This window comes from Paenibacillus sp. yr247, assembly GCF_900103825.1.
In the GTDB taxonomy this organism is placed as follows: domain Bacteria; phylum Bacillota; class Bacilli; order Paenibacillales; family NBRC-103111; genus Paenibacillus_E.
Genome location: NZ_FNIF01000005.1, coordinates 1 through 56,521 on the forward strand (window position 1 = coordinate 1; position 56,521 = coordinate 56,521).

63 protein-coding genes and 1 pseudogene (1 of these 64 cut by a window edge) are annotated in these 56,521 nt (G+C 43.9%); 9 read left to right on the forward strand and 55 right to left on the reverse strand.

Annotation, left to right across the window (positions count from 1 at the left end; all coding sequences use genetic code 11):
• The 5 genes from BLT91_RS12370 to BLT91_RS12390 all read right to left on the reverse strand — a co-directional run.
• The coding region (locus BLT91_RS12370; protein ID WP_368086795.1) for an HTH domain-containing protein at positions 1-261 on the reverse strand (261 nt) is incomplete at its 3' end.
• A 138-nt stretch (positions 262-399) separates the two neighbouring features.
• Complete coding sequence (locus BLT91_RS12375; protein ID WP_090821243.1) at positions 400-1,377, reverse strand: alpha/beta hydrolase; 978 nt, start codon at positions 1,375-1,377, stop codon at positions 400-402.
• A gap of 145 nt (positions 1,378-1,522) precedes the next feature.
• Complete coding sequence (locus BLT91_RS12380) at positions 1,523-1,732, reverse strand: YezD family protein (RefSeq protein WP_090821245.1); 210 nt, start codon at positions 1,730-1,732, stop codon at positions 1,523-1,525.
• A 19-nt stretch (positions 1,733-1,751) separates the two neighbouring features.
• Positions 1,752-2,582 (reverse strand): alpha/beta hydrolase family protein, encoded by an 831-nt coding sequence (locus tag BLT91_RS12385; protein ID WP_090821247.1) that lies wholly within the window; start codon positions 2,580-2,582, stop codon positions 1,752-1,754.
• Positions 2,583-2,782: 200 nt separating this feature from the next.
• Positions 2,783-2,905 (reverse strand): hypothetical protein, encoded by a 123-nt coding sequence (locus BLT91_RS12390; RefSeq protein ID WP_254776916.1) that lies wholly within the window; start codon positions 2,903-2,905, stop codon positions 2,783-2,785.
• A 189-nt stretch (positions 2,906-3,094) separates the two neighbouring features.
• Here BLT91_RS12390 and cysT point away from each other — a divergent pair, with 189 nt between their 5' ends.
• Genes cysT through BLT91_RS12410 form a run of 4 tightly spaced genes read left to right on the forward strand, consistent with a single transcriptional unit; the run spans position 3,095 to position 6,940 of the window.
• Positions 3,095-3,901 carry a sulfate ABC transporter permease subunit CysT gene (cysT, locus tag BLT91_RS12395; RefSeq protein ID WP_368086796.1) on the forward strand — a complete coding sequence of 269 codons (807 nt, stop codon included), beginning with the start codon at positions 3,095-3,097 and terminating at the stop codon, positions 3,899-3,901.
• Positions 3,898-4,704 (forward strand): sulfate ABC transporter permease subunit, encoded by an 807-nt coding sequence (locus BLT91_RS12400; RefSeq protein WP_090821251.1) that lies wholly within the window; start codon positions 3,898-3,900, stop codon positions 4,702-4,704. The genes cysT and BLT91_RS12400 overlap by 4 nt, the downstream gene beginning before the upstream one ends.
• 13 nt (positions 4,705-4,717) lie before the next feature.
• Positions 4,718-5,803: an ABC transporter ATP-binding protein gene (locus BLT91_RS12405; RefSeq protein ID WP_090821254.1), complete on the forward strand. Its 1,086-nt coding sequence runs from the start codon at positions 4,718-4,720 to the stop codon at positions 5,801-5,803.
• Positions 5,804-5,827: 24 nt separating this feature from the next.
• Positions 5,828-6,940, forward strand: coding sequence for a sulfate ABC transporter substrate-binding protein (locus BLT91_RS12410; RefSeq protein ID WP_090821256.1), 1,113 nt, complete (start codon positions 5,828-5,830; stop codon positions 6,938-6,940).
• 81 nt (positions 6,941-7,021) lie between these two features.
• Here the strand turns inward: BLT91_RS12410 and BLT91_RS12415 are convergent.
• From BLT91_RS12415 to BLT91_RS12470, 13 genes and pseudogenes are all read right to left on the reverse strand, one after another.
• A pseudogene (locus tag BLT91_RS12415) lies at positions 7,022-7,372 on the reverse strand (AIM24 family protein); the annotation flags it as partial.
• Positions 7,373-7,506: 134 nt separating this feature from the next.
• Positions 7,507-8,304, reverse strand: coding sequence for a DUF817 domain-containing protein (locus BLT91_RS12420; RefSeq protein WP_090821258.1), 798 nt, complete (start codon positions 8,302-8,304; stop codon positions 7,507-7,509).
• Positions 8,305-8,787: 483 nt separating this feature from the next.
• On the reverse strand, positions 8,788-9,192 hold the full coding sequence (locus tag BLT91_RS12425) for a VOC family protein (RefSeq protein ID WP_090821260.1): 405 nt from the start codon (positions 9,190-9,192) through the stop codon (positions 8,788-8,790).
• Complete coding sequence (locus BLT91_RS31560) at positions 9,189-9,326, reverse strand: hypothetical protein (protein WP_175532273.1); 138 nt, start codon at positions 9,324-9,326, stop codon at positions 9,189-9,191. Before BLT91_RS31560 ends, BLT91_RS12425 begins: the two co-directional genes overlap by 4 nt.
• Positions 9,327-9,713: 387 nt before the next feature.
• A complete protein-coding gene (locus BLT91_RS12430; RefSeq protein ID WP_090821262.1) occupies positions 9,714-10,196 on the reverse strand; it encodes an acyl-CoA thioesterase in 483 nt (160 codons plus the stop codon).
• Positions 10,197-10,224: 28 nt separating this feature from the next.
• A complete protein-coding gene (gene purT, locus BLT91_RS12435; RefSeq protein ID WP_090821264.1) occupies positions 10,225-11,403 on the reverse strand; it encodes a formate-dependent phosphoribosylglycinamide formyltransferase in 1,179 nt (392 codons plus the stop codon).
• Positions 11,404-11,555: 152 nt separating this feature from the next.
• Complete coding sequence (locus BLT91_RS12440; protein WP_090821762.1) at positions 11,556-13,469, reverse strand: nitric oxide reductase activation protein NorD; 1,914 nt, start codon at positions 13,467-13,469, stop codon at positions 11,556-11,558.
• Positions 13,470-13,473: 4 nt separating this feature from the next.
• On the reverse strand, positions 13,474-14,361 hold the full coding sequence (locus tag BLT91_RS12445; RefSeq protein ID WP_090821266.1) for an AAA family ATPase: 888 nt from the start codon (positions 14,359-14,361) through the stop codon (positions 13,474-13,476).
• A 415-nt stretch (positions 14,362-14,776) separates the two neighbouring features.
• Positions 14,777-15,481 carry a hypothetical protein gene (locus tag BLT91_RS12455; protein WP_090821271.1) on the reverse strand — a complete coding sequence of 235 codons (705 nt, stop codon included), beginning with the start codon at positions 15,479-15,481 and terminating at the stop codon, positions 14,777-14,779.
• A 27-nt stretch (positions 15,482-15,508) separates the two neighbouring features.
• Positions 15,509-15,664, reverse strand: a complete 156-nt coding sequence (locus BLT91_RS31565) for a hypothetical protein (protein ID WP_175532274.1) — start codon at positions 15,662-15,664, stop codon at positions 15,509-15,511.
• A gap of 143 nt (positions 15,665-15,807) precedes the next feature.
• The gene (locus BLT91_RS12460) at positions 15,808-16,287 is read right to left on the reverse strand and encodes a hypothetical protein (protein WP_090821273.1); all 480 of its coding nucleotides are present in this window, start codon (positions 16,285-16,287) and stop codon (positions 15,808-15,810) included.
• Positions 16,288-16,325: 38 nt separating this feature from the next.
• The gene (locus tag BLT91_RS12465) at positions 16,326-16,961 is read right to left on the reverse strand and encodes a trimeric intracellular cation channel family protein (protein WP_090821275.1); all 636 of its coding nucleotides are present in this window, start codon (positions 16,959-16,961) and stop codon (positions 16,326-16,328) included.
• A 16-nt stretch (positions 16,962-16,977) separates the two neighbouring features.
• A complete protein-coding gene (locus BLT91_RS12470) occupies positions 16,978-18,054 on the reverse strand; it encodes a Gfo/Idh/MocA family protein (RefSeq protein ID WP_090821277.1) in 1,077 nt (358 codons plus the stop codon).
• A gap of 312 nt (positions 18,055-18,366) precedes the next feature.
• Between BLT91_RS12470 and BLT91_RS12475 the strand changes: the two genes are divergently transcribed.
• Positions 18,367-18,588, forward strand: a complete 222-nt coding sequence (locus BLT91_RS12475; protein ID WP_090821279.1) for a hypothetical protein — start codon at positions 18,367-18,369, stop codon at positions 18,586-18,588.
• Here the strand turns inward: BLT91_RS12475 and BLT91_RS12480 are convergent.
• The 3 genes from BLT91_RS12480 to BLT91_RS12490 are packed head-to-tail and all read right to left on the reverse strand — an operon-like array spanning position 18,585 to position 19,840.
• The gene (locus tag BLT91_RS12480) at positions 18,585-18,974 is read right to left on the reverse strand and encodes a kinase-associated lipoprotein KapB (RefSeq protein ID WP_090821281.1); all 390 of its coding nucleotides are present in this window, start codon (positions 18,972-18,974) and stop codon (positions 18,585-18,587) included. The genes BLT91_RS12475 and BLT91_RS12480 overlap by 4 nt on opposite strands.
• Before the next feature lie 25 nt (positions 18,975-18,999).
• Complete coding sequence (locus tag BLT91_RS12485; protein WP_175532275.1) at positions 19,000-19,320, reverse strand: thioredoxin family protein; 321 nt, start codon at positions 19,318-19,320, stop codon at positions 19,000-19,002.
• Position 19,321: 1 nt separating this feature from the next.
• The gene (locus tag BLT91_RS12490; protein ID WP_090821285.1) at positions 19,322-19,840 is read right to left on the reverse strand and encodes a hypothetical protein; all 519 of its coding nucleotides are present in this window, start codon (positions 19,838-19,840) and stop codon (positions 19,322-19,324) included.
• Positions 19,841-19,912: 72 nt separating this feature from the next.
• Here BLT91_RS12490 and BLT91_RS12495 point away from each other — a divergent pair, with 72 nt between their 5' ends.
• Entirely contained in the window at positions 19,913-20,125 is a 213-nt protein-coding gene (locus BLT91_RS12495) for a hypothetical protein (RefSeq protein ID WP_090821287.1), read from the forward strand.
• Between the two features lie 63 nt (positions 20,126-20,188).
• Here the strand turns inward: BLT91_RS12495 and BLT91_RS12500 are convergent, their stop codons facing one another.
• The 18 genes from BLT91_RS12500 to BLT91_RS12585 form a co-directional block, all read right to left on the reverse strand.
• Positions 20,189-21,802 carry an ABC-F family ATP-binding cassette domain-containing protein gene (locus BLT91_RS12500; RefSeq protein ID WP_090821289.1) on the reverse strand — a complete coding sequence of 538 codons (1,614 nt, stop codon included), beginning with the start codon at positions 21,800-21,802 and terminating at the stop codon, positions 20,189-20,191.
• Positions 21,803-21,895: 93 nt separating this feature from the next.
• The gene (locus BLT91_RS12505) at positions 21,896-23,848 is read right to left on the reverse strand and encodes an ABC-F family ATP-binding cassette domain-containing protein (protein WP_090821291.1); all 1,953 of its coding nucleotides are present in this window, start codon (positions 23,846-23,848) and stop codon (positions 21,896-21,898) included.
• Complete coding sequence (locus BLT91_RS12510) at positions 23,845-24,894, reverse strand: M42 family metallopeptidase (protein ID WP_090821293.1); 1,050 nt, start codon at positions 24,892-24,894, stop codon at positions 23,845-23,847. The genes BLT91_RS12505 and BLT91_RS12510 overlap by 4 nt, the downstream gene beginning before the upstream one ends.
• Before the next feature lie 151 nt (positions 24,895-25,045).
• Positions 25,046-25,336, reverse strand: a complete 291-nt coding sequence (locus BLT91_RS12515) for a Dabb family protein (RefSeq protein ID WP_090821295.1) — start codon at positions 25,334-25,336, stop codon at positions 25,046-25,048.
• A 12-nt stretch (positions 25,337-25,348) separates the two neighbouring features.
• Positions 25,349-26,905, reverse strand: coding sequence for a ribosomal protection-like ABC-F family protein (abc-f, locus tag BLT91_RS12520; RefSeq protein ID WP_090821297.1), 1,557 nt, complete (start codon positions 26,903-26,905; stop codon positions 25,349-25,351).
• Between the two features lie 143 nt (positions 26,906-27,048).
• The gene (locus tag BLT91_RS12525; protein ID WP_090821299.1) at positions 27,049-28,179 is read right to left on the reverse strand and encodes a DUF3307 domain-containing protein; all 1,131 of its coding nucleotides are present in this window, start codon (positions 28,177-28,179) and stop codon (positions 27,049-27,051) included.
• 4 nt (positions 28,180-28,183) lie between these two features.
• A complete protein-coding gene (locus BLT91_RS12530) occupies positions 28,184-28,912 on the reverse strand; it encodes a winged helix-turn-helix domain-containing protein (RefSeq protein WP_090821302.1) in 729 nt (242 codons plus the stop codon).
• Positions 28,913-29,173: 261 nt separating this feature from the next.
• A complete protein-coding gene (locus tag BLT91_RS12535; protein WP_175532276.1) occupies positions 29,174-30,676 on the reverse strand; it encodes a DUF6382 domain-containing protein in 1,503 nt (500 codons plus the stop codon).
• Positions 30,677-30,690: 14 nt separating this feature from the next.
• Positions 30,691-31,200, reverse strand: coding sequence for an A24 family peptidase (locus tag BLT91_RS12540; RefSeq protein ID WP_175532277.1), 510 nt, complete (start codon positions 31,198-31,200; stop codon positions 30,691-30,693).
• Between the two features lie 20 nt (positions 31,201-31,220).
• A complete protein-coding gene (locus BLT91_RS12545) occupies positions 31,221-31,886 on the reverse strand; it encodes a hypothetical protein (RefSeq protein WP_090821309.1) in 666 nt (221 codons plus the stop codon).
• Positions 31,887-31,905: 19 nt separating this feature from the next.
• Positions 31,906-34,185, reverse strand: a complete 2,280-nt coding sequence (locus tag BLT91_RS12550; protein WP_090821311.1) for a hypothetical protein — start codon at positions 34,183-34,185, stop codon at positions 31,906-31,908.
• Between the two features lie 14 nt (positions 34,186-34,199).
• Positions 34,200-35,228: a TadE/TadG family type IV pilus assembly protein gene (locus BLT91_RS12555; protein WP_217635219.1), complete on the reverse strand. Its 1,029-nt coding sequence runs from the start codon at positions 35,226-35,228 to the stop codon at positions 34,200-34,202.
• Positions 35,194-35,421: a Flp1 family type IVb pilin gene (locus tag BLT91_RS12560; RefSeq protein ID WP_090821315.1), complete on the reverse strand. Its 228-nt coding sequence runs from the start codon at positions 35,419-35,421 to the stop codon at positions 35,194-35,196. Before BLT91_RS12560 ends, BLT91_RS12555 begins: the two co-directional genes overlap by 35 nt.
• Before the next feature lie 15 nt (positions 35,422-35,436).
• Positions 35,437-36,240: a type II secretion system F family protein gene (locus tag BLT91_RS12565; protein ID WP_175532279.1), complete on the reverse strand. Its 804-nt coding sequence runs from the start codon at positions 36,238-36,240 to the stop codon at positions 35,437-35,439.
• 67 nt (positions 36,241-36,307) lie between these two features.
• The gene (locus BLT91_RS12570) at positions 36,308-37,180 is read right to left on the reverse strand and encodes a type II secretion system F family protein (RefSeq protein WP_090821319.1); all 873 of its coding nucleotides are present in this window, start codon (positions 37,178-37,180) and stop codon (positions 36,308-36,310) included.
• The gene (locus BLT91_RS12575; RefSeq protein WP_090821321.1) at positions 37,177-38,439 is read right to left on the reverse strand and encodes a TadA family conjugal transfer-associated ATPase; all 1,263 of its coding nucleotides are present in this window, start codon (positions 38,437-38,439) and stop codon (positions 37,177-37,179) included. The genes BLT91_RS12570 and BLT91_RS12575 overlap by 4 nt, the downstream gene beginning before the upstream one ends.
• Positions 38,436-39,551 (reverse strand): P-loop NTPase family protein, encoded by a 1,116-nt coding sequence (locus BLT91_RS12580; protein ID WP_090821323.1) that lies wholly within the window; start codon positions 39,549-39,551, stop codon positions 38,436-38,438. Before BLT91_RS12580 ends, BLT91_RS12575 begins: the two co-directional genes overlap by 4 nt.
• Before the next feature lie 261 nt (positions 39,552-39,812).
• Entirely contained in the window at positions 39,813-40,325 is a 513-nt protein-coding gene (locus BLT91_RS12585; RefSeq protein WP_090821325.1) for an acyl-CoA thioesterase, read from the reverse strand.
• A 126-nt stretch (positions 40,326-40,451) separates the two neighbouring features.
• On the opposite strand from BLT91_RS12585, the gene BLT91_RS12590 reads away from it, so the two are divergent.
• Positions 40,452-40,934, forward strand: a complete 483-nt coding sequence (locus BLT91_RS12590; protein ID WP_090821327.1) for a TspO/MBR family protein — start codon at positions 40,452-40,454, stop codon at positions 40,932-40,934.
• Here BLT91_RS12590 and BLT91_RS12595 read toward each other — a convergent pair.
• From BLT91_RS12595 to BLT91_RS12635, 9 genes are all read right to left on the reverse strand, one after another.
• Positions 40,918-42,561, reverse strand: coding sequence for a serine/threonine-protein kinase (locus BLT91_RS12595; RefSeq protein ID WP_090821330.1), 1,644 nt, complete (start codon positions 42,559-42,561; stop codon positions 40,918-40,920). The two genes, BLT91_RS12590 and BLT91_RS12595, sit on opposite strands and share 17 nt — an antisense overlap.
• Before the next feature lie 88 nt (positions 42,562-42,649).
• The gene (locus tag BLT91_RS12600; protein WP_090821332.1) at positions 42,650-43,687 is read right to left on the reverse strand and encodes an SAM-dependent methyltransferase; all 1,038 of its coding nucleotides are present in this window, start codon (positions 43,685-43,687) and stop codon (positions 42,650-42,652) included.
• A gap of 29 nt (positions 43,688-43,716) precedes the next feature.
• Positions 43,717-44,484: an ABC transporter ATP-binding protein gene (locus tag BLT91_RS12605; protein WP_090821764.1), complete on the reverse strand. Its 768-nt coding sequence runs from the start codon at positions 44,482-44,484 to the stop codon at positions 43,717-43,719.
• 22 nt (positions 44,485-44,506) lie between these two features.
• Positions 44,507-44,860 carry a cyclic-phosphate processing receiver domain-containing protein gene (locus BLT91_RS12610; protein WP_090821334.1) on the reverse strand — a complete coding sequence of 118 codons (354 nt, stop codon included), beginning with the start codon at positions 44,858-44,860 and terminating at the stop codon, positions 44,507-44,509.
• A gap of 36 nt (positions 44,861-44,896) precedes the next feature.
• Positions 44,897-45,730: a deoxyribonuclease IV gene (locus BLT91_RS12615; RefSeq protein ID WP_090821336.1), complete on the reverse strand. Its 834-nt coding sequence runs from the start codon at positions 45,728-45,730 to the stop codon at positions 44,897-44,899.
• A gap of 15 nt (positions 45,731-45,745) precedes the next feature.
• Positions 45,746-46,555, reverse strand: coding sequence for an Fpg/Nei family DNA glycosylase (locus tag BLT91_RS12620; RefSeq protein ID WP_090821338.1), 810 nt, complete (start codon positions 46,553-46,555; stop codon positions 45,746-45,748).
• A 98-nt stretch (positions 46,556-46,653) separates the two neighbouring features.
• Complete coding sequence (locus BLT91_RS12625; protein WP_090821340.1) at positions 46,654-48,054, reverse strand: ribonuclease H-like domain-containing protein; 1,401 nt, start codon at positions 48,052-48,054, stop codon at positions 46,654-46,656.
• Complete coding sequence (locus BLT91_RS12630; protein WP_090821345.1) at positions 48,051-50,339, reverse strand: DEAD/DEAH box helicase; 2,289 nt, start codon at positions 50,337-50,339, stop codon at positions 48,051-48,053. Before BLT91_RS12630 ends, BLT91_RS12625 begins: the two co-directional genes overlap by 4 nt.
• 59 nt (positions 50,340-50,398) lie before the next feature.
• Positions 50,399-50,614 carry a hypothetical protein gene (locus BLT91_RS12635; RefSeq protein WP_254776917.1) on the reverse strand — a complete coding sequence of 72 codons (216 nt, stop codon included), beginning with the start codon at positions 50,612-50,614 and terminating at the stop codon, positions 50,399-50,401.
• Between the two features lie 156 nt (positions 50,615-50,770).
• Between BLT91_RS12635 and BLT91_RS12640 the strand changes: the two genes are divergently transcribed.
• Positions 50,771-51,373 (forward strand): nitroreductase family protein, encoded by a 603-nt coding sequence (locus tag BLT91_RS12640; RefSeq protein WP_090821349.1) that lies wholly within the window; start codon positions 50,771-50,773, stop codon positions 51,371-51,373.
• A gap of 114 nt (positions 51,374-51,487) precedes the next feature.
• Positions 51,488-52,924: a hypothetical protein gene (locus tag BLT91_RS12645; protein WP_090821351.1), complete on the forward strand. Its 1,437-nt coding sequence runs from the start codon at positions 51,488-51,490 to the stop codon at positions 52,922-52,924.
• A 126-nt stretch (positions 52,925-53,050) separates the two neighbouring features.
• Here the strand turns inward: BLT91_RS12645 and BLT91_RS12650 are convergent, their stop codons facing one another.
• The 7 genes in view from BLT91_RS12650 to pilM are tightly spaced (at most 27 nt apart) and all read right to left on the reverse strand, a layout consistent with a single transcriptional unit that may run on beyond the window.
• Positions 53,051-53,614: a prepilin-type N-terminal cleavage/methylation domain-containing protein gene (locus BLT91_RS12650; protein ID WP_175532280.1), complete on the reverse strand. Its 564-nt coding sequence runs from the start codon at positions 53,612-53,614 to the stop codon at positions 53,051-53,053.
• Positions 53,611-54,045 (reverse strand): type IV pilus modification PilV family protein, encoded by a 435-nt coding sequence (locus BLT91_RS12655; protein ID WP_175532281.1) that lies wholly within the window; start codon positions 54,043-54,045, stop codon positions 53,611-53,613. The genes BLT91_RS12650 and BLT91_RS12655 overlap by 4 nt, the downstream gene beginning before the upstream one ends.
• Before the next feature lie 27 nt (positions 54,046-54,072).
• Complete coding sequence (locus BLT91_RS31570; protein ID WP_175532282.1) at positions 54,073-54,246, reverse strand: hypothetical protein; 174 nt, start codon at positions 54,244-54,246, stop codon at positions 54,073-54,075.
• Entirely contained in the window at positions 54,243-54,725 is a 483-nt protein-coding gene (locus tag BLT91_RS12660; protein ID WP_090821357.1) for a copper amine oxidase N-terminal domain-containing protein, read from the reverse strand. Before BLT91_RS12660 ends, BLT91_RS31570 begins: the two co-directional genes overlap by 4 nt.
• A 20-nt stretch (positions 54,726-54,745) precedes the next feature.
• Positions 54,746-55,642 (reverse strand): hypothetical protein, encoded by an 897-nt coding sequence (locus BLT91_RS12665; RefSeq protein WP_090821359.1) that lies wholly within the window; start codon positions 55,640-55,642, stop codon positions 54,746-54,748.
• Positions 55,643-55,649: 7 nt separating this feature from the next.
• The gene (locus BLT91_RS12670) at positions 55,650-56,294 is read right to left on the reverse strand and encodes a PilN domain-containing protein (protein WP_090821361.1); all 645 of its coding nucleotides are present in this window, start codon (positions 56,292-56,294) and stop codon (positions 55,650-55,652) included.
• Positions 56,291-56,521: the final stretch of a type IV pilus biogenesis protein PilM gene (pilM, locus tag BLT91_RS12675; protein ID WP_090821362.1), read on the reverse strand. The gene runs 960 nt beyond the window's last position; 231 of the gene's 1,191 nt are visible here — the last part of the coding sequence; its start codon lies beyond the right edge, outside the window; the stop codon is at positions 56,291-56,293. The genes BLT91_RS12670 and pilM overlap by 4 nt, the downstream gene beginning before the upstream one ends.

Below are 56,521 nucleotides of genomic sequence, written 5' to 3' on the forward strand. Positions count from 1 at the left end.
GGCTAGTCCAGTAATTCCATCTTCTCCGTATGCTTTCTTCCAACGCTTGGCGCATGCTTTTACACGTTGCTTTCCAATTATGTTTACATCAAAACCGTTTGATTCAAAGATTTCCCAAGGGGTTTTCCCCTCCATGTATTGATCGATGAACAACTGTTTAAATTCATCAGCATAGGTTATTGCTTTCTCACTTATCTTGACAACATATTTATTGGTTGATAATTTCATTCGGTCTTTTTCGTTAAAGATTTTTTTAGACATGATGTAATCCCCTCCGGTGCTTACTCTAGTATACAAAAAAAGGTACCCACAGTCTGAACACTTTTTCAAAGTGTCCAGACTATGGGTACCAGTGTACTCATAGATGTCTCTACAAGGAGGAGCAACAGCCTTCTGCCTTCATCCACTATGCTTTCCGTTATCTAATCCCTTAAATGCAATCTGCTTGTTCAACCACACCGCAATGTCATCCATGACTTCATTCCGATTGACTTCATTCAACATTTCATGTCTCCCGCCCGGATAAAGCTTGCTGCTTACTTTCTGAAGTCCAAGCGCCTGGTACATGCTAAGCAGCTTCCGCACCCCTTTGCCATTACGGCCAACTGGATCATCTTCTCCTGAAAATACGTATATCGGCAAATCTTTGCGAATCCGATTAACATGCTCAGCTTGATGAATTTCCTTTAGTCCTCTGAAAAAATCTCTGAAATATCCCGAGGTAAACGTAACGCCGCAATAAGGATCGGCCACATACTTATCAACTTCGTCTATATCCTTACTTAACCAATCAAATGGTGTTCGGTTTGGTGCAAATTTATTATTAAAAGCTCCAAATGACAGAGAAGTTAGAAGCTTACTACGGTGATGGTCTCCACGAAAGGCTGCTTCAACGGTCGCAATTGCAATTCCAGCATGCAAAGCTGCACCCTCTTTTCCATTGGAGCCGGACAATATGATGCCTTGAACGTGATCCGGATGTTGCCTTAAATACGATACCATGTAATGCTGCGTTAAGAATGAGCCCATACTATGCCCCATCACAAACAATGGAATATGTTCTTGATATTTTGTACGTATATGATTAGTGATCTGCCCCATATTTTCAACCATGCTGCGAAAGCTATCTTTACCAAACTTACCAACGGCCTCAGGTGATCCAGCTGTTCGTCCGTGTCCCAAATGATCGTTAGCATAGACGGCATAACCATGCCGCGTTAATACCTCGGCTAATCTTTCGTACCTGACGGCCGTCTCCGACATGCCATGTGCAATTTGCACAATCGCTTTAATCGCTACCGTCTCCTCAGGCAACCATTCATACACATAATTATTTATTTGCCCAGCGTCTTTCCATATGAAATGCTGATTCCTCATAATTAGATACCCCCATCAACGTTTCATCTATTCCGCAACTGTGAAGCTATTCCTATTCAGTATACAGCTTCTTTTTCACGAAAACAGCCCCCTTTCCGAAGAAAGAGGGCTTCTAAAACGCTTATATTCTAAGCCAATGCAACAGCTATGCTTTGCTAGTTTGTTTGACTGATTTTACAGCTTGTAACTGTGATTGTGCTTGAGATGACGTATCAAAACGTTTTCTCTCCGTCTTATCAATTTGCGCAATTTTCCCATCGTGCACGACAATTTGAACGGAACCGTATTCTAATCCATTTAAAATTTGCTTGATTCTGTCCATCCAAACATTATCTAACTCTAATGGTTTCGCCATCTCATTTCCTCCGCTTCTTTTAAATCGTCCAATCGTTCCAATTTTTTCTCTGTTTCTGAATGTAGGATAACCAGTTCCCTGTTTTCTCAAAAAGTTCTTTGGTAGAACCTGTTGTTGAATAAGTATGATCAGCTTGATAGACAAGCTCGATATCGCATTGACCTTCATTACGCAGCCAAAACATCTTCTGATATAAGGGCGCATAATCGACAGGTATAATATCGTCCGCAGTTCCATGTATGACGAGGACATCACCGTTAAATTTACGCAGCTGTTCAAAAGGCTGATGTTGAGATAATGAATCGAAAAATCGGCTAGTCAGTAAGTATCCATGATGATCAATAGCTCCGCCTAGTGGCAGCTTCTGGTATTCATTCTTGCTTACAATTCGCACAATATCATTGTGTGGATGAGCGACAGATGACCATAGTACGAGTGTTTTCACGCGATTATCTTTAGCGGCTGTTAAAACAGCTGCAGCACCGCCTAAGCTATGCCCGACCAAGATGACACGACTTAGATCAATGCAATCAATCGTTAACGCATAATCAATGACACTTCGCGTCTGTTCGATCAGAACATCCAATCCGCCTGCGCCATAATCGCCAGTACTTTCTCCACAACCACCATAATCGAAACGTAGAACAAGGTATCCTTGCGAGCTAAACTCACGAGCTGCTTTCACAAACAACCGATCCACCCCTATCCGGCTGCCAATAAAACCGTGACAAATGATAATGAGCGGCCAACGTTGACAGTCGACTTGAGCAGCTCCTGCTTGATTTGTAGGGTAATGTAACGTAGCAGCTAATTCGACGTCGTCGCTTTGAATAGTGATTGCATGCTCCATGATGTTGACTCCCTTTCACATTAACTAATAATTCCGATCTGATTAGTATGATTTAATTACAATATTAGCATCACCTACTAGAGGTGTCAATCCTATTTTTAACATATTTCAGTAACAAAACGAGCCTATATTAGAAAAGACCCCCGCCTTGATCATTCACAAGTGAGAGTCTTTCCATTTTTAGCAATCATTAACCGCACTTAATTCTCTGTTTGCTTAAAAATGGCTTGTACTGATAATAAAATGGTACATCCAATACAATATCCTAGTAATGCTGCACCTGCGGCTAAGAATAAGAATCCTGTGAAGATATAACCCTTCACACTCCAACCGATGGCAAAAGCTGCAAGAGATAAGGATAGGATATAACCGCCAATGCGTTGTTAAACCTAGTTCATTTTTCTTGAATAATAATCCGCTTAGATATATTGACAAATTAGACCATCCACTGCTATAGTCAACTTATAATTCCGAGTAAAGAACTATGATTAATGCAAAATAGGTGGTGTAATGTGGGAAATAAGGTATTTAAAGCTACGGTTCGATCTGTGCTTATTGGCTATCTGATTGCACTTCTTCTCATACCGATAGGTTCCATCTATTTAAAAGGATTTTCATTAGGATGGGATCCATTTTGGAAAGAAGTTACAGGACCATTAGCCTGGAAGTCCATCTTGCTGACAATTAAGCTCAGCATTTTCTCAACAGTCATTCAAGCAATTGTCGGCACCATCATTGCTTATGTTCTTGTTCGGTATATATTTCGCGGCAAAAGTATTTTGAACAGCATGGTGGATCTCCCCTTCTCACTTCCAACTTCTGTGGCCGGATTAATGTTTCTAACCTTATTAGGACCTTCAAGTCCACTAGGTGTCTGGCTCGATCATTTAGGTGTCAAACTGCTTTATAATCAAACTGCAATTGTTATTGGTCTTGTATTTGTCACTTTCCCTTTTGTTGTTCGAACGGTTCAACCTTTACTAGAGCAAATCGATCCGGCAGAAGAACAGGCCAGCTTTACACTTGGCGCGGGAAAGTTTTACACATTCTGTAGAATTGTTTTCCCAGCTATTTTCCCTGGTATTGTAGCCGGCAGCATGCTCGCCTTTTCTCGATCTCTTGCCGAGTTTGGGGCCATCTCTCTCATCTCAGGCAATTTGCCGGGCAAGACGATGGTTGCATCGGTCTATATATATGGTGAAACACAGAACTTTAATCCCGAAGGCGCAGCAGCCATCTCTCTCGTTCTACTTACATTGTCCGTCCTTATTCTATGGATAATCAATGTATTGACACGCGGAAAGGGGCGCCTAGCATGAGAAGAATATTAATCAGTATTTCGTTTCTCGTTATCTTCCTTCTTATTATGTTACCATTTCTCGGCATAACATTTGGCGCTTTTGAAGAAGGACCTCAAGCCTTTTTCGATGCACTTGTGCGACCAGAAGCCCTGCATGCCATGAAGATTTCTTTAATCATTGTAGTGATTGTAACGATTCTTAATGCCATAGTCGGCATTTACGTTTCCTTAGAAATTGTCAGAGGTTCATGGATTTCTCGTTGGTTGAAACCTGTGATAAATGCACTTATTGATTTACCTTTTGCTGTATCGCCTATTATTGTTGGTTTAATGGTTATTCTTATCTTTGGCCCAAACACGGCGTTAGGTACCTTCATGGAAGATCATGATTTGAAAATCGTCTACGCCCTGCCCGGCATGGTCTTGGCAACGATGTTCATTACTTTTCCTCTAATGGTACGTGAAGTGGTGCCTTTGCTTGAAGAGATTGGCACACAGTCTGAAGAAGCTTCTGCTACTTTAGGTGCTGGTCCATGGCGTACTTTTATTCAAATTACATGGCCAGGTATTCGCTGGGGTGTGCTATACGGCCTCATCCTAACGATCGCAAGATCGCTTGGTGAATTCGGATCTATCCTTGTCGTGTCTGGAAATATTATTAATCAAACACAAACAGCAACCACTCTCGTTTATCAAGATGCCGAACAATTCCAACTCGTTGCTGCAAATAGCGTTGCTTTTGTTTTAGGTCTCATATCGATTTCTATTTTATTAGCACTTGAGTGGTTGAAAAGAAGAAGTGAACACTTGAGAAGCCATTAAGGAGGAGCACCTGATGCATATAGAAGTCAAAAACCTAAATAAACATTTCGGGCAATTCCATGCCATCAAAGATGTTAATTTCAGCATTACGAAAGGTCATCTCGTAGGTTTAATAGGACCAAGCGGGGGTGGCAAAACTTCCATTCTGCGGATGTTATCTGGACTAGAAAGCCCGACCTCTGGTGATATATATTTCGATGGAAAACTGGCGACTCATCTTCCTGTTCAAGAAAGAGGCATTGGCTTCGTTTTTCAGAGCTATGCCCTCTTCAAGCATATGACTGTGTTTGAAAACGTGGCTTACGGCTTGAAGGTTTTGAAAAAGCCTAAAGACTTCATTCATGATAGAGTCACTTATCTTCTAAACTTGATGGGGCTTTCAGGCAGTGAACGTAAATTCCCTCATCAGCTCTCAGGCGGCCAACGCCAACGGGTTGCCTTCGCAAGAGCATTAGCACCAGAACCTCAACTGCTCTTGCTTGACGAGCCTTTTGCAGCGATTGACGCTAAAATTCGCAAAGAGCTGCGCGTTTGGCTGAGGAACCTCATCGATGAATTCAAAGTAACGACCCTTTTCGTTACCCATGATCAGGATGAAGCTATCGAGGTTGCGGACGAGATTATTCTGGTTCAAGGTGGAAAAATTGAGCAGCAAGGAAGTCCGTGGGAGATTTATACGAAGCCTTCCTCCTCTTTTGTAGCCTCATTCATTGGGGAGTCTAATATCATTTCGCAATATACACCGCTTATCGGGTTTCCTTACTTAGAAGAAGTACAGCAAGATGGCAAATGGCTTCCGGACGTAAACGTGCTCATTCGACCAGAATCCATTGAAGTTCGCCCTCATGATGTAAGTCATCTCGCTACAGCTGGAGAAAAAGGAAAAGTAACGCACGCTCACTTCCGCGGGGATTCCTGGTATTTGGAAATTGATACGGGCACTCTGAAGCTATTTGCTTACCAGTCCGTCAAAGAAAAAATTTATCAACCAGGAGATAAAGTGAATATTCTCATCCATTACATTTCCGTATTTACGAAAGACGAGAACAAATTGATCGAAAATCAGGCTAAACAAGATCCATTACCTGTTTTTATTTAAACATAAGAAGGGGAGTTGTAAACCATGAAAAATTTTAAATCATTGGGTTTAATCACGGCAACATTATTCACAGCAAGCATCGCTCTTACAGCTTGCGGAACGGGTACAAAATCCGCTAGTACACCAGTAACGTCTGCAGCTACAACGCCTGCAGCTTCAGCCGCAGCAAGCACTACTCCAAAGGCTGCAGGCGGTAAAGTGAAAATTACACTGGGAGCTTACTCCGTTGTCAAAGAATCCTTTGAACTCATTATCCCTAAATTTAAAGAACAATGGAAAAATAAAACAGGTCAAACCGTTGAGTTCCAAGAATCCTATGTAGCTTCCGGTGCGCAAGCTACTGCTATTATCCAAGGCTTTGAGGCTGATATCGCCCCTCTATCCTTGGAAGGAGATATTCAAAAAATTGCTGAGAAAGGCTTAATCACTCACGATTGGAAGAACAACCCATACAAAGGTAATGTTACGACTTCGATTGCTGCAATTGGCGTTCGTGAAGGTAATCCTAAAGGCATTAAGGACTGGGCTGATTTGACGAAATCGGGGGTTGAAGTTTTAATTCCTAACCCAAGCACTTCCGGCGGCGCCAAATGGGATATTAATGCCATCTATGGCGCAGGTTTGAAAGCTTCCGAAGCATCAGGTAAAAAAGACCCTGCGGCTGCAAAAGATCTCGTGAGTAAAGTATACAAAAACATTAAAGTACTAGATAAAAGTGGTGCGGATTCCCTAACAACCTTTGACAAAGGTGTTGGTGATGCGATCGTTACTTATGAGAATGAGCTTCTTGCACGTATTCAATCCGGCAAAAAATATGTAGAAGTCATTCCGCAATATACGACATCGATTGAAAATCCTGTTGCCCTTATTGATAAATACGTTGATAAACATGGCAATCGTGAAGCAGCGCAAGCTTTCCTTGATTTCTTATTTACCCCTGAGGCACAAAAAGTATTCGCGGAAAAAGGCTTCCGCTCCGTTCTTCCTGAAGTGGCTAAGCAATACGAGAAAAACTACACCACACCTGCCGGCTTATTCAATATCGAATATCTTGGCGGCTGGGATAAAGTGAATAAAGAGCTCTATGGCAAAGGCGCAATCTGGGAAACCATCCTTGCAGAAGGCGGAGCCAAGTAAGAGAATATAAGAATAGCCCGGTGCGATTGTGTCATTTCGCTTCCGGGCTTTATTTTTACGTTATAGGTATGAGTCCAACACTTATCTTCCGTCTCCATCAAGTAAATTTCCAAGACCGCCTAAGATACTGCCCTCTTCTTTCCTGCCTCCACTCTTGATGCCGACACCATACGATCCGCTAATCTGCTGAAAGGAAGAGATTGAATCCAGACGCGCCCAGGCTCGCGTTATGTAGCGAAGAATAAGCCTTCGCCGCCGAATAACGCTGTTTTCTTGTGTCATAGCGACTAGACAACCCGTATCCACGCGAATCACTTCACCTGGGCGAAGTACACGCTCACAGATGGAGCCTTCCGCATGTACAAAAGCCAAACCATCGCCTTCGATTTTCTGCATGATAAAGCCCTCTCCACCGAAGAAACCAGCCCCTAGGCCTGACCAATATGGTTCAAGTTATCCACCTCGAAACACGGATGTCCGCTGAATTTGCATCCCAGCCAATTACTCTCGCCGAACCGGGGCGAAGCCCGATGCTTGATACAGTGCTATGTGAAGTTGATGACTTTTTAGAAATACTTAGTGTATGGTTCTTCATTCCTATGAGTATATTTAATTTGTTTTAGTTCTGCGACTATAATAATACTTATTATAACTAATAAAAACCATGAGCTGATTTTACCCCAATGAACAATCTGCCAATAATTCTGTTGATTAGGATATTTCCAAGCTCCGAAAAATGTTGAAATATTCTCAGCAATCCAAATAAATATGGCAATCAAAAAAAAAGAAAGAAGTATGGGCATTTCATATCGTTTCTTTGTAATCGTAAATAAAACTTTAGTTTTAAAAAATATAATGAATAACCCTAATACAATAATCCAACGAATATCATACATAAAATGATGAGTGAAGAAATTAAGATAAATTAATATAGCGACTATGGTAGAAACAGAGGTTCTAGGCCAATTAATAAAATGCAAATCAAAACGTTTCCAAGCCTGACATACGTAACTCGCTACGCTCGCGTACATAAAACCACTATATAATGGAACACCCCCAATTTTAGTCCATCCTTCCTCCGGATAAGACCAAGATCCCATGTTCACTTTATATAATTCAAGTCCAAATCCTATTACATGAAAAAGGGTAATCACTTTTAGTTCATCTATACTCTCCATCTTGCTCCAGACAAGCATCAATTGAGCAAGAATACATACAATTAGAATAAAATCGTATCTATAAATCAATTGAACTGGAAACAATTTGGAAACTGCCAACGTTAAAAAAATTATCACAGGAAAAATGCAGCACATTGCCTCCTTCCATCCAAGAAATATTAATTCTCTAAAATTCTCGAACTTCATATGTCCTCCTGAAAATACTTCAATATTACTTCATCAATTTCACATGACGTTTCTACGAATCCTTATTCGCTTAAGTGAGCTTGCTCACGGTTCCGACAGGCTTAGCCAATTCAGTGTTTCTTATGTATATGCTTCCTCGAAATCCCTCTAGCAAACCAAGGGGGCTTGTTCCCCGCAGCGTGAATACGTTTTTTTGGTAAGATAACGTTCTTAAATTCACGAAGCCGAGAGCCTAAGTCCGCTGGCGGACTTAGGCTCTCAGGATTGTCTGCCTGTTTATTCTTCCTCGAAAATGCCTCGGGCAGACCAAGGACGCGTCAGGAGTCTTCGAATTTTCTAACAAAATCGCTCTTAACTTCATATTTTTTGTCAACTTACATTTACTTTATATTTCCAAATATGTAAAATATGTACTCCTCCAACATTTCAGATCTCAAATTGATTGTATCTTTCTTTCTTTTTACCCACTGGATTAAACTACATTCATTGGCTAATCTGTTTGCCGATTTCCCAATGGTGGCCAAACGGGTCAAGGATGCGCCCTACGCGCCAGCCGTAGCCTTCATTTACGGGTGCGATTTCGGTTGCTCCAGCGGCGAGGGCCTGTTCGAACACCAAATCCGGATTTTTGACAGTCATAATCATCCGAACCGATCCTCGACTAACCGACTCAGGGCTGGCGCCGGGGGTGTCTTGAATCCAGAAATCCGCTCCCCAGACGGATAACTGAGCGACAGCCAGATTCCCGTCTTCGTCTTCAAGGCGATATAGCTCGATCGCACCGAACGCCGCCTTGTAAAATTCTAAAGCCTTCGCCGCGTTACTCACTGAAAGCCATGGGGCGATATTGGTTTCGAACGGCTCTGATCTCGGCGTATTGGTACTCATCGCTGTTCGCCCCCTTTTTTGAGTTTGTCAACACTTTTTCCCATTCTATCTCTGTTTTCCAGATTTCTTTCGGTATCAGTAATGGTTTCTCCCTGAAACAACACAACATCTTTTTCATGAATGAAATGCGACATGCGTACCTCCTGATTCGTGTATTATTTACTTCACTACAATACATTCCACGTCGAAACCTTCATATCCTGTCTCTTTACATGAGGAGTACAACTGACTCACCGTTCAGAACTTTCCTTCTATTGCGTTTTCTTTCAGTGAAAACAATCGTCTATTCTTAGCTACTCCCGATCAATATCTTGAAGTGAATGACTACCCTATTTGCACTCTACTGTATTTTTCGATATTTTCCATAAAACCCCTTCCTAATGAATTTCTACAATAAAAAAGGGCAGATCCAGTAAGGAACTGCCCGATACTTTCGGTTGATATATTCATGTTTACCATAATATTACATCCTGGTCAAACTTCGGTCAAAGTTAGCCTTTCAAAATCATAAAAATATCCTACTACAGGTTCAAATTCCGCTCTTCTTTGCGAAGCTTTCGAGCGGCAAATCTCGTTTCAGCCGTCTCGAACAGATGTTTTTCTTCCTCTGTCTCAGGGATGATTCCCGGCACTGGACATGGTTGTCCATTATCATCGAGCGCCACAAAGGTTAGATACGAATTCGCTGTCCGCTTCTTTTCACCCGTCAGAAGGTTCTCCGATTCGATTTTCACGAATACCTCCATGGAACTTCGATGCGTCCAGGTTACAAATGCCTCCAACTGAATAGCTTCACCTAGTTTAACGGGAGCAAAGAAGTCCAAGCTATCGCTGGACGCCGTCACAACACCTCTACGCGAATGGCGCATCGAGGCAATCGTTGCAACCTTATCGATATACTGCATCACGCGGCCGCCAAACACGGTATTGTGATAATTCGTGTCCGCCGGTAAAATAATTTCGGTTAACACGGTGCGGGAGAGTCTTGCTGGTTTAGCTTCCATGTGTATTCCTCCTGATGATGGGCTGATCTTATTCGTAATTTAGTTTAAGCTTACCTGCCGCTTGCTTCGCAAGGCTTCGTGCTTCCTCTACGGTATCCGCACTGCTTAGCGCAACAGCCATACGGCGTCCTACTTTGGTCTCTGGCTTACCAAAGACGCGAACCTGTGTATTAGGAACGGACAAAGCTTCTTCTAACCCGCTTATGGTATATTCGATCTGTTCGCGATCCGCTTTGAGTGTGTAACTCGCGCCTGGTGTCAAAAATCGAATCCCTGTAACAGGCAATCCGAGAATTGCTCTAGCATGCAGGGCGAATTCGCTCAAATCCTGCGTGGCCATTGTGACCATGCCGGTATCATGTGGACGAGGAGAGACCTCACTAAAGTATACGCCCTCTTTGGTCAGGAACAGCTCTACACCATAAAGACCGAAGCCTCCGAGTGCATCCGTTATGGTTTTGGCCATGTGTTGAGCATCTAGAATCTGCTGCTCGTTCATCGCATGAGGCTGCCACGATTCGATGTAATCTCCGTCTTTTTGAATGTGACCAATAGGCTCACAATACGTTGTTCCCGAGACGGAACGGACCGTCAGCAGTGTAATTTCGGACTCAAAATGAATGAACTCCTCAACAATCACACGCGCGTTCTTGGCGCGGCCGCCCTCCATCGCGATGTTCCATGACTGTTCCACATTTTCAGGTGTACGGCATACACTTTGACCCTTTCCTGATGAGCTCATGATCGGCTTAATCACACAAGGTGTACCGATTTCCGCAACAGCTGCGTGTAATTCTTCAAGACTGTTAGCAAAAGCATACTTTGCTGTCCGCAGCTCCAGTTTTTCTGAAGCCAAACGGCGAATCCCTTCACGGTCCATCGTCAATCGGGAAGCAGTAGCGGTAGGAATAACACGATAGCCTTCCTTCTCAAGCTCCACTAGAACAGGAGTCGCGATTGCTTCAATTTCAGGTACTATGAGATCTGGACGTTCTTGCTCGATCAACGCTCTAAGCTGCTCCCCATCAAGCATATGAATCACATGGCTGCGATGAGCCACTTGCATAGCTGGCGCGTTTGCGTAGCGGTCAACAGCGATCGTCTCAATGCCTAGTCGCTGCGCTTCGATGACGACTTCTTTCCCAAGCTCCCCTGATCCAAGCAGCATGATTTTCTTGGCTTTGTTCGATAATGGTGCTCCGTACATAAGATGATTTCCCCCTAAATGATTTGCCCAACCAAAGTAAGTTTGAAACTGAATGAGATATATGTAAGTAAGGATAACTATAATGGCATAAACAGGGTACTTTTCCAACTTGCCTCGTAAAATACCCTGATCTATTGTAAAGGATTTCGACGTTAAAAGATAGATTTCAACAGAAGTTTGCGTAAAATCGGCACCAATTGCTCGGGAAGCTCCTCCACATTGGATACGACAATACTGCTGCGACCATACATGTTGCGCATCGCTATCCGCTGGGTTTCGTGAACGGTGCCGTTCGCAAGGAAAATGCTGATGACTTCAATACCCAATCGCCGTGCATGCAGAACAGCTTCGTAGGTGTCAAGGATGCCCACATCGTTGTAATTGGCTGCCGAAGGCTCGCCATCCGAGAACATCAAAAGGATGCGCTGCCGTTCCGTACGCCGCAGCAGCCGCTCTGTCATGCGGCGAATCGCGAAGCCGTCGCGGTTGTCCTGCTGCGGCTCAAGCTGCATCAGAGCCGCTCCGCTTCCGGACGATAAGGAGGAGCCGAAGTCGACCGCAACCTGGAACAGGTTCGGCGCTTCCTGCTCCGTGACGCGGTCCGCGTCCTCCCAGAATCCCACAATTTCGTGGGGGATTCGCAGGTTAAGGAGGGTCTCGTGGAATAGCACGAGACCGAGCTTGGTTTCGTCCATTTTGTCATACATGGACGCCGAGCAGTCGACGAGCAGCGCGAATGCCGCGTCGAGCTGGGGTACAGGCGAGCGCTTCTTATAGAAGAGGCGCGGCATCTCTTGGGTAACGGCTCGCGTTAGCCGCTTGTCGAGCCGCCCGAACAGCCGATCGCCGTGCGGGGCGATCCGCTTTTGCTCCAGCGTGCGTCGAATCGCACGCTGCAAAGGCTTCGCGAGCGGTGCTGCACGCTCGCTCAGGCGCCTATAGGCGGCCTCCTGCGCAGCAGTGGGCCGCTCAGGCGCAAGCCACGTCGCCGTCGTGTACGCGGCGACTGCGCCCTCCCCGTGCCCCGCGGTGGCGGGCACGGCAACACCCTCGCGCCGCTCGCCGGAGGCGGCGCCGGTGCGCTGGGCGCGCAGCGAGCGCCCCTGGGCGATGGCGAGCGCTTGGTCGGCCGCGTCGCCCTCGCGGGGCGCAGACCCAGGAGCGGCTGTGCGCGAGCCGCGCTCCAGCTCGAACCGCAGCAGCCCTGGGCTGCGGTCGCTGCTCTCGCGGTGCCAGGTCGGCATGCGTTCCTGGCCCGGTAACTGACGCTCCCCTTCTTGCTCGGGGAGCACATCATCATTCGCGAGCCGCTTTGCGCGTTTCAGCTCACCCTTATACCCCGCTGGCAGCGGCTCCGCCACGCCGCCCCCAGGCTGCATCCAGAAATAAGCAACTTGCGCATCCCTGTCCAACCAATAAGACAGCGAGTCTATCATCTCCTCGCAGCATGCGGCAACTTCAGCCGTATGCTCTGCCTCCTCGATTTTCTCCAGTAGCGGATAAAAAATCGCCAACCGGGCAGGCGCTTCTGCGGCACCCCCTAAGCTCCATTCCGTTCCTGTAAACCAACCATAGATGAACAAAATAACAGCGTCCGACATTTCGCCTTTGATCAAGTGAGTACGCAGCTTATGTCGAAAATAAGCCCCATAAATGCGATGCCGATGGACAAATACCCGCGAAGTACCTGGTCTGCGTGCTCGACAAATACGCTCTAACCGCATATCTTCACATAATGCAAAGAGTGAGTTAGCCAACTTCGGGAAACGAGTACTTTGACAATAGGTTAGATAAGACTTTACCGCAGCTGTCCCTGTGAACCAGGCACTACCGATACCGCGCAGATAAACATCACTCTTCATCCCTGCTGTTTTATCAACCGGAGGATAGTCCCACCAAAACTGACTCACCGTTATACGAGCGGAAGCTTCCTCATAGCCGGCATGGAACGCTGCTTCCACTTTTAGCTCTTTACGCTTTGTGAACATCCGCGCTAAATCCACCAGCTGCATTTGAAGCATCGCGTCGATTTTATCATCCAACAAGCTTAACTTTCCTACAAACATTGGCTTAGAATAACGTTTCCGCCGCATTAATGACGGCTGCACGTTCCCTCTCATCCTCCAATTTATCGGCAATGGCGCGAGCAACTGCCCGCAAAGGCGGAATATAAGCCGTCAAATCACAAGCATCCAGCAGCGCTCTTATCGATCCTGCTTCATCGGGCAGCTGTCCCATTTCAATCAGAGTTAATAAATCAGCAGACAACTGAACGAATGTTCTTAACTGCTTTTCATCGCTTAAAACAGATTTGCTCTTGAGCAGCTTATAAAGTGACTCTCCTTGCAAATAAGGAACATCAATTGTCACGAAACGATTTTTCAGGGCTTCATTCAAGGGCACTGTCCCCATATATCCTTCATTGATCGCTGCAACGACTCTAAAGTCCGGGTGTGCTGTAATGACATCCCCTGTAAAAGGGTTCGTAATCGATCTCCGATGATCCAGGACTCCGTTTATTAAAGATAAGGTTTCGGGTTTAGCTATATTAATTTCGTCTATGTAAAGAAAGTGTCCCTTCATCATTGCTTTCATGATCGGCCCTGGGATGAAGGCAATATGTGTACTCCCCCGCTCATCATGGGTTAACGTTTTGAACCCAAGCAAGGCTTCGGCATCGAGATCGGTTGAACAATTAACTCCATGCATCGGTTGATCAAACAGCGCTGAAACGTGCTCGGCAAGTTTCGTCTTACCCGAGCCTGTCGGACCCTTTAACAAGACATTTTTGCCCAGATAAAGAGCAATAATGGCATCGGTAAGTATATCTTCACGAGGTGCTTCAAATGCTGCCGTTCCAATAAGTTTAAGGTCTTCAGCAGAAGTATAAGTCTGCCTTTGCTGCTTGTTTTTCTCCAATTTCTCTCGGATCTCTTGCGGTAAGGCGTCTGTTATCATGACTGTGGTGTTCCTCTCCTGATTCCTTTGTCCTCTTACTATTTATCAGGAAAGCTCAAATTGTCAAGCTATTCAGGGCAGCCAAGGTTCATCAATGATGGAATGGGAATAGAAAGCCATTGATTCTCCGCACAAAGGACATTTCGGCTTTGTAGGAGCTTCGTTATAATGCAGAGCCATGGCGTACGCGGTTTCATAATTTATCGCTTGGATGACATCTTCCTTATGGACATAATCACATTGGCGAGAACCGCAATAAGCCCGGACCTTATACCGATAGCTCATTGTTCCATATGGACGACAAAGCGTTCAAATGCTCAGCTTGTATAATCATCGTCGTACTCCTCTTTGAAGTCAAAACCCCCAGCAGAAAGCTGAGGGAGAGCCTATTTGCAAAAACTAATCTTGTTAACTCTTAGGGCAATACATGTCTTTGCCCCGAAGAATAGTTAGGGAAGGCATACTGTACCATGGTGTTAAACTCATTCAGATACGAATCCATTCTTTTGTTTTTTTGCTGCTGACTGTCATAGTACATCATCCGATTCACATAATGTGGATTAGAGGAAATGAAGATATTCGAATCTGGATATATACGTGTTAGCAGATGCCGAATGGCATTCGCACTTTCCGCTGGCAAAGGCTTAGCCGATAGCCAATCCATTTGTGCTCCGACCCCCGAGCCGAATAAGCCAGCTCCATTTTCCGGGTCGTTATTTTTGCTTAGCATTTTGATGCCATCATCGGCTCCCATCGCCTGCATCCCGCCCATATCCACAGCTACATAAATGTTGTTATCGGTAACGGCAACAGCTGTAGACCCCAGGTGCGCTGCTTGAATCACTCGATCCGCTAAATCGCGATTCAGCGACAAATGCGTGTTGATATGTGCTTTCACATTGTCAATCGTAGAGTGAATCATCGTAGGCTGAGGTGATTGATTAACACTTTTTGCTCCCATCGAAGAATCTTCGTTGTTCCTTAATCCTGTGTCCCAGCTTCCGGCTTTTGGATTGGAAGAACTAGCTCCTGCTTGATTCCTTGGACTTGCTGCCGAACAGCCTGTGACCATGCCGATAAGCACAACGGACACCGCGATTTTGAACATCGCTTTTCTCATATAATCCCCCTTCTTATGGCTCAAAATTTACTTAATCTTGTTCTCATCGACTTCCTGCGTGTAAGCTATCAGGGCGACCTCATAGCCCAGTTCATCCTTCATACGAGACTCGAGGCTGCGTAGATCTTCTAGCAGATCTTCACGAGTGCCAAAATTAGCAAATTGGTACGACTCTGTACTCATGATTTCTACACCCCCTCTCTTCAGGACAATAGACATTAGTGTTAATATGGACATTTATCCTGATTTTTACCAAACAAAAAAAGCCCGCTGCCGAATCATCGGCAAAGCAGGCTTCTAAGTCATTTTGGAGCAATGAATCATCATTATTCATTTTTATTGCGTGTATCATCTAGATCTTCAAGCAATTTGCGAACGGCATCCGGATCGGAAGAGCCATTTTCTTTAAAAGTTCGCAGCTTTTTCAACAGGTCCGCCGCAATGGCTTCATCCTCTGACAGCTGCACTACATGTGAAGGATCAAACCAAATGTAAAACCCTTCTGGACCATTACGCAAAAATGATTTGTGCCAATGCTCTGGATACGCATACCCTTGCTCCCCAAAAATCATGCCGAGTACATCATCGCTGTCAATGGGCAGCAAATAATGAAACGATTCCGGTTCGCCGGTGCTCTTAAAGTCTCGATGCATGTAAGCATAATGAAGATAATGCTCACCTGTTTCTACATCTTTGGACACCTCATATAGGTCAAGCTCAGTTTGCAGCAATTCCTTAACCGAAATAATCCGTGACGCGATCGTTTCTGCAGAAATCTTTTGCTGCTGTGATAATGATGTTTCCAAATGAATCAGTCTCCTTTCCAACGTTGATTATTTCTATGTTACAAATCGGATCTTCGTGCTGTCTGAACCATCGAACTCCGCAAAGAACGTTTAGGCAGCTTCCATTTATAAAATACCGAAAACATCCTTAGTATAACGACTAAAGCAAACAGTACAGCTAACTGCCAAGTACCTTGCGCCCAACCAAGTCCGACCAATGCACCGGCCAACATTCCCCAGACGGCATAAATTTCATCTTTGAGCACGAGTGGCTTTCGACCTGCTAAAACATCTCGAACAATACCCCCGCCAATCCCCGTTAGTACAGCGGCAACTATAATGGCACTGAGCGGATGCCCCATATTTGTAGCATATGTCGCTCCTTGAATCGAGAAGGCAGCCAAACCAATTGCATCGAAGAAAGCTTCCCATGTTTTCCATAACTTAATGTATCGAACTGGCATAAAGAACACTAATGTCATTGCAAATAAGGCAATTTGAAAGTATATACCTTGCTCCCATAGCAGGACGATCGGTTTGCCGATCAACAAGTTTCGAATGACCCCTCCGCCGAAAGCCGTAACAAGCCCGAGTACATAAACACCTAAAATATCATAATCCTCTTCCATCGCAACAATGGCTCCACTCACCGCGAAAGCAATCGTTCCGATGATACTAAATAACTCCCAACTCAATTGCTGCAGCCCCTGTCTACTCGATGTCCCAGTTCAATTTCACTTCATTTCCGGTTTGCGACGAACTGTAAATCGCATCCAAGATCAAATTATTCGTATATCCCGTCATAACAGAAGTTATCGGTTGTGACCCGTTCTCAATACACGCCAAGAAATGCCTCATCATTCGGACACGCGGTCCTTCATCGAATTCAGGTAGGGTGATGGCAATGTCGGCTTCGCGATCAAACATCTCTGCTAACAGCTTCCCTTTCGTTCCGCGAATGGAAGCCCCACCTTCGGAACCAAGAAGTTGTACATATGGTTGGTTATCCGTTTCAATGAGTCCTGCCCAGCTTACATCCAGCGATAGAGTAGCGCCATTGTCCAATTTAATCAACGCAGTTGCTAAATCCTCGACATCATAACGACCATCCCAGTTCGGCGTCCCCCACGAACCAATTCCTTTTTTACGCGGTCCGAATTCAGCGTAGGTAGCTCCATAGACCGAAACAGGTTTCGGATTCCCCATCAAATAGAGGGATAAATCTAACATATGCACGCCAAGATCGATCAGAGGTCCGCCGCCGGACTTTTCCATTTGAGTAAACCAAGTCCCCCAGCCAGGGATTCCTTTGCGTCTTAACCAGCCAGCTTTGGCATGATAAATATGACCAAGTGCACCTTTCTCGACCTGCTGCTTCACTGCTAGCGACAAGGCATCCCAACGCAGCTGGTGCGGAATCATCAGCACTTTACCTGCTTTGCGCTCAGCTTCTACAATTTGTCTAGCTGATGCGAGATTTAGCGCCATTGGTTTCTCGAGCATAACGTGCTTACCGGCCTCTAACGCCTGTATAGCGATAGGTGCATGCCATTCATTGGACACAGCAATAATCACAGCATCAATGGAAGAGTCTGCAAGCAGCTTGTCCGTACTCTCATAAACCCGCTCAATGCTATGTTCTTTCGCCCGAGTTTCAGCAAGTGGTAAATACATATCCGTAACAGCGGCGATTTGAGCCTCCGGCACTTTCTTCAGTACTTCCATATGTACATTCCCGATATTTCCGGAACCTATAATACCAATACGAATTGGTTTTCCAGCTGTCATTCCAATGCCCCCAGAACAGAACTTGTTTGATTTCAATCTTACTTATTATAAATGTCGTTAACGCACCCCGCAACAACCAATCTCTGCTGCTTACGATTCCTTTTTTCCTTGTCTCAGATCATCCACGAATTAATCTTTGAGGAACAAGCCCTCTAAGGCTATTCTTTACATACAATAAGATACTAAAACTTATTAATAGTTTGACCCTAACATATCTAACGGTTGAAATGTATCCTAAATGTGTAGACCAATTGTACGCGAATGCTTACAAGGTCTGTTTTTTCCAAAGGAAAACGCGAAGGAGGGCTTACCATGCAAGCAATAACCATTAAATTCAAAAACAAATCCATTCCTGTTCTTAATTTCACACATCGGAATTCCCATATGGAATTGCTATCAAGTAAACTTAAGGAATTTGAGCTTAATTTTGAATTTCGCAGAAAATTAAAAATGATCTCGATGATCGAGATCATTGGTGATGTAGCGATTTTCAAATATAACGATGGCACAAAATTATACCTTGAAGTTTCTTAATTAGAATGAGGAAAATATTCCTTCTGCAGCTGATCAAGCTCCTGAAGAGAGCGTCGGGCCCATGCTTCCATCTCCGACAACTTACTGATTTGCGCTAATAACGCTCTTTTCAGAGAATCTTGGTAGTCTGGAATCACACCCGTGTATGGACGTATTGTTGAAATTGGCATCAAGGCAATTTCTTGATAAGACAACGCCCGCCGTTGATGAAAAAAAGCAACACTCGGATCCATCGGGTTATGTAAATCCCCCTGTGTCGGATGTTCCTTCACAGCCAGAATGCGGACGGCCGCTTTCATGGTACTGCTATTCTCAACAATCTCGCCAAAATAAGCCCCTGTTTTATACTCAGCCGTAACTCGATCACCTATTTGAAAACTACTCATGAAAACAACTCCACTCCTATATTTTTCACATGCGAATAAGTGGCAGCAGTTTACGATACAGCTCATCCACGGATTGCATGCGATACATAAATTCTTTCTCTTTTCCCTGTTCTAAGATGACTATACACGGTACACTTGTAATTTGCCACTCACGGCTAATTTGCGGAAGAAAGTTAATATTGCTTTTCATCAGCGGTAAGGTAGGCTGCATCGTCAAAATAATGTCTAACATTCGCTCTGTCATTTTGCATGTACCACAGAAAGGTGTATATAGAAAAACAGCAAAAGAGCCCTCTTGCATGCTGCTTACTCTGTCTAACAGCTCTCGTTGGGATAATTCCTGCATTCTAGGTCCCTCTCTCATCTAACCAAGCTAAACTATCAACGGCGTAACCGATGAGATGAGGGAAATCATCCATATGACTTTCATCGATTTTACGACCGAAGGATAGTGTAATTTGATTATGATAGGAAATCGGAAGATGACTGTAAGTATAGGAAAGGAGCTGAGATATCTGCGGACGGTGCTCCCAAATTAGACCCAATTGCTCCTCAATATGAGGACACTCTGATTCTGGGTTCTTGACCTTGGTATAGAGTTTTATAGTTAATGTGCAGCCTGGCTTGGCTGTTGGATTCTCTAAAATCTCAGCAGCCAAATCACTTAAATGAACATGCAAGTTAATTTCTGCTTTGCTCGGTTTATCGATCTTCCTGGCAAATTCAATGGCATATGTGCGTGACATCGAGGATAAATCAACTTGATCTTCCCGCCGCGTAATTAAAATTTTACCATCCAAATCCAAGTCATAGACTGCACCTTCAAGCACGACCTTAATATTGTCATATATCGTCGGATCAAACATCCTCCACACCTTCTTTCATCTTTTCTTTGATTCGATTATACTAAAAGCATACCATGTAAAGAAGGTGTTCCTATGTCAGACAAGCCTCAAGATCAACAGGGTGAAGAACAAGGCCCAAAAAAAGTTAGTTTAGCCGATGCGATTAAGCAAAAACTTGCCCAGAAAAAAGCGGATCAAGCCGCAGCACGAGCAAACCCGAAGCAAGCTGGAAACACTAACCAAAGCGGAAAAAGCCAAATGACTAAAAAAGTAAACAATCAACGTCGTCGCACCGGCGGCAGCTAGACATCCGTTTGTGTAGGCAAAAGCGCCCTGAGAGTAATACGTCAGGGCGCTTTTTACTTATCATTACGCGTATTGCGATTCGCGTTGTTTTTTCACATCTTCACTTTCGAGGTATTCATCATACGTGAACATTTTATCGATGAGTCCTTTTGGCGTGATCTCCATGATGCGTGTAGCAATCGTTTGGATGAACTGATGGTCATGGGAAACGAACAGGATCGTTCCATCGAAATCAACTAGACCATTGTTAAGTGCCGTAATGGACTCCAAATCTAAATGGTTGGTAGGTTCATCCAGAATGAGCACATTGGCTCCGCTTAGCATCATTTTGGAGAACATGCAGCGTACTTTTTCCCCTCCGGAAAGGACATTTGCTTTCTTCAAGGCTTCTTCGCCAGAGAATAACATACGGCCTAGGAACCCGCGAAGGAAGGATTCATCTTGATCTTTGGAATATTGACGAAGCCAATCCACCAAGGTCAACTCGGAATTGAAATAGTCTTGACTGTCTTTCGGGAAATACGCTTGAGATGTAGTAACCCCCCATGTATACGTACCTTCGTCCGCTTCCAATTCACCCATCAGGATTTTAAAGAGCGTCGTTTTGGCGATACCATCCGGCCCAACAAAGGCGATTTTATCCCCTTTATTAATGGTGAACGTTACATTGTTTAACACTTTTACGCCATCAATCGTTTTAGACAAATTCTCAACAGCCAGCAGCTGCTTACCAGCTTCACGCTCTCCTTTGAAGTGAATGAACGGATATTTACGGCTGGAGGGTCTAATATCTTCAAGCGTAAGCTTCTCGAGTTGTTTTTTACGCGACGTTGCTTGTTTGGATTTGGAGGCATTTGCGCTAAAACGTGCAATAAAGGCTTCCAGTTCTTTACGTTTTTCTTCCGTTTTCTTGTTGGCGTCTCTCGTTAATCGAAGTGCCAATTGGCTGGACTCATACCACCAGTCATAGTTACCGACGTACATTTGAATTTTACCAAAATCAATATCCGCAATATGCGTACAAACTTGGTTCAGGAAGTGACGATCATGGGATACAACGATAACTGTGCCTTCAAACCGGGAAAGGAAGTTCTCCAGCCAACGTATAGACTCTAAGTTCAAATGGTTGGTTGGCTCATCCAGCAGCAAAATATTCGGATTGCCGAACAAGGCTTGTGCTAAGAGAACACGTACTTTCTCATTGCCATCGAGGTCTTTCATTTTCGTCTCATGCATGGAAGTCGGGATACCAAGACCGATAAGAAGCTCAGCAGCATCCGATTCCGCCTGCCAGCCATCAAGATCCTGAAATTCGCCTTCGAGCTCAGCGGCTCTCATGCCGTCTTCTTCCGAGAAGTCCGCTTTGGCATACAGAGCATCCTTCTCTTCCATGATTTTAAACAAACGAGCATGCCCCATTACAACGGTTTTCAAAACTTCAATTTCATCGAATTCGTAATGATTTTGCTTCAGTACAGCCATTCTTTCGCCTGGAGTAATGCTGACTTCGCCTGTGTTTGGCTCGATCTCACCGGAAAGAATTTTAAGAAAAGTGGATTTACCCGCACCGTTAGCTCCGATAAGCCCGTAACAGTTGCCTGGGGTGAATTTAATATTGGCGTCCTCGAACAAGGCTCTCTTGCCGTAACGAAGCGTCACGTTATTAACATTAATCATGTGGAATGCATACCTGCCTTTATAGTAGTTTGTTCTATCATATCATATATAGGGATCTTTAATCGAAGATTAAAGTCTCTCCTTAAATCTCTCCTATTTCCGTTCTATTTCTTCTACCAACTCGGATAAATAAGTCCATCTTTCCATAGCCGTTTCCAAATCGGCGGCCGTTTGCTGCTCCTGCTCATACAAATCGCGAACTCGGTCAAAGTCACTTCCCGCGGATTCAATTTGCTTTTTCAAACTAGCCGCTTTGTCTTCCAGAGCAGCTATCGTACTCTCTATTTCGTCCCATTCCTTCTGTTCTTTGAACGTAAGCTTCTTAGGACGGTTCGAATTCGACGAATTACCTGCGACTGCAGGATTGCTAGTTGCTGCTGGTGATGCTGATTTGCTAGAACTTGCCTGGCGCATGATTTCTTTCCGAGCTTGATCCGCTTCTTCCTGCTCGCGTTTCTCTTCCAAGTAATCAGAGTAGTTCCCGATATAAGGCTCGATCCGGCCAGTGCCGTCGAAGGCAAATAGATGCGAAACGGTTCGATCCAAAAAGTATCTATCATGTGAAACGGTGATCACAGCTCCAGGAAATTGATCCAGATAATCTTCCAGTATGGTCAAAGTTTGGATGTCTAAGTCGTTCGTCGGCTCATCGAGGAGCAGTACATTGGGCTCTCCCATAAGTGTGCGCAGCAAATAAAGTCTGCGGCGCTCCCCTCCGGAAAGCTTTCCAATTGGCGACCATTGCAAGTTCGGCGAGAACAGAAAACGCTCGAGCATTTGCGAAGCCGAAATGGTCTCACCGTCGGATGTGCGAATCTGTTCAGCCGCTTCCTTGATGTACTCTATGACACGCATCTTCTCATCCATCTCGACATTCTCTTGCGTATAGTACGCGAGCTTCACGGTCGTACCGGTCTCGATCGTGCCGCTGTCAGGCTGAATGCGCCCGGCGAGCATGTTCAGCAGCGTTGATTTGCCGCTGCCGTTCGGACCGATGATGCCGAGGCGATCCCTCGGCATCACGATGTAGCTGAAGCCGCTCAGCAGCGGCTTCCCGCCCGGAAAAGCTTTGGTGATCGCTTCCAGCTCCATCACCTTCTTGCCAAGGCGGCTGCCGGCCAGCGCCATGTCAAGCTTCTCCCCGGGACCGTCCACCTTGTGGTCCCGTAATTCCTCGGCGCGCCCAATACGCGCCTTCTGTTTCGTCGTGCGCGCCTTCGCGCCGCGACGGAGCCAAGCTAGCTCGCGGCGCAAGAGGTTCTGCCGCTTATCTTCGCTGGATGCTTCGGACTCCATCCGCTCCGCCTTTTTCTCGAGGAACCACTCGTAGTTCCCCTCATAGCTGTAGATCTTCCCCCGGTCCAGCTCCAGAATGCGGGTGGTTACCCGCTCTAGGAAGTACCGGTCATGCGTAACGAGCAGCAGCGCGCCGCGCCACTTACTAAGGAACTCCTCGAGCCAAATAGCAGTCTCGTTATCAATATGGTTCGTCGGCTCATCAAGGATGAGCAGGTCAGCCGGTTGGATGAGAACGCGCGCCATGGCCACGCGTTTACGTTGACCGCCGGACAGCTGGCCGACGGGCTTGTCGAACTCGCTGATGCCGAGCTTCATCAGCACGGTTTTGGCCAGGGTGCTGGCTTCCCATGCACCATGCTCATCCATGCGCGACTGGGCAGTAAACAGCCGAGTTTGTTTCTTCTCGTTGGAGGCGTCAAGCTCCAGCTCAGCAAGCGCAAGCTCATAGTCGCGAAGCGTCTTCATGAGCGGCGTGTCGCCGTGGAATACTTGCTCCAGCACCGTGGAGTTCGGATCGAACTCCGGGTTCTGAGGCAAGTATTCCACGCGGAAATGGTTCGCGTGCACGAGCTTACCACGATCCGCTGTTTCCAGTCCCGCTAGCAGTTTCAGCAGCGTGGACTTGCCTGTGCCGTTCACGCCAATGAGACCGATGCGCTGCTTCTCGTTCACCGTGAACGAGATATCATCGAACAGCACCTTATCACCATATGTTTTAGTTATATTGACTGCACTGAGTATATTCATGCTTGGAGTGGCTCCATGATATAGGCTGCAAGAAGAGCAGCTGTATTCACTACAGCATCCATATGCGTTCTCTCCATACTGTGTGACGCATGCACGCCTGGACCTACTAACGCAGCACGAATATCGCGTCCACCTTTTAGCGCGGCAGATGCATCTGAGCCGTATCTTGGATAAATGTCAACCGCATAGCCGATCTCCAGCTTCTCGGCCAGTTCAATCATTTTCGAAGTCATCTGATAATCGTAAGGACCTGAGGAATCCTTCGCACAAATCGAAACATCACGCTCACTACCACTCAAATCATCACCAAGAGCACCCATATCCACAGCAATAAAATCCGTAATATCTTCAGGAATATAGGCAGATCCATGTCCAACCTCTTCATAATTGGAGAAGAACAGCTTGATTGTAAAAGCAGGCTTCAAACCTTCATCTTTGATCAGTTTTAAAAGTCCAAATAAAGAAGCAACGCTCGCCTTATCGTCTAGATGACGTGACTTCACATAGCCATTTTCCTTCACTTGTACTCGCGGATCGAAAGAAATATAGTCTCCTACTCGAATGCCTAGGTCTTGAACCTCTTTCTTGGACTTCACAAACTCGTCAATTCGTACTTCCATGTTGGCTTCATCGCGTTTAAACTCTCTGGCATCTTCATACACATGCACGGATGGTCGCGAAGTCAGAATGGTCCCATCATAAACGCGTTCATCGCGCGTATGAATTTGAACGTATTCATTTTCAATGGCGCCCATCATAAAACCACCTAAAGAGGTGATTTTCAAAGTACCATTATCCTTAATCGAACGTACCATCGCACCAAGTGTATCCACATGTGCAGAAATCCCAATTACACGATCCATACGCGTGCCTGGAATTGTCACAATGCCGCAGCCCTTATTCGTATATGTCAGCTCAAACCCGAGCTTAGCCACTTCTTTTTCTACCTTTTGCATAATGTGATGGGTATAACCTGTCGGGCTAGGAGTCCGTAACAACAACTCGAGAATGTCAGTCATATAAGCTTTATTTAATTTCGTTTTCAAGCGGGATTCCTCCCTTTTCTATTTAATATAATTGCTCCAAACACACAAAAAACAGTGCAGCCTAGGAGACTTAAGCAAGCAACATGACCGAAGTCATAAACTAGCCTCTTCTAAGGATACTACACTGTTCCCCTATGTTTTTCAAACTCAATTAGCTTACAAAATCAACGCAAATCGACGTTCCATCAAGCACTGTCTTCATATGAGCCTTCACTTCTTCATGAACGGGATGTGTGTCATACTTTTTAAGATCGTCCAAAGAATCGAATTTTGTGATCAATGCAATATCATAAGAGCGTTCTAGATGTAAAATGTCGGTCCCTACTTCGATGTGTCGAAGAACCGGGATTTTGCCTTCCATGTTGGTGAGGACAGCCTTCGTCATTTCCACCGCTTCAGGACTGCGATCTTTAAGCTTAAAAAACACAACGTGCGTTAACATGAATATGACCCCCTAATTGGTTACTTTTGCTGACCATTCTTCAACATCCCACACTCTTGTTACCCAACCTTCATAAAATTCAGGTTCGTGACAAACGAGCAGAACGGTACCTTTATATTCTTTCAAAGCCCTCTGAAGCTCTTCTTTGGCAACAATGTCCAAATGGTTCGTAGGCTCATCGAATAACAACCAGTTACTTTCTCTCATCAGCAGTTTACAAAGACGTACTTTCGCTTGTTCACCACCGCTAAGCTTACCCATAGCACGTGTGATGTGCTCATTTTTGAGCCCGCATCGGGCAAGTGCCCCTCTGACCTCATTCTGAGTCATCGAAGAGAACTCGTTCCATACGTCATCGATCGGTGTCATGCTCGGTGCTTTAACCTCTTGTTCAAAATATGCAGGACTTAAGTAGTCACCACGGTACGTTTTGCCGTTGAAAGGCTCAAGCTTACCCAAAATCGTTTTGAGAAGTGTAGATTTACCTACACCGTTACATCCGACAATAGCAATTTTCTCGCCGCGCTCAATCGTTACATTCATCTTCGGTAAAAGAGGACGATCATAACCGATTTCCAAGTTTTCCGCCTCAAAAACAACTCTGCTGCTTGAACGTGATTCCTTGAACACAAAAGTCGGCTTCATAGCCGTCTCCGGACGCTCAATTCGGTCAATCTTATCAAGTTGTTTCTCCCGGCTCTTGGCACGGGTTGAAGTTGACGCCCGCGCTTTATTACGCGCGATGAAATCTTCCTGTTTTTTAATGTACTCTTGCTGCTTTTCATAAGCGTCAATATGCTGTGTTTTATTCATTTCAGCCATATCCAGGAATTTCTCATAATTCGCCGTATAGCGAGTTAGCTTCGTGAATTCCAAGTGGTATACCACGTTTACGACTTCATTCATGAATTCAGTGTCATGTGAAATCAGCATAAACGCGAAAGGATAATCTTTGAGATAGATTTTCAACCATTCAATGTGCTCAACATCCAAATAGTTGGTCGGCTCATCCAAAAGAAGTACAGTTGGTTTTTCCAATAATAATTTAGCCAAAAGAACCTTCGTTCGTTGTCCACCACTTAGGGATGTAACGTCACGGTCTAAACCAATCGCATTAAGCCCAAGGCCGTTACCCATTTCTTCCACTTTTACATCCAACATATAGAATCCGCCGATTTCCAAACGTTCTTGAATTTCACCCATTTGCTCAAGTAATACTTCAAGCTCTTCTGAAGAGGCATCGGCCATCTTCTCGGTAATGGCCATCATCTCTTTCTCTTCTTCGTAGAGAGGAAGAAAAGCATCGCGTAAAATATCGCGAATCGTTTTGCCCGGTTCTAATACAGAATGCTGGTCCAAATAGCCATAATGGACCCGTGGTGTCCATTCTACTTTACCTGTATCTTTCAGTACTTTTCCAGTTAATATATTCATCAACGTGGATTTACCCACGCCATTAGCTCCAACAATACCAACACGCTCACCAGCAAGCAGACGGAATGATACATTTTTAAATAATGTACGGTCTCCAAAGCTGTGGCTTAAATCTTCAATTGTCAAAAGACTCATCTTGTAAACCCAAACCCCTGTCTGTTAAAAAATAATCGCACATATTCGCGACTTCTTATTATAACACTGCTTCTGCAAGACAGGAAGTAGTTAAATTGCTCTAGGAAGCGTAATCATTAACTTTTATTTCGTATTGTCCCCGCCTATGACATACTTATATTAAATATTCTTATAATGATCATTCCGCATATCAAGCCCAAGAGCGCACTTATGAGTGTACCTAACAAAAATTTCTCAGCATAATTTTTCTCATCAAATTGCTTATATCTGGCAATCGCTTTCAAAGTTCCTAGAAATGCAATTCCAGTAAATGCACCTTTCACCACCAATACTGCTATTAGGAATCTCTCTATGATACCTATATATTTGGCAATATTCGGAGATGATTCGTTGAATTTACTCGTGTGATAAACAATTTTATTTTTAACCTCTGCATTACTTTCTTTTTCGGTAATTTCCAATGTCCTTTCCAAATGAAAATCTTTATGTTCATTTTCCGTATGCTTGTAAAACGCCTCTACTTCACTTTTCAAGTAAAGCTCAGCACTTATTGTTGAATCTCTCTGTTTAATCATAGGACCTTCGGATTTGAAGCTTGCAAAGGGAGGTATGATCATATTTCTGGAGTACGTATCACCTTCTACAGCAGCCGCTGTTTCTTGATGCGCTATCGTTGAACTGTTGTTAGCCATATCGCGTTTTCTTCTGTTTAGAATATCGGTTGATGCATTTGTAATAAAAACCGAAGATACGCTTGATAATATAAGTACTGTAATAATCAGACAAACAAATTTCGTTTCTTCAGACGAAATAATCCCGTTACCAAATAGAATGCTATAAACTTTTCCTATCTTTTCTTTATGTGTGTTATAGTCCATTCCGCTCACAAAATAATATACAGATATATAAATAACCGTTATATGTACGATTAGATCAAGTGTAAATAATAAAGTTCTGGACTTGGCTATCCATTCCTTACATGTTATCCATTTTTGCTTTATTTTTTCAAACTGAAAGGTATTTACGTCTCTCTCTATATTATTTTTGAAGCAATCCATCAAGTAATTTACGGATGAAATTAACATGATTGCTATAACTGTTTTTTGAAATGACCCCATTATCGTCATAGCAATACTAGAAACACCAAAGTGGACTAGAGCATGAAATATGATGGCCCAGTGATTCCTCTTTTTAAGTTCAACTAATCTTTCAGGTTGCAATAAAAAATCAACAATGAGATGGCACAGAAGCAGTACAACAAATATCTTAAACATCTATTCATTGATCCCCTTTCTTATAATTCTCTTGCATAAAGCTTAGCAGTTTCTTAAGACTAAATTGAGCATCCTTCACCAATTGATAATTTGAACGTTGAAGAATTTTATAAACGCCATTCTCTGTCGTTCCTACTCGTTTTGCAATTTCAAGATGGCTTATTTCAGGATTCAATTCTATTAAGTTAATAACTTCTTTCTGTTTATCGGTTCTTTTCTCACAGATTTCATTGATGTAGCTGATCAGATGATTAACCACCTCAAATGGCAGGCCTTCATCTAGTGAATAGAAAAAAGTTGTAATATACTTATTATATTGATTGTATTGACGCGAATAGCCTTTATTATTTTTAAGAAAATAGTCTCGGGCTTTAAATGCACTAGTAAGTGAACTTCCATTTATCTTATGTAAGTCAAGCTCATTTTCATCATCAAGAAACCCAAACCCAACCCCTATATAAGCCGCTAATTTTTTTTCCTCGTAACCGAACAAATCTTTGTTCAGCATGTTATAAAGCTCATTGTAGGCATCATACCCTTCTGAAAATGAGGGGAATACGGCTATGATTTCATCCCCCATTCTAACTTTAAAAGGGATATGTGCATAATGATTAAGAGTTTTAAGCCTTGAGTTCATTTTTTTTGATATATGCTCTAACTTTTGGCTAATTAATTTTTTATCAGAAGAGTTTTTAACATCTAAAGCTATGGTAAAGTAAGATTTTTCACTCATTAATACCTCAACCCTTCAGCCAAATATGTTTACATTCGCAACGCTTTTTTACGTATTTATGTACAAAATTATTTTTGTACACTTTTATGTACAAAATTATTTTTGTACGTTTTCACGTACATTTTCTATGTTTCTACATATAAAATCACTCATATTCTATCATACTACAAGTCAAATTGACGAAAATATTTTGAAAAAGTTGTTTTAAAAGCACAAAACGCCCCGTTAGGGACGTCATAGGGAAAGGCCAGGATTGTTTCTCTACCCTTCCAGACGAAACTTCATTTCATGGCGCACAATTCGAAGCTCGTCTCCATCCTTCAATGGGTAAGACTGATAAGTTACCAAAGGTTCACCATTTAAATAGGTGCCATTGGTAGAACCGGTATCTTTTATCACATAGCCCTCGTCATTCTTAACGATTTCAGCATGCACTCTAGAAACTCCTGCTTCTTCCAATACATAATCGACTTTCAAACTCGCACCGCCTCTCCCTATTGTAAAAGGATCATTTTTCAGCGGAACATTCTTAGTAAGGCCTTCGATTTGAATTTCGAAACGCGGGCCTAACGGTTGCTTCATAACTCGTCCAAGGAAGACGGTTGCGTTTGGTTTATTGTTACTAAGCAGGGTCGTATGCATATGTAAATTTTGATAATAATTCTGGATATTTATTGGTTCAGATGTTAATGTTGGTGGTTCTAACTTACGAACCTGTTGTTCTGCCTCATTGGAGGAAAGCAGCTTAGGCCCGCTTCCTTTTTTGTAACAAGGTATTCCTAGATACTTACTCACAAACCAAACATCTGCGAGCAAAATCGAGATTCCTGCTGTGATTTGCAGAGTACCTGCAGAGGGATAGCTAAAATAGTTTTGCCATAGAAACGCGGCTATAAGGATAACAACAGCAAGAACGATTAGTCGCATCCGCTGATCCAGAGGAATTAAGGAAATTGGAAGCCCGCCTCCTACATCCATCATCGCCACATTTTTAGGCATAGGTACCATCTCTATTGAGGATCTGTGATTAACCGGCCGATGGACTTCATTCCGATTCCAGAGTGACTTGGGTAATCCCAAATCTTTTAGATAAGGGGCTTGAGTGTTACTATTTTGTACCGAATGTTCATCTTGATTTTGTTCGATTTCAGGATTAGATATCAACAGCACCTCTTGAACTGAAGATAGCTCGTCCATATGGGTTAGCAAGCTCTCCTTGTACTCTTGTAAGCTCTGAATCTGCGATATCGACGCCAACCACGAATCCACCTCTTTCCTCTCATCATCCTTCATTTTTAATGAGAGTTGTATCATCAGAGCCTCTAATGAAGTGAAAACAGACACTTCATCGGTTATAGTTTCCAATGGCACATAAGTCAAATATACGTCCGACCATTCGCTGCCTATGAAGATGAAATTGTCTTTCAAAACGTATCCTGTTTCGTAAAGCATGTAATTTTTACTCTCTTCTAATGCACAAACAATTGCATACATCAGCTTCGCAAATTGATGTTTAGACACCCCCTCCACTCTCAAAACGTGGGCTAGCATTCGCTTAGCCGACAAGTTATACAATAAGCTTATTCGAAAATCCACCTCTTGTATTTCCAGCGGCAGCAGTTTCGGGATATGATTGGCTTCAAGCATCTTGACCTGCAAAGCCGATAGCTCCTTCGAATCTAATCCCGCTTCTTTATTAAGCTCCATATAATGACCGTGTCGGTATACAAACTCATAACGAAGTCCAAATACTTCTTGCGTCACGGAATCACCACTCCTCATAAGAACGAATAGTACCAAGTTAATCCGACACCCGGCACAACAGCATACATAAACGGAAATTTCAAATTGTTTTGACGTTTCATACTCAGCAAACAGTCCAAATCATGGTAGGTAACGAAAGAAATAAGCCACGTGGCGAGCTTTTGTCCTGTAGCTACCACTTGTTTTTGAAGAAAGAGCAAGCCGATTCCTATAACCCCAGCACATAAAATGGCATACAGCATCGATTGTATGACGAATGTGAACCCCATAATTGCCCCAATCGCAGCAAAAAGCTTCACATCGCCTGCCCCAAGTGCACCGAAAAAATAGAGCAAAAGAAGTACAGCAAACCCAGTAATTGCGCCAACCAAAGCAAAAAATAACCCGCTCCAACCCTCGGCAAATGCATGGATCATTAAGCCAATGATCGTTCCACAGATAGTCAGCTTGTTGGGGATTACCGCTTTACGAGCATCAGAAACAAAAGCAATTGTTATTAACATAAATAAGGCCAAATGAATCATAGGACCCCTCCTAAAAGTTTTTAGGCGCCTACCCATGCCCGCTCAACGGCTCTCTTTTTTAAAAGAATCGTTTGACTCATAAAAGGCAGCGGAAGTTTATAAGTAATTTGAGCTTCAATACCAAAAAGAGCGTCGCCACCACTGTCCATACTCGGGAGGGTCACAGAAATGACCTTAAACTTGTCATTCTGAATGGTTGAGCCATCGCAGAACGCAAAAACAATAGGCGTAAACGCCGCAAGAATGCGCGGCTTTACTTGCAGCTCATAAAGTCCATCCATTTCCTCTTGTGCCTTCCCCTCACCTAACTCACGCTTTTCTTTTTCTAACCTAACCAGCTCTAGTAGCGAATCCGGAATATACGCAGCATATTCGTCTGCCAAATTCTCAGTATTCTTCACCTGATCCCGGGCCGTTTGTACTCGGTCTATCGCCGAATTCATCATTTCCCCGACGTGGCTCTGATCGAATCTCGATTTGGCTTCATGGACAAGAAGACGCACAGGGTATAACTGACCTGCAATGGACTTCGTAGCTTCCGTTACTCCGGCTTGCAGAGCCATTTCTAATACAGCAATCTGGATACAAATGATCAGTCCAACCACAAATGCTAAAAAGAAAGGCAGCACCAAGGAAGCCTCAAGCACCATGCCACCCTTCTGCTCATAATGAAACTTTCGAAGCATAAACACTCACCCTTTTTCTTCAATAAGCTACGGAAGACGTACTACTAAACTGGCACCGATCACCATGCACTTTACAACCTAATAACCCCGATCCATCTATCAGTTTCATGATTTGCGGGATGAACCACAACCTTACATCACTAGAAGCATTCCCCTGAATGTACGTTGTTTTTCCAACTAAATCCTTACCCGTTTCCAACTCAATGAGTGCCTGCATTCTAGCCATAATTTTCGTATTATTACGGTGGAGAAACAGAAAAATACGCAAGTAGTCCTTGTAAGTTAAACTTACTGCTGATGTCGTTATTTTCGCAGATAACGCTACAGCTTCCCCTTTGATTAATTTATTCATGTCTTGCAAAGCTGCCAGTGCACCTTCCGCAGCCGCAGACAGGAGCACAAGCAAGGGGGAGCCAATGTTAAGCAGCTCCTTCTTCGCGTCTAGGAGTGCTTCTAACGTGCGGATAGCCATTCGGAAAGCAAACATTTCCGCATATGCGGATGAAATATTAGCCCCGCACGAAGAAAATCCATACAGCAAATATTCAACCTCTTGATTTGCTAACGCATGAGAACCGGGATCCACGAGCTCGTTGGACACCTTTGGACGGCCCTCTAGGTCTTTTTCTAACCCAAGAGTACGGTAATTAAATTTCGTGAGGGCAAACTCATTCACATAGAGCTCATTACGCATCGATTCCGCCGCGTCATTGAAAGCCTCGAGCATACCCATCGCTTTTAAGCTTACTGGCTCCGGTTTCTCTAAATCATAAGCGATCTCGCTGCCAATTGTTGTATCTTGAGCGTTTGCTTCTCGATACTTTTGGTAGAAACCCTTCCCTCCTGATTCTTCTTCTCCAGTCCCTTGAAGGCGGTTGTATAGAACGGTGTCACCACTCTGTGTGTTCGTCAGGCTGCACGCACCGAGCGTTTGTTTTGCTTGATCTAAAACGGCTTGAATCTTGGTCTTTTGCTGCTGTTTATTTTCTGTAATTACCCCATTATTGTCCATTCTTGTCTTCTCTAAAATGCTTTGCTTCCCATAAAAATCATTTGATTCTGACGAATAAGCATCATTGGCCTTATTCGCTCTGCTTGTGTTATCGGAGGTGTAGAGGTAAACGGTATTAACCACCTCTTGAAATGCAGCAAAAAGTGCAGTAATGCTGGCTACCGCTGTCTGATACCCATAGAAATAATCATCCCCCATAACGGGAACGTTTTGAAATACTTCATAAACACTGGAATTCCCAATCTCAGAACCATTTGGAATCCCATTTAACTTCGTACGTATTTCATCATTTCGTTGGTTTGCTAAGCGAAGAGCTGGTTCGATCTTCCGCCGCAATTGCCCAATTTCTCTTCCATTAGCTGGAACTTCCAGCTTCGTAGCAGCGATAAGTGCCGCATATTTGATAATCAACTGTAATAATACCTCGAGTTCATTTTGCTTCTGGGTGAGAACCTGTGCCTGCTCACCTAGTATACGTCTGGACTCTAAGATAGACTGCATGCTAGCCACACTGCCTGGTCCTGATTGGCTTAGCGCTGCGATGGACATGTCTAGATCTATTATGGAATCTTGAATCGATCGCAGTTGATTTATCACATTGATGATATCGCTTTTCACTTCGCCTACCGTGTGAATTCCGATTTGAGCGGCTAAATTATCTAATTCAGCGATACGCGCTTGGTAATAAGTGTGATACAATGTAGTTTTTGCATGCAGCTCTTCGCTGCTCTGCCACGCTTCGTTCAACGCCTTTTCTCTCTGGTCTATTAGCTTTTCCAACTCAGATGCTTCTTTTGAAAACTGGCTCCCAAGCTGAAAAGGTGCTTTCGTCCCGCTTTTCCTAAACTTGTCTGTAATCTCAAGTGTATACTCGATGGGAGCCTTGATTTTCATATCTTCAAGCACTTGCCGCTCAAATATCACATGACTAGCCAACGCATAAACAGGTGTAACTCGCATGCCATTATCTAGTGGTCTTGTGTCCACATAATGAAAGGCTCCCGGAGATACATGGCCAGATAAATTATTTGCAAAAACTTCAAGAAATAACTCCTCTGTTTCAGCTTGTGAAATACCAAGACCATAAAGCCCCATCGCTTGCAGCTTTGTATCATAAGCTGACATAACTGATCTTGTTGCGGCTTTAACAGCCGACTCCGTCTCTTTCTCCGCCAGCTTAATTCTTGCGAAATCTATAAGTACCGCTTGAAATAAGAATATCGGAACGATGATGAGAATCAGATAGACGGAAACTGCGCCTTTCTCTGAACGAACAAATTTCCTCAAAAACTTCCCCCATTCTAATTGTGGATGACAACAACAATCCCCTTACGCTCCAGCTCCTTGCGAAACGCGTTAGATGGTATACCTTTGCCGTTGGCATCCTTTTTGAAAAAGTGCCACACGATCCCTTTCACTTGTGCGCCTTGATCGAGGAGCTCAATATCCTTAGGCATCTGCTCTGTACGAAGCTGAAACTCCGTCATACTGTAAAAAGCTTGATGACCTATGCCTCGAGCGTCCAGCGCATCGACCGTTCTGCTTTTCCCTGAGCTTGTCATCAAAACGACTTCTGTACCACCAACTAGCGATCTCAAATAGGACGCGGCTTGTCGCTCGGATTGGATCGTCACACTAGGTCCTGACAAGTCACCTCGAAGAGGTTCTACGAGTGCCTCCTTCGCTTTTTGAGGAGAAATTCGATCCTTTATTGCTTTGAAGTAGGAGCGTGTAATGTCCGTTAAACGAATCAGTTCAACGGGTTCCACAACATGCGATACCGCTCTGCCAGCCGTTTTTTTGGAATCCAACCACTGCCTCAGCGCCGGAGGTATAAGAAATGGCTTTTTCAATTTCACCTCTACCTGATGATCAAACAAATAGTTGGAATATTTAGCAGTTCCCGTCATTCCCTTCGGTAATAAAGCTGAGGATTTAGCAAGTTTGCTCTCCACGTGACCACTAGCAATGCCTGAGGGAATTACGACTTCAGATGTGCCACTCCCTGTAAGCATTCCGAATAAATCTGATACGCTATCCTTTGTAAGACGCCAATAGAGTCCGTCTGTTTCACTAGGGTTATAGTTGCCGGTCACCAAATCTTTGTGACTGTTATCCCAAGTAAAGGCAAGGCGCTCTGCTGCTGTCCTCGCAATCTGTTGAACAAATACTTTTTGATACGCATACATGCCCACAAAAAGAAGTGTCACAGTACAAAGCAGAATCAGAGGAAATACAAGAGAAGCCTCTAAAGTAAAGCTTCCTTCCTCTTCATCTCGAAAACTAAGAATACGCCTATGGCGCACAGCTTGTTGTTGGACTAGGCGCACAAGGCGTAACCGCGCTGTTGTCTTTAAGATCAGAGTTTGCATCCCCAATCAGCTTCTGAAACCAAGAGACGATCCACTTTCTGAAAATAATCGCAATAGCGACAAGTACTGCTACAATCAATAAAATCTCCAAAGTTCCTAGTCCCTCTTCATCATCCCAAATTTGTTTCATCCAGCCTATAGTTGTTTTCATCACTATATACCTCCATTATTGTTTCATCATGAGTAAAGCCGGAGCGGCGACAATTACCATCACGACAACGAAAATGAGCACCATGGGAAATACAAGCTTCGATGATGCTTCTTCGCCTAGTGTCCGTGACACCGATTTCCGCCTCTGCCAGAGATCAAGCGAAAGTGCATGAAGCGCCACAACAAAATCGCTACCTCCGCGTTTATAGTTCAAGAGAAGTGTAGAAGTAAACAATGACACCTCATGGAGAGCGCAGCGTTTGCTGAAATCTTCCATTACTTTTGTAAATGAAACATTCATCTCCAGTTCATGCACAGCTTGCGCCAGCTCTTTGTAAAGCGGTGTTTGTGTTTTGTGAGGTCGAGCCTCTACGCAACGAATCCATGCTCGATTGACAGTTTCTCCTGCGCCCACGAGCAGCACGATTGTACTCAATATCTCAGGCAATTCAAGGATCATCAATTGCTGCTTCTTACGGATTTTTGCATCTAGATCACGCACCATAATCATAGGAATAATTGCGGCGGCTAATAAACCAAATCCTAACAGAGAACCATCTCCACCGGCTAGGACGGACAGGAGCGTTAGTATTATTAAACATAAAGTAGATGCTGATATAAGCTCTGCAAGAAACCATTTACTGCCATGAGCAGCAAAGCTTCTCCCATGCAGCGTAATTAATTTATGATGTACTTTTGCTGTAAAATCGGGCAGTTTTTCCATGAGATTAAACTGATCTACGAGCAAGTAACTATAAGGTAAGAGCAGCTTGATCTGAAACGGATAAGGGTGAGCTTTAATAAAATCAGCATATCTCATGCGACCCCAAAGAAATAAGAGGATACACACGGCAATTTCGGTTATTAACACAAACGTGATCCACATGTTACACCTTGATATTCATGATTTTTTGAGTGAGTAAATAGCAGGCACCAAGCAGCAGCAAACTTGCAGACATGATAAGTACACCACTGCCTGTGTATAGAGGAAGCATGTATTCCGGTGAAGAGAATGCGAGCACAGCAACAATGACGATCGGTGCAAAGAGCAGTACCTTCGATTCGAATCGTTTCTGAGCAATCATCACTGAAATATCCTGTGTGATTTCAAGCTTTTCGCCAATAACCGCAGCTGTTCGTTTCATGACCTCAACCAGATTACCACCCGTCCGTTTACAAGTTAGGAATACGTCTGTAAAGCTCCTCACATCCTCTAAGTGACTGCGATCCGCCAAATTTTTTAAAGCAGCTTCGATGGGCTCCCCGTTCTCTACTTTTCGGCAAATAATACTAAATTCAATGACAATCAAGCAAGTCGGATCTGGGTACAGCATTTTTAGATCTACTAATGCCTCTCTAAATGCTGATTCAATGGACTTTCCAACCGCCATGGAGGAGGATAGGCAGCTTAGAGCCTGCTTGAATTGCACATAAAGCTTGTTTTTACGTAATTGTATTAATTGCTGCTTGCGTAGACGAGGAAACGCGAAGCCTACTATAGCTAAAGCAGCAGAAAGTAAGATACTTTTATAAAAAATGTAACCAACAACAAACGCAGGTAAAGCTAACATCAGAATTGCGCTCACTTTTTCCTTGGAGGATAGCTGGTAGTAATTATAGTCAATTAAACTATAAATTGGTGATGATTGTAGGATGGCGGGGGATTCTGCTTTCTTCAGGAAACCTTTTCTACGCTCCAAATACAAAAGAAAAAACCAACTAAAAGCTCCAATAATAACGAGAAGAAGCAAAATCTTCATCCAGCGTCACACTCTTCTTCTACGTGCGCAAACCATTCTGGGAGCTTTTTGCCAGCCATACGAATTTTGTGCATGTTGCACAGTCTATTTCCTGTGTAGGTGAGCTCTCCAATCACTTTACGCTCTTCTGTCTCCCCTTTTTCATCAAATAGGAACAGTGGGTGCAGCTGAACTTCACCATCCTTTACACCTAATACTTCATGAATTTCGGTCACTCTTCGAGTACGATCACGAATTCTGCTCACATGGACCATAACATCCAACGCCGAAGCGATTTGCTTACGGATTACCTCCACCGGAAGTGGGGCACCGCTGAGCACCATTGTTTCTAGTCTACTAAGCATATCTACAGATGTGTTTGCATGCCCAGTACTTAGACTCCCATCATGCCCTGTATTCATTGCAGAAAGCATATCTAAAGCCTCTGCCCCGCGTACCTCCCCAACAATAATTCGGTTTGGACGCATACGCAGCGAGGAGCGGATGAGATCTCTAATCGTAATTTCGCCCTTCCCTTCTGTATTGGCATTTCGGGTTTCCATTCGCACCAAATTAGGTACAGTTTGTATCTGAAGCTCGGCAGAATCTTCGATGGTAATTATGCGTTCATGGGAGGGAATCCACGCACTAAGTGCATTAAGGAAGGTTGTCTTCCCTGAACCCGTTCCACCTCCAATAAAAACGTTATAGCCTGATTCAACCAACACTTGCAGAACTTCAGCTGCTTCCCCCGAGATACTCCCCATGCGAATTAGATCCTCCATTAACAGGGGCTTTTCCGGAAACTTACGAATCGTCAAGGTAGGACCACTTAGAGAGGCTGGTGGAAGTACGATGTTCACCCGTGACCCATCATGCAGACGAGCATCGACTATTGGCGTTGCTTGATTCACGATCCGATTCACTTTAGAAACAATCATCTGAATGAGATCCTCGAGCTTCTCCGAACTTTCCAAGGGATATGGGTACCGCTCAACCGCACCCTTTCGTTCGAAGAAGATACACTCATGTCCATTGACCATTATCTCTGTAACGGATGGATCATCGAGAAGCGGTTGCAGGATATCTAATCCCCGAAACGAATCAAAAATTCGTTTTACCCCAACATGCATCTCACTCGATGTCCATTCATGCACGCCTGCTGCGTTGAATACAGATTCCTCTATGAGTTCAATTAATTTGCCGTCGCTGACCGTGCTCGAAAGATCTAGCCTCTCCTTGATTTGCTGTTTCAATTCGAGAAACAAGTGCTGATTCATGAAGCAGCAGCTCCTTCCTTATTGGAAAAAGAATGCCCTTTACCTGCATGGATGGATGTAAACATGTCAAACGTCTGTTCAGAAAATAAGCCGGATTGCCAGATTTGCTCTGGCTTACTCAGGATTTTCCACTCGGGGATATACGGAAGCTTAAACGCTATCTCTTTGCCCAGACATGCGAAATCATTCGTTAGTATGCCCGTATATTTATTCAAAACGAAATGTACGTTCTGCATGGAGCCCATTTGCTTATGGATTGCCTGTGTTTTATACAAATCATTTAAATCATCCCTCACGATCCAAATGATGTGGTCACTGACATCCAAACATTTTACAATTCTCGGATGCACAGACGCTTCTAGATCAACAATGATGTAGTCATACTCGTTCAACGAGATCAGTGAATCAACGAGGAGGCGAATATTCTCGCCGCTCATTTCTTGCATTTCCCTAATTTGATCTCTGGGAGTTAGATGATCAATGCGCAGCTTAGGATCATGGGATTTGAGCAATTGCAGTTTCGGTCCCAGTAAGTCCGGCGTGCTTTTCATATAATATAAAAGCTGTGAAAAGCGTCCTGAGTCCCCCTGCAGCCAAAGGGAGGCTGCGCTGACCGATTCCAGGCTTAAATAAAAAACATGTTCACCACGAAAAGACAACTGCTTCGCCAAATGAATGGCTGTCATCGTCTTGCCGCTACTGCCGACACCACTGTAGACCGAAAGAACTTGAGTTCTTTTCGTCCCATGACCCCCATCATATCTATGTTTCTCTGCGTAGAAAGCTTGTAGACGAGAGAGCAATTGGTGCAGCGATTGAAAGCGATATAAGAATGGAATCTTCGTCTCAGCGTCTTTAGAATTAGCGATCTTTTCACTTAAAATCATTTTGCATAACGACGTGTTCCGATTCATCAACTGAGGGTAATACGACTCCGAAAGTAAAAAAACACCTTCTAAGTGCTGATTCTCAAGCACCTCTAGAATGAACTCCAATTTCGTAAAAAGCTTCACTTGTATTCTCTCAGCGAACTCAGACGTCCGAATGAAAGCGGCAAGTCGCTCAGCGTACACGATGTCATCATCTAAGACATAAAGTTGAAATTTATTCATCCTTGCCTCCTTTTCCTTTTAATATCATGCAAGCTTGGCATAAACCCCGCTGGCGATTAATACAAAGCTAATAACCGAGAGCACGATGGCTATGCGTATGGTCGTCTCAACCTTCATGTATCAACCTCCTTCGCGTTTCGGAGAAAACAAAAAAAGCACTCGCCGATTGTGGAGATACGATCTCCACGATCAGCGGTGCTTCCGCTTGTCCGAAATAATTTATCCAAATTGTACCACATTTTCCCCGAAAATCAATCCTTTTTATTCCCAAGGATATTTCATGGTAAAAAAGCCTGCTAGCTTCTTACTTTCAACTCTGCGAATGCGTCTCATTTCTGCTCGTTGTGGCGCCGATTCATGCAGCTTCGTCTCTTCTTCCGTTTCTGGAACGACTTGCGGAACTTCGACTGGCACTTTATTGTCATCCAGTGCTACAAATGTCAGGAAAGAGGTCGCGGCAATTTTTCTTTCCCCTGTTTTAAGGTCTTCCGTTACTACTTTTACGAATACCTCCATAGAACTTTTCCCTGTCCATGTAACGAAAGACTCCAAACAGACCGAGTCTGAAGTATGAATGGGATACAAAAAGTCAACGGAATCTGTCGAGGCTGTCACTACTGATCTCCGGCAATGTTTATGCGCTGCAATTGAAGCAATGTCATCAATGTAGGACATTAGCTTTCCGCCAAAAAGCGTGTTGTGATTATTCACATCGGTAGGAAAAATTCGCGATGTTTTGAAACATCGCGATTCTCTGGCAAATCGTCTTTCCATGCTTGATAACCCCCATTATTTGCTACTAATCGAATTATGACTCATCATATCACAGTTATTGCTTTTAAGGTTATAACTTGACTATCGTATGTAATATAGTAATACAAACTCGAGTGGAGGTGCCTAATGTTAACGTTTATCGTAGCGTTTCTCATTACTTATGCGCTTTTTTCAATTTCTGGTGTATTGTTCCCAACAGATCCTTCGTACTATGCTAGTCTGAAAAAACCAAGTTATAATCCACCGGCCAAACTGTTCGGTATCGCTTGGGGTATCCTGTATGCGCTTATTTCAGCTTCGGTAGCAATCGTCTACACGAAAACGGATGGATTTCAAGAAGCCGCTGCTAGCTATGTCCTCATCCTACTCATCAATTTTTTGGCGAATCAGGCTTGCACATTTTTTGAATTTAAATTAAAAAACTTACGTTTGGCTTTTTTAGACACAGCGTTCGTATCAATCAGCACATTCCTTCTGATTAATGCAACAATTCCTTATTCCAAACTTGCTGCTTGGCTGTTAGTTCCCTATTTACTATGGTCATGCGTCGCTACCGTTTTGGCGTGGAGCGTATACCTGTTAAACAAAAGCTCTAACCGTGCTTTCTGAACCAGGAAAACAATGATTTTCTAGCCTTTAACTTTAAACCTCTTTTTCTAAACGTATCTTCGGTCAAAATCACTCTTAGCAGCGGAGCCAACGCAACACTTAACTGCTCCAAAACCTCGGGCTGATCTTGAATACATTCCCCTCTCCAAACTGCACGAATGACTTCAGCCCGTGATATTTCAGGCAGGGTACATAATGGAGCAGCCGGAAGAGAATCCACCCATTCATTCCGAAAATTTCCTGGTAAATAGCCGTTAGCCACATAATGCACCTTTTTACCACGTTTCTGATACGTATCAAACCTATTGAAAAGTGCTCGCGAACTTGGCCGATTACACTTGCCCGGAGATGCATCTAGCACAACGATAATTTCATCGGCACTATGACAAAGTTCTTGAACCGAAGGATGCTCCCAATGAGTCGATACGTCCCATAGGACGATCGGCTTTTTGATCGTATGAAGAAGTTTAAAGGAATCCGCAGGTTGCCAATTATTCGGAAAGCCCTCAGGATGATTGGGAACCCAGGTTGAAAAACCGTTAGTCCATGTCGACGTAGTTGATACGGTTTGCTCTGCAATGAGCTTTGACACGAATGCGTAATCCTTCGGGGCTTTGGTATCACCAAATAGGAGCATGTACAGGTCAGGTTCAATAGTAGGTTGCTCAACTACAGCGTTGGGGATGTGCATAGCATGAAGGGTTCTCGCCAAGCAAATCGCCGTGAACGTGGAACCTACTCCCGCAAAAAGCCCTCCGATAACAATTAATTTATCAGGTAATGGGGTGATTAATTGATTTTTCTGATTAAACGATTCAGGGACCGTTGTCGGTTCGGGATAGATGGAACGAAGCCTCATTTTCACTTCCATGGCAGATTGACAGCGGTTTTGAGGGTGCTCTTGCAGGAGTAAACTTACGGTCGAGGTTAAGGCTTCAGGTAAATCTTGTCGTAATTGTTCCAACGGCTTTTGCGTGATATACGCATACTGGCCACCTGATAATAAGTAATACAGCATGGAGCCGAGTGTAAATAAATCGGAGCGCGCATCGGTTTGTAAACCTAAAAATTGTTCGGGAGCCGCAAAGCCAATCGTCCCAATCTGCATCGTATCGGATTGTTTTCCGTGTTTGAAATGTCTGGCAACGCCAAAATCAATTAATCTCACTTGGGCCTGCTCGTTCAGCATCACATTCGATGGCTTAAGATCACGGTAAATGATCGGGCGAGGCTGAAACGTATGTAAATAGTGAAACAAATCGCATAACTGAAAGGCGATATGGATGATTTTCGTAACTGGTAACTCTCGTCCTTTCTCTTCGAACAAATCTTGCAAGGTTGGTCCTTGAATATAATCCATGACCAAGAAGCCTTTCCCCTCATCCGTTGTAAAATAGTCAACTAGCTGCGGCAGTTGTGGGTGTTGGAGCCTTGCCAGCATTTCCGCTTCTTCCAAAAAGTAAGTCATATCGTCTTCAAAAGGCAAGCATTCTTTCACCGCCCATTTCTTCCCCTTAAGCTTCATATCTTCCGCTAAATAGACATGACTCATACCGCCTTGACCGAGCAAGGATTCAATTCGATATCTTCCTCCTATACATGTTCCAATCCAATTTTGTTTACTCATCACGATAAATAAATGACCCCCTTATCAGGTAAGAATTACCTTGATTATAAGAGGGCCAACCTTAAAAATCTACATTTTTTTCCACATTCTACGTCTTTTGCAAATAAAGGGTTAATTCTTCCCGATTGTGAAACAACTGTTTCGCTTTAAGCAAGAAGAGAGATGGCTCTAAAATCCGCAAAATATCACGAACCGTTTGGAACGGTTTCTTATGCATAAGCTTAACCGTAATAATCGCCGTTCCCCCACTTTGTAAGGAATAAAGTAAATCAGCGACTAAACGCCCCATCTGACGAGGATCCCAGCTCATATCACAGACGAGCAAATCAAACTCATTTTCCCGCAGCTTCACATCGCCAGCATTTTTCTTATGGATCGTCAGCAGTCGATTGCCTAGAAGTCTAGGATTCATTGCAGCAGGGTCAATGGCCGTAACTCGTAAACCGCGTTCTAATAATAACGAGGTCCAGCCTCCAGGAGCCGCACCAATATCAAGTGCTGTTCGAGCAATACTAAAATCAATACCGAATCGTTGTTCAGCTTCCAAAAGCTTGAATTTAGCGCGAGAGATTTGATCTTCTTCCTTCATAAAGCGAATCGCTCCGCCTGACCAATCCGACAAATTGTCTGCAGGCTTGGATAGCCCAACGAATAGCTTTTTGGCGCTAATATAAACAGAGATGATATGATCCGAATACCGAACAACCGGTTCTGCCTGGATCTCTGAAACGATGATTTCGTCTAAAGCAGCCTTAATGGAAAAAGGTGCATAAGGCACATCCGCACGTTCTTCTTTGCGCACTTGTATGGCTATTTTCTCACCTGAACCGATAAGACCTGATGTATAAGCGTCTCTTAACCAACCCTTGAGATGTTCGACATCCGCATTCGTTTGGCTCAGTTCCCAGTCTTGGAACACAGGCTGTACATGTCTAAGAAACATAGGCTCTTGCTCTTTGAGTGTTGTAATCATATCTTCTGTACCCTCGGGCACTTCGAATAAAAATACTTCTGTCGGTACCAACAAAGTAAACTTGGTCAACGGAAATAATTTACGAATTTCATCTTGTGCATATTGCGCGAACCCATGATTCGAGGTACCAATGTATGTTGTTAAATGTGTCATAGCCGCATCCTTTATGTAATCTGCAATCTCTATTCAATAACCTTAATCCATGGCCGTTCTTGAAACCATTCCAATGTGATATCAACGTCAAAAGCTTTCCGAATATTATCTGGTGTCAGTACCTCTTCTTTGCGCCCAGCAGCAATTAATTCACCTTGTTCAATAATAGCAACATGCGTAAATAAAGGGATAATTTCTTCGATATGATGGGTCACGTATACGACCGTAATGTTCTGCTTGCTCAGGTCGTTCACATCCGTTAGGAAACGTTCTCTCTCGTATAAATCTAATCCTGCCGCTGGTTCGTCCATAATGAGGACTGAAGGCTTCATCATGAGTGATCTCGCAAGCATGACTTTTTTACGTTCCCCTTGCGAAAGCTTTCCTAATGGCTGATGGGCCAAATGAGGAATTCGAACTCGTTCCAACATGACCAGAGCACGATCTTTCACGTCTTGAGGAATTTCCTGATAAAACCGAAGGTAAGCATACTCACCGGTAGCGACTACCTCGAGGACGGGATCGTTAAGGTTCAGTTTCTCGAATAAAGACTGCGAAATGTAGCCGATTTTTTTGCGTACTTCCCTCACATCACATTGTCCATATCGGTTACCCAGCACGTCTACCGTACCCCGACTTGGGAATTCATATCCATTTATCATTTCAAGTAATGTAGTTTTGCCTGAACCATTGCGCCCTAACAGTACCCAGTGTTCACCTGGCCCCATGTGTACATTCACATCTTTTAAAATATGGCGTTCTCCTCGAATAAAATGAATATTCGACAAATGTATCATATAACGGTAGATTCCTTTCTTTTTACGCTTCACCCGTATACTTCCCTTGAGCAATTTGCATGAGCAAATCGTCTGGGATCCGGTGAGGGTATAAATTCATCCCATCAGTTTTGGCTGTGTATAACATTTGATACATGGCCGTACAAGCCGTAGGGCTGGAGGTATGAATATAAATCGTTTTTGGAAATTTACGCTGCTGAACCAGCCAAATGACGACATCCATGCCAGTCTGCGTCGTAGTCCATCCCAAATCATGATCTAACGATAAGATATCGACTTCAAACTCTTCGAGCAGTAATAAACATTCTTTGACATCTTTGGCTAATGCAAATCCTTGAGGACAAGGACGCAAGTCATCTAAGTATACATGAATCATGATCGGATTTCCTTTCCTGTTCATGCTGCTAAGTAATTAATTACCCATTACCAAAGATTTCACAAGTGCTATCTCATGAAAATGGGTACCGTCACTACCTGATCCTGTTTCGAGAACGATTGGAATGTGCTTCAAAAAAGAAGAGGTTAGCATCTGCTGTAAATTCTCACGGCCTATATATCCCGTCCCAATATTCGCATGGCGATCTCGGTGAGAACCATACGGATGGACCGAATCATTCAAATGAACGGCTTTCAGGTGCGGGAGATAGTCAAGCTGTTTACCCTTGTACTCAAGTTCCAACCAATTATGACCCTGCCATAGACCACTAGCAAACGCATGACACGTATCCAAGCAAAAGCCGATTTTCTCCGGAGCCTGACAAAGCTTGCGCACCTGAACCATTTCTTCCATGGTCAGACCAAGCTGAGCACCTTCTCCAGCTTGATTCTCAAGCAATATTAAGGAGGAACCCTCATATCCCTGAGTCGCGCTATTCAAACATTGTATTATATTTTTATAGCCTTGTAACGGGTCTTTTCCAACATATTTTCCAAAATGAACCACTAGCCCAACCGATCCGCAGGCATCGGTAATTTCCAAGCCATTCTTCAAAAGCTTCACCATCAGGTCCCGCTCAACATCTTCAGCCGCTGGATTAAGCGGATATGGCGCATGCCCGATCGATAAAATGTCATGTTCAAGGCAGAATTGCGCGCATGCGTTTGTATCTCGTTGATTTACTATTTTGGTAGAAAGACTGCGCGGATTCATTGGAAAGTATTGAAAGGCATTTGCCCCTATAGACAAAGCGGTCTTAGCCGCACCTAAATAACCGCCACGTGTACTAACATGAGCGCCAATAAACATTACCAATCAGCCCTTTCATGCTTGACAGTTAGCACAATAGAAACATTTGCGACTAGAAACCTCTGCCTTAATTAGAGGATGTCCGCAACGCAAACAAGGCTCCCCTTCTCGATCATATACACGACACATTGCATCAAATTGTCCTGTCAAACGGTCCCCAACAAACAGAGGCTCCTCTATATATCCGCCGAAATGAATAGCTTCGAGGAGAACCGAGCGCATCGCTTGAAATAAGCGATTTTGCTCCTCTTCAGTCAGAGAAGGCAGCTTACGCAGAGGCAAAATACCCGCGTAAAAGCAAATCTCATCGGAATAGCAGTTCCCGATACCTGAAAGAAACGACTGATCGACGAGTGATACTTTAAGGTTGCTTTGCTTACTTTTCAGCACCTTCTGGAATTTTATAAAAGTAAAGCTAGCTTCCAAAGGCTCCGGACCTAATTTACTTAGAAGTGAATCAACCTCAGAAAGCGAGTGCATGTGCAAGTACCCTAACCGTAATCCGATGAAATATAAGTGCTTCGTGCCAAAATGGATCACAACTTGTGTTGTCCGATCCGGCTTCTCTTCCTCAGTACCATAGAACATCCAACCGCCGAGCATTAAATGCAATAACAAAACTTCGCCAGATACCAAGTGAAACAGCAAATGTTTAGCTCTGCGATCAATACGTATAATACGGTTACCCGTTAGCTTACGAATAAAACCATCCGGTTCCACATTTAATGATTTAGGGCGTGAAACCTCAGCCCCGGTAATTGGGGCATTTTGAACCAAAGGCGTCAACTGCTGACGATACGTTTCCATCTCCGGAAGCTCGGGCATGGCACACTCTCCTTGCCGTTTTCTTCCTTGTATAACCAAATGAAGGGGAAAGTAAACGGCGGATAGACGGAGAGTAACATTTATGGGAACATCTACTCTTAAATTAAACCTTCACTCACGTATACCGGTTTCATTTTGCGTGTTTTCGTTGACTTGCTTCCCTTCACAGAAGACGATGACTGCTTTGATGTCAGACTTTCCGTCTTCCTCAACTTGTCTTTTAGTCGGCGGATACGTTTCTCTAGCGCTTCTTCGACCTCGTTTTGCTTGCTATCTCCACGGTGAAGCGAACGGCGGCGCCAGAGCTTAGCCCAAGCCTCCTCGGCATAAAATATCGCCTGAACCAAATTCTTCTCCCGATGCTCGAAATACATAGCAAGCTCCAGATAAGGCTCCAATTGAAGCGCAATACTCGCATTTTTAATAACGATCCATCGTTTCCATAATACTACGGCACGAAGATATTCACCTTTTTTCTTATAAAAAGCTGCCAAAAGGAGAATGGCTGATTCTTGATCAGTTGTATTAACAGACCTTAGATCATTCATTAGCCTGGCAAATAATTCATCTAAATAGTTTTCAGCTATGGCAGAACGACCCATTTTGTCAAGCCAAAGGCCTGTTCGGAATAGTTCTTCTAGGTCGAACTCAATGTCCTGTTCAGGATGAGGTTCAAGCGCCGTTTTCCCCGCGACTCCACTACCTCCACTCAAAAGCTTGCCGAAATGGATGGCTAGCGCAGCCAATGTAACGATATCGTGCTCATTATGAACGAATACGCCTTCGAGCACAGATGGATTTTTCTCCGCCAAATATTGAAAATAAAAGGCGGGTGCCATGGATCCCGGAACATCATCAACTCGTTCAAAACCTAAGCGGCTCTCCTCAACTTTACTCAGACGACAGGAAGGCAGTGTGTTTCTCCATAAACTGCGAGAGGGATAAAGGAGATCAAGCTGAAGCAGCTTAGAATCGACCAATGTGAGTCGATTAAGGACATAGCGGTTCTTTAGAATAGGCCAATCGAACGTGCGGCCATTATAAGAGACAATATGCGTGAAGCGGTCGAGCAGCTCTTGCAAATAAACAAGCATAGCCTGCTCTTCCGCTGGGTTGCGAATCAAGAGCTGTTCTACCGTGAACAGCTCACCGGTATAAAAGCCGATGCCCACCATGAACGGCACATTGCCTGCACCGACACCGAGTCCGGTCGTTTCGGTGTCGAAGAAGAGCAGCGCTTCGTGCCGAACGACGGCGTCACGGTCGTGAAAGCAGGTCAGCTGCTGCGCAACATCGGCTAGCTCACGCAGCCGATACTTGCCGTGCACGCTGTCCGCGCCGTACACACGGCGCCGCATGACGAACGAGCCCGCCGGGCTCGTCTCCACATGGGCGCCAAGCTGCGCCCACTCGCCGTCTGCCGCAGGCAGAAGCGGCGGTGCTGCCTGCGCCGCCGCAGGTCCCCTCAGGCGGCCGAGCCTCTCGCGGAGCCCGCTCATCGGGCACCGCCATCCAGCTGCGCCAGCAGCTCCAAGGCGAGCTTCTTCCCAAGCAGCCCGACCTCTTCAATCGGTCCGACGCAAGCCGGACAACCGCTGATGCAGCCGCAGCTCTCAATCAGGCTGCGCGCTTGATCCATGAGCTGTCCGTGAACCTCATACAGCCGATCACTAAGACCAACGCCGCCTGGGTAGCGGTCGTAGAAAAACACCGTCGGCAGCTTATTATGCACCGCGCGCACCTGCGGAACGACCCGAATATCCATCGGGTCGCACATCAAATACAGTGGCGCAAGATGCGACAGGACGTTCGCAATGCCAAGCAGTGCATGCTGCATGTCATTGGCCGAACGGCCAGCCGACATCTCCTCGTCAAAAGTGAACCAATACGAGCTTGTATGCAGCTCTTCTTCAGGCAGACGTATAGGTCCAGAACCTATGTTTTCATGCGTTCTCAGACGGATTTTCTTGAAGATCGTTGGTTGGGCATTAACCGTAACCTCTCCCAGTTGACGCAGTAACCCGCCAACACGGCCTTCCCGATTCACATGCAGCACTTTAAGCTGCACAGCTAAACTCGCATCGGTAAAATAGTCAACATTGACTTGGCGAACATAGGCTTTCTTCTCTTCATAATCCAACTTTTCTACTTGAAATTGGATACCTTCATGAATATAAATAGCCTCTTCATGTATAAGTGTTGGTGCACTGAAACGGTCACATTCCCCAATGACTCTGTTTGCATTTGTCATATCGATAATTATGAAATTTTCTTGCGCTGCTGAACGCAAAGAAATGTTATGAGCTGGAAATGACTGCTCCATCCAGTACCAACGATCATTTACCTGATGAAGCACCTGCTCCTCCGTCAAATATTCGAGGACATCAGTGAGGGATTCATCACCAAACTTCTCATTCGCTTCAAAGGGCAGCTCATAAGCTGCACACTTCACATGATCCACGAGGATGATCAAATTGTCTGGATGAATGCGCGCCTGCTCTGGCGGCCGCTCGAAGAAATACCGCGGATTCTGGATCAAGTATTGATCCAGTGGATTACTGCTCGCGACGAGAATCGTCAGCGAGGTCTCCTGCCGGCGTCCGGCACGCCCGGACTGCTGCCAAGTGCTGGCTATCGTGCCCGGATAGCCATTGAGCACGCACGCTTGCAGCTGGCCAATGTCGATGCCCAGCTCCAGCGCGTTCGTGCTTACAACGCCGCGTATTTCCCCGCTGCGTAGGCCTCTCTCGATCTCCCGGCGAAGCTTCGGGAGATAGCCCCCGCGGTAGCCGCGGATCGATTTGCTGCCCAGCTCGTGAGTCACGAGCTCCTGCAGGTAGGTCAGCAAAATCTCCACGCGCACGCGGCTCCTAGCAAAAACAATCGTCTGGATCCCGCTCCGCAGCAGCGTTCCCGCTAGCTTGCGCGTCTCCAAGACAGAGCTTTTACGAATTCCCAGCTGCTGATTCACTACTGGCGGATTATAAAAAACGAAGTGCTTCTCGCCTGCCGGCGCTCCGTTATTGTCGATCAGCGTTACGCTTTCGCCAATGAGTCGCTCCGCATGCTCTTTGGGATTATCGATCGTTGCCGATGCGCAAATAAATTGCGGTTTCGAGCCGTAGAATCGACAAATACGCTTCAGTCTACGAATCACATTCGCGACATGACTGCCAAAAACCCCACGGTACGAATGCACCTCGTCAATCACGATATAATTCAAATTCTCAAACAGCTTTACCCACTTCGTATGGTGCGGAAGTATCGCAGAGTGAAGCATATCCGGATTCGTGACGACAATATGTCCGGCATTCCGAATAGCCTGTCTTACCGTCGGCGGTGTATCTCCATCGTAGGTATGCGTCTTAATATCAACCTCCATAAAGTCGACCATTTCCTGCAGCTCTGCAACCTGATCCTGCGCCAACGCTTTTGTAGGAAATAAATATAGAGCACGAGAAGCATCGTTCTCGAGAATTTTTTGCAGAACGGGCAAATTGTAACAAAGGGTCTTACCCGAAGCCGTTGGTGTCACAGTAACCACATGATGACCGGCCGTCACCTGACGGAACGACTCCGCTTGGTGTGTATAGAGTTTTTTTATGTGTTTATGATGAAGTGCAGTCCGAATACCCTCGTGCAATCCATCTGGAAATTCAGCCAGCTTGGGATCACGCGGGGGTATGGTATGCCAATATGTTACTTGTGACATGATTTCTGGATCTTTGCTGAGCCAATCAATCATCTCTATCATAGAAGAAACCTTACCAGTTAAAGGATTCATACGTCGAATCTCCTTACCATCATCGTTTCTTCCATTTTACAGAATATACGTTCGTATGTCTACATCAGATCGGATGAATCATCATAATCATATCGAATTCCGTCATGATCAGCGATTGCAAGCTGCGAATTGACATGAAGCGCTTGTTTCGCACTTTCTTGCATTTTGAGCAGAACTTCCTGATAATCTCTTGAACGCTGCTCTTCCCTATCATGTTTCATCGCGGTTCTTAGAGCTCTTTCAATAATAATGACATCATGACTAGTAAAATTCACGGTTCCTCGCACCTCTTCTTGGTACTATATTTCATAACAACTAGCTTTGCCATATTCGCGAAGTACCATACTATTCAAGGTAAATTTTAGAAACTCGTAAAACGTTTTGAAATCAGGTAAAATTAGGAAGATTACATTAATAAGGAGGAATAGATAATGACAGCTTCTTTACCGATTGAAATTGACTCCAATCGCCAACCAGACCATGAAATCAACCCACAATTCCTAACTCGTTGGTCACCACGCTCATTTACCGATCAAGAAGTGACAGAAGATGTACTCCTTAGCCTTTTTGAAGCTGCACGATGGGCCCCTTCCGGCAGTAATCTGCAGCCTTGGCGCTTCATTATTGCCCGCACCGAGGAGCATCGAGCCAAATTTCACAGCTTTATTGCGCCAGCCAACCGGGAATGGTGTGAAAAAGCTCCCATCCTCACTCTTGTCATTTCACATACCAAAACACCAAAAGGCAGCAACAACCCAAGTCATGCTTTCGATGCTGGGACAGCTTGGGGCTATCTCGCATTAGAGGCCAACAATCAAGGTCTTATCACCCACGCTATGGGTGGCTTTGACCGTGATCAAGCCCGTGTAACCTTGCAAATACCTGAGGAATACGAGCTTCATGCCGTTATCGCCATTGGCTATCGCGGTCCGAAAGAAGCGCTCCCAGAGAAGTTCCAAGAACGCGAAATTCAATCTACACGACGTCCGATAAGCGAAACAATTTTCGCAGGTGGATTTGGTATAACCTTGTAATAGCGAAAAAGGCTGATCTAGTACTTCGGTACTATACCAGCCTTTTTTTATTCGATATAATAGGGGTATGGGTGAACCGTCTAGGCTGTAATCCATAAGAAAGGAGAGTTCACAATGAATCTTCTCAATCTACTCAAAAATGAAAGAGGAAATGTGCTAACCTATGTGCTTCTTATCCTCCTAGTCCTTATGATAACAACACCTGTTATACTTGCCTCGTCATCAACGACTCAACTTTCCAATGTGCAAACTGAATATGAGAAAAAGGCGACCGACCTTGCAGTTAGCGGTATGGAAGCTTTTATGAATTACTTGCAACAATATCCCGTTTACGGGAATGGCATGGATCGAAAAACTTATTTTAATAAGTATGGAGAAGGTTCAGGAACAGTTGGTTTAGGATGGGGTACTAAAACGATCCAATTACCTGAAGGAACGAATTTAACCTTTAACCAATATGTAATTGTCAAAGATTCTAATCCTGAAACCACAGTTACGCTTCCACTCACTTCGGACAATGATTATGACGTTATATTTATGGCGAGTGTTAACAACTCCGTTCATTCCAAAAAAATTAAATATCAAATATCTACTTTTGAACCCGCTAGCGGAGGAACAAAGGTATTGACCGATGGGCAAAAAGTAGCAATTCCTTCAGGTGGCAACGTCCTCTATGGTACAGGTAGCAATATTTCTGCTATAAAGAATACGACCATCAAAGACGCAATTGCTACTTATATTGATGGTATTACAAGCGCTACAAATAAAGCAGTTGATGGTTATTTAACGAACCCAACTTTGATAACTTGTACAGCTTGTACCATGGCTAATATCATTACAAATATTAATTCAAGTGCAAATAACCCTGTCATTATATACAGACCAGGAACTTTATCCTTTAGCGGAACTTTTTCTATAGGTACACCAGCAAAACCCGTTATACTTATCGCAGATAATATCGATATTAGTGACAGTTCCAACTTATTGATTTATGGAAGTCTAATTGCAAATAAAACCTCAGCTAATCCTTCAGGAACAGGCACTATCATTAGTAGAAATAATAGTAGCCAATTAACTATCTTTCAGGCGACAAATGGCAAGTACGGAGATCTGTGGGCAGAAGGAAACATGGATTTTGAAAATCAAACAAATATTACTGCGGACAACAGCATCTATGCCAATAATTTTACAATCAAGAATGATTCTGATATTACTTCAAAGAGTTTCACGATCAATGAAAAATTTTATGCTCCTAACAAAGCTAACATAACTACTAATACCGGAGCTCTTGCTGCTGGAGAAATTGAATTAAAAAATGATTCGATACTTAACATTAAATCAGGAGACGTACTTGTAGAAAATAATCTCATCGCACATAATAAGATAAATATTACTGCTGGCGGAGTTATTGCTGTAGGGGCAACCATTGACTTTAAAAATAACAGTACTATAAATGCAGGAACCACCGGCCAAACCTCTTTAGATCTTAGCGGATCAGCAAGCGGCGGCGGATCAACACCTCCCAAAGATTGGACGCCTATTCGTCAATAAAAATATACTCAACTCAAGCCCTGTGCCATGTTTTTGGAAAGCATCAGGGCTTTTTTCTGCATAAAAAAAGAGCTGTCCCATAACCTAAGCGGTCAGATGAACAGCTACAACATATTAGCTAAATTTTCAATATTGCAAAATCTTGAATCCTGTCTCTCTTTGTACAGTGTAATTTTCAGATCCTCCGGACAACTTTGAACGCTGGAATGTAAAAGTCAAAACCATTCTGAATGCAGAACCGCCACTCAAATTCCCTGTAATTGGTGTAGTTCCTGAAGTAGGCAAATACTGCACTCCTGTAAGATGTGAGGTAAGAACTCTAGGTTTCGTATAAATGCCAGGCGTAGCTAAAGATACATTGTCCTGAATGTTAGCTGAATTAAAAAGATAACTCGTTAACGTTTGATCAGCAGCATTGTAATATAGCGATTTCACCTCTTTAGCACCAGAAGCATACGTCACATAGCGGAAATCATTCGCTGCGGCATACGCTTGATTAGAATCGCTTAACTCTTTCGCAATCGTATCCATCGTTTTACGGATCTCAGCATCAGAATTAAATTTCTCTGCGCTTGTTTTGGATTGAAGGCTTGTAGAAGAAAGCAGCATAAGGACTACTCCCAACAAAACACTGCTTATGGTCAGAGTCGCCAGCACCTCTATTAAGGTTAAACCTCGTTCATTTTTCAATTTGCCACCCCCCAATAAACAGTTACAGTCATAACTCTTGGAACCAGCGTAGCGGGGACTGTGCTGGTATCTTTGAACAGGACTATACTTTGAAGTGAAACAAATTTCCGAGTCGCGAATGCAGCTGTTGAGAATGTTTGATTTTGCACTCCGGATTGTTGAACATACACACTGTAGGGTGAAGCAGGATCTAAAGGGTTAAGGTTAATATCTACCCAATTTTGTAAAACAGGCACTGCAGCAGCATAAGTACTCCTATATTCATTCAACTTCTGCTCCGCTAGCCGCAGCGCATTCACTCGCAATTCATCATTTTTATTCGACATTAAAGAAAAGGATGAAATATTTAGAAACATGAGGACAACAAGACTTAAAATAACTGAAGCTGCCAGCACTTCAAGTAATGTGAGCCCTTTTTCATTTCTTAGCATTTGCATCCCTTCTCTCTTCAATCAGCTTCAATTTTTATTAGACTTTTCAACTAGTTCAAATTTATATGAATCTGCTAATTTCATTGTTAAATCATTGTTTAATAGCTCCGCATTCTTACTGTATATCGTCCAAGCCAGCATATAATCATCGGTATTTTTTTTCACCCAGCCGCTTTGCAATAGAATGATAGCAGCTTTCATTTTGTCGAGGTTTGGGACATCGTGTTATCATCTATGTTTTTAACAATTTTGCTAAGAGCCGCATAACGCTCAACAATATATTTCATATTGTCAAATTCTGTGTTTTTAAACATAGGAATTAAATCTTTGGTAATTTGATTATTTTGAATAGCTACATATTGATAGATCCCTTTTTGTGATGCCGTAAAGAGCGTGTTTTTATTATCTTTAATAAAATCAAGATGCACGGTCCCGGTCTCATTATCCCACCCAACCTGCGCGCCTAACATTTCGGATAGACTGCGTAGAGGCACGTATACGGAACCCTCATATAAGATGGAGTCTTTGCTTAGATTGGCTTGCTGGCCGTTAATCGCGATGTTAACTCTTTGGAAGAACACCTCAACGTTCCGAAACTGGTCTTCCGCCCATGCTGAACCGCTCATCGTGAATATGCCAATCATTCCAATTGACAGCATCAGCTTGTGCTTCCTTTTCATTCAGGTATCCCCTTTTCAAATTATTTGACTGGCTGAGATGCTTGTAATTGCTGAAGCTGTTTGAAATACTCTTCATCCGTTGTGACCGGATTCGTTCGATTACTCGGCTCATTCACTGGTACTGGCGGCAGTTCTTTCAATTTCCCTATAAAAGATGGAGCATAATAAAAGGAGCATTGTAAAGTAGCCCACACCTTCATTTCATGCTCTACTGTCTTATCTGGTAAAGAACTGTTTCCCTCTGCATTTTTATTCGTTATGCCCGTTTGAGTTTCTATGCTGCTTGCTGCTGAAGGTGATTGCCAGTTCCACTTTTGAATAGCAATAAAACGTTCACTTTGTTGAATCTTATTCATAAAGTCAATGATTTGAGGATACGTACCCGATACTTGTATAGTGAAAGATTCTTCCATTAATACGGTTTGTTGCTGGCTTTGCTGTTTAGTTCCTGCTGCCGGACTAGCTGAAGGCGCTGCTTGTTGAGTGCCATTCGAATTTGTTGTGTAACCCGAAGGAACGTTGGCTTGACCATTCGCATTTATTAAACTGCTTGCTAAAATGTCCGGTTCTTTATCGCCGAATTTGATTGAATGAATCGTTAACCCCGCTTGCTGCTCTAACCCTCTAATGCTTAAAAGTAAACGCGGCAACTCTTCTTTTGTAGGTACTTGATAAAGAGCTTTCTGAATTTCGTCATCAGCCACCTTTTTCGGAATAGGACGCTGCTGGATGCGGCTTTTCTCTAGCTCTACCTTATTTAATTGCATTTCTAGCGTTAAATGCTGCTTTGAAGGCGGAAGCACATAATTAACAACGATATATCCATTGAACAAGCATCCTGCAATTAGAACCAAAATCAAGATGGTTGCCGGAGATCTCAATCGACCTATGAGCTTATTCCATTGTTCTTTATTCATAAGCCCCCTACTTCTTCTCAACAGGATTTTTCAGTGTGATTTCTAAAGTTACTTCATATACATTATATTTCTTTGCGGGTGGAGCAGGATATTGAGAATTCACCGCTGCCGTAACAAATGTTTTTTCCATTTTAACAGCCGATTGAATCGAAACCGATTCAATAAGTGATGATCTCTGCAGCAAGGAGATATAGTCAGCTACCGATGATAAAGCTGCGAACTCCAGCTTCAAATTCACTTTCATCAGATCAACTTGAGTTGCGGCAGCAGATATTCCGTTTTTAACTTCCTTGTTCTCATCTTTCGGTATTTCCGCAGACAAAATTCGTCCTGTGGCCGGAAGCTTTGAGGAAAGGACCTCAAAAACGGGAATCCAATCGATTCTTTTCTTTTTTAACTTATCAATCTCGGCTTGTAAGGCTTGATAATTGAGCGTTTGTTCATCCAATTGACGCTGATTCGTTAAAGCTTGAATGGAAGCATTCGTTAAAGCGATTTGCGCCTTTACGTTTTGCAAGTTGCTTTTAAAGTAGTGACCCGCATAAAGAAATGTCGATGATAGCATCAGAAAAAGTAAAGTGGAAGCCATAAGTACAGGTAAAAATATGCGTCTAGCTCTAGGTATCTTGGGGAGCAGGTTAATATTTTTCATGATTCAGCCCCCCTAAGAGCTAAACCCAAAGTTACAGCATACATTGAAAAGACATCTGAGGATGCCGAATTTTGTTCAAAAGGGATAGTAGGTTGAAACAAATGCACTGGAATCGGCAGCCGCTCGGTCAAAAACAAGACAATTTCAGGCATTCTTTCCAAATCACCGGATATGACAACTCCAGCAAACTCTTGATTTCGATTATTTAACGTATATCGATAAAAGTT

What these genes read in the sequence shown, in the direction of transcription:
- BLT91_RS12500 (WP_090821289.1), bottom strand. Translation starts at nt 21,802, where the DNA reads ATGATTAATGTTAATAACGTGACGCTTCGTTACGGCAAGAGAGCCTTG.
- BLT91_RS12485 (WP_175532275.1), bottom strand. Translation starts at nt 19,320, where the DNA reads ATGCAGGAATTATCCCAACGAGAGCTGTTAGACAGAGTAAGCAGCATG.
- BLT91_RS12595 (WP_090821330.1), bottom strand. Translation starts at nt 42,561, where the DNA reads ATGAGTAAACAAAATTGGATTGGAACATGTATAGGAGGAAGATATCGA.
- abc-f (WP_090821297.1), bottom strand. Translation starts at nt 26,905, where the DNA reads ATGAGTCTTTTGACAATTGAAGATTTAAGCCACAGCTTTGGAGACCGT.
- BLT91_RS12400 (WP_090821251.1), top strand. Translation starts at nt 3,898, where the DNA reads ATGAGAAGAATATTAATCAGTATTTCGTTTCTCGTTATCTTCCTTCTT.
- BLT91_RS12670 (WP_090821361.1), bottom strand. Translation starts at nt 56,294, where the DNA reads ATGAAAAATATTAACCTGCTCCCCAAGATACCTAGAGCTAGACGCATA.
- BLT91_RS12640 (WP_090821349.1), top strand. Translation starts at nt 50,771, where the DNA reads ATGACAGCTTCTTTACCGATTGAAATTGACTCCAATCGCCAACCAGAC.
- BLT91_RS12490 (WP_090821285.1), bottom strand. Translation starts at nt 19,840, where the DNA reads ATGTTTGATCCGACGATATATGACAATATTAAGGTCGTGCTTGAAGGT.
- BLT91_RS12665 (WP_090821359.1), bottom strand. Translation starts at nt 55,642, where the DNA reads ATGAATAAAGAACAATGGAATAAGCTCATAGGTCGATTGAGATCTCCG.
- BLT91_RS12455 (WP_090821271.1), bottom strand. Translation starts at nt 15,481, where the DNA reads ATGAGAAAAGCGATGTTCAAAATCGCGGTGTCCGTTGTGCTTATCGGC.
- BLT91_RS12565 (WP_175532279.1), bottom strand. Translation starts at nt 36,240, where the DNA reads ATGAGATATGCTGATTTTATTAAAGCTCACCCTTATCCGTTTCAGATC.
- BLT91_RS12445 (WP_090821266.1), bottom strand. Translation starts at nt 14,361, where the DNA reads ATGATAACAGACGCCTTACCGCAAGAGATCCGAGAGAAATTGGAGAAA.
- BLT91_RS12620 (WP_090821338.1), bottom strand. Translation starts at nt 46,555, where the DNA reads ATGCCCGAGCTTCCGGAGATGGAAACGTATCGTCAGCAGTTGACGCCT.
- BLT91_RS12625 (WP_090821340.1), bottom strand. Translation starts at nt 48,054, where the DNA reads ATGAGCGGGCTCCGCGAGAGGCTCGGCCGCCTGAGGGGACCTGCGGCG.
- BLT91_RS12655 (WP_175532281.1), bottom strand. Translation starts at nt 54,045, where the DNA reads ATGCTAAGAAATGAAAAAGGGCTCACATTACTTGAAGTGCTGGCAGCT.
- BLT91_RS12645 (WP_090821351.1), top strand. Translation starts at nt 51,488, where the DNA reads ATGAATCTTCTCAATCTACTCAAAAATGAAAGAGGAAATGTGCTAACC.
- BLT91_RS12505 (WP_090821291.1), bottom strand. Translation starts at nt 23,848, where the DNA reads ATGAATATACTCAGTGCAGTCAATATAACTAAAACATATGGTGATAAG.
- BLT91_RS12410 (WP_090821256.1), top strand. Translation starts at nt 5,828, where the DNA reads ATGAAAAATTTTAAATCATTGGGTTTAATCACGGCAACATTATTCACA.
- BLT91_RS12430 (WP_090821262.1), bottom strand. Translation starts at nt 10,196, where the DNA reads ATGGAAGCTAAACCAGCAAGACTCTCCCGCACCGTGTTAACCGAAATT.
- BLT91_RS12610 (WP_090821334.1), bottom strand. Translation starts at nt 44,860, where the DNA reads ATGATTCATGTATACTTAGATGACTTGCGTCCTTGTCCTCAAGGATTT.
- BLT91_RS12585 (WP_090821325.1), bottom strand. Translation starts at nt 40,325, where the DNA reads ATGGAAAGACGATTTGCCAGAGAATCGCGATGTTTCAAAACATCGCGA.
- BLT91_RS12530 (WP_090821302.1), bottom strand. Translation starts at nt 28,912, where the DNA reads ATGAGTGAAAAATCTTACTTTACCATAGCTTTAGATGTTAAAAACTCT.
- BLT91_RS12600 (WP_090821332.1), bottom strand. Translation starts at nt 43,687, where the DNA reads ATGACACATTTAACAACATACATTGGTACCTCGAATCATGGGTTCGCG.
- BLT91_RS12560 (WP_090821315.1), bottom strand. Translation starts at nt 35,421, where the DNA reads ATGAAAACAACTATAGGCTGGATGAAACAAATTTGGGATGATGAAGAG.
- BLT91_RS12660 (WP_090821357.1), bottom strand. Translation starts at nt 54,725, where the DNA reads ATGAAAAGGAAGCACAAGCTGATGCTGTCAATTGGAATGATTGGCATA.
- BLT91_RS12580 (WP_090821323.1), bottom strand. Translation starts at nt 39,551, where the DNA reads ATGAATAAATTTCAACTTTATGTCTTAGATGATGACATCGTGTACGCT.
- purT (WP_090821264.1), bottom strand. Translation starts at nt 11,403, where the DNA reads ATGTACGGAGCACCATTATCGAACAAAGCCAAGAAAATCATGCTGCTT.
- BLT91_RS12440 (WP_090821762.1), bottom strand. Translation starts at nt 13,469, where the DNA reads ATGTTTGTAGGAAAGTTAAGCTTGTTGGATGATAAAATCGACGCGATG.
- BLT91_RS31570 (WP_175532282.1), bottom strand. Translation starts at nt 54,246, where the DNA reads ATGAAAGCTGCTATCATTCTATTGCAAAGCGGCTGGGTGAAAAAAAAT.
- BLT91_RS12495 (WP_090821287.1), top strand. Translation starts at nt 19,913, where the DNA reads ATGTCAGACAAGCCTCAAGATCAACAGGGTGAAGAACAAGGCCCAAAA.
- BLT91_RS12375 (WP_090821243.1), bottom strand. Translation starts at nt 1,377, where the DNA reads ATGAGGAATCAGCATTTCATATGGAAAGACGCTGGGCAAATAAATAAT.
- BLT91_RS12630 (WP_090821345.1), bottom strand. Translation starts at nt 50,339, where the DNA reads ATGAATCCTTTAACTGGTAAGGTTTCTTCTATGATAGAGATGATTGAT.
- BLT91_RS31565 (WP_175532274.1), bottom strand. Translation starts at nt 15,664, where the DNA reads ATGAGTACAGAGTCGTACCAATTTGCTAATTTTGGCACTCGTGAAGAT.
- BLT91_RS12525 (WP_090821299.1), bottom strand. Translation starts at nt 28,179, where the DNA reads ATGTTTAAGATATTTGTTGTACTGCTTCTGTGCCATCTCATTGTTGAT.
- BLT91_RS12420 (WP_090821258.1), bottom strand. Translation starts at nt 8,304, where the DNA reads ATGAAGTTCGAGAATTTTAGAGAATTAATATTTCTTGGATGGAAGGAG.
- BLT91_RS12605 (WP_090821764.1), bottom strand. Translation starts at nt 44,484, where the DNA reads ATGATACATTTGTCGAATATTCATTTTATTCGAGGAGAACGCCATATT.
- BLT91_RS12380 (WP_090821245.1), bottom strand. Translation starts at nt 1,732, where the DNA reads ATGGCGAAACCATTAGAGTTAGATAATGTTTGGATGGACAGAATCAAG.
- BLT91_RS12515 (WP_090821295.1), bottom strand. Translation starts at nt 25,336, where the DNA reads ATGTTAACGCACGTTGTGTTTTTTAAGCTTAAAGATCGCAGTCCTGAA.
- BLT91_RS31560 (WP_175532273.1), bottom strand. Translation starts at nt 9,326, where the DNA reads ATGTCGCATTTCATTCATGAAAAAGATGTTGTGTTGTTTCAGGGAGAA.
- BLT91_RS12480 (WP_090821281.1), bottom strand. Translation starts at nt 18,974, where the DNA reads ATGAGTAGTTTTCAAATAGGTGATCGAGTTACGGCTGAGTATAAAACA.
- BLT91_RS12575 (WP_090821321.1), bottom strand. Translation starts at nt 38,439, where the DNA reads ATGAATCAGCACTTGTTTCTCGAATTGAAACAGCAAATCAAGGAGAGG.
- BLT91_RS12615 (WP_090821336.1), bottom strand. Translation starts at nt 45,730, where the DNA reads ATGTTTATTGGCGCTCATGTTAGTACACGTGGCGGTTATTTAGGTGCG.
- BLT91_RS12475 (WP_090821279.1), top strand. Translation starts at nt 18,367, where the DNA reads ATGCAAGCAATAACCATTAAATTCAAAAACAAATCCATTCCTGTTCTT.
- BLT91_RS12545 (WP_090821309.1), bottom strand. Translation starts at nt 31,886, where the DNA reads ATGCTTCGAAAGTTTCATTATGAGCAGAAGGGTGGCATGGTGCTTGAG.
- BLT91_RS12470 (WP_090821277.1), bottom strand. Translation starts at nt 18,054, where the DNA reads ATGACAGCTGGAAAACCAATTCGTATTGGTATTATAGGTTCCGGAAAT.
- BLT91_RS12425 (WP_090821260.1), bottom strand. Translation starts at nt 9,192, where the DNA reads ATGAGTACCAATACGCCGAGATCAGAGCCGTTCGAAACCAATATCGCC.
- BLT91_RS12405 (WP_090821254.1), top strand. Translation starts at nt 4,718, where the DNA reads ATGCATATAGAAGTCAAAAACCTAAATAAACATTTCGGGCAATTCCAT.
- BLT91_RS12590 (WP_090821327.1), top strand. Translation starts at nt 40,452, where the DNA reads ATGTTAACGTTTATCGTAGCGTTTCTCATTACTTATGCGCTTTTTTCA.
- BLT91_RS12540 (WP_175532277.1), bottom strand. Translation starts at nt 31,200, where the DNA reads ATGATTCATTTGGCCTTATTTATGTTAATAACAATTGCTTTTGTTTCT.
- BLT91_RS12385 (WP_090821247.1), bottom strand. Translation starts at nt 2,582, where the DNA reads ATGGAGCATGCAATCACTATTCAAAGCGACGACGTCGAATTAGCTGCT.
- BLT91_RS12570 (WP_090821319.1), bottom strand. Translation starts at nt 37,180, where the DNA reads ATGAAGATTTTGCTTCTTCTCGTTATTATTGGAGCTTTTAGTTGGTTT.